The 54,775-nt window shown below is 68.0% G+C and carries 59 protein-coding genes and 3 tRNA genes (2 of these 62 cut by a window edge); 35 read left to right on the top strand and 27 right to left on the bottom strand.

Annotated elements, in window-relative coordinates:
* The 3 genes from cysS to HD600_RS02550 all read left to right on the top strand — a co-directional run.
* Nucleotides 1-517: the 3' end of a cysteine--tRNA ligase gene (cysS, locus tag HD600_RS02560; protein ID WP_184281367.1), read on the top strand. 893 nt of this gene lie to the left of the window's left edge; only the last 517 of its 1,410 coding nucleotides appear in the window; its start codon lies off the left edge, out of view; its stop codon occupies nt 515-517.
* Nucleotides 510-1,520 carry a 23S rRNA (guanosine(2251)-2'-O)-methyltransferase RlmB gene (rlmB, locus tag HD600_RS02555; protein WP_184281365.1) on the top strand — a complete coding sequence of 337 codons (1,011 nt, stop codon included), beginning with the start codon at nt 510-512 and terminating at the stop codon, nt 1,518-1,520. The genes cysS and rlmB overlap by 8 nt, the downstream gene beginning before the upstream one ends.
* A 76-nt stretch (nt 1,521-1,596) precedes the next feature.
* Nucleotides 1,597-2,235 carry an NAD(P)-dependent oxidoreductase gene (locus tag HD600_RS02550; RefSeq protein ID WP_184281363.1) on the top strand — a complete coding sequence of 213 codons (639 nt, stop codon included), beginning with the start codon at nt 1,597-1,599 and terminating at the stop codon, nt 2,233-2,235.
* Nucleotides 2,236-2,240: 5 nt separating this feature from the next.
* Here HD600_RS02550 and HD600_RS02545 read toward each other — a convergent pair whose 3' ends face one another.
* Entirely contained in the window at nt 2,241-3,542 is a 1,302-nt protein-coding gene (locus HD600_RS02545) for a DUF4032 domain-containing protein (RefSeq protein WP_144797683.1), read from the bottom strand.
* Nucleotides 3,543-3,624: 82 nt separating this feature from the next.
* Nucleotides 3,625-4,728 (bottom strand): ABC transporter ATP-binding protein, encoded by a 1,104-nt coding sequence (locus HD600_RS02540; RefSeq protein ID WP_144797685.1) that lies wholly within the window; start codon nt 4,726-4,728, stop codon nt 3,625-3,627.
* 234 nt (nt 4,729-4,962) lie between these two features.
* Here HD600_RS02540 and HD600_RS02535 point away from each other — a divergent pair, with 234 nt between their 5' ends.
* Nucleotides 4,963-5,889 (top strand): DsbA family protein, encoded by a 927-nt coding sequence (locus HD600_RS02535; RefSeq protein ID WP_184281361.1) that lies wholly within the window; start codon nt 4,963-4,965, stop codon nt 5,887-5,889.
* A 42-nt stretch (nt 5,890-5,931) separates the two neighbouring features.
* Nucleotides 5,932-6,007: transfer RNA gene (locus tag HD600_RS02530), tRNA-Thr, on the top strand.
* A gap of 20 nt (nt 6,008-6,027) precedes the next feature.
* On the opposite strand, the gene HD600_RS02525 is transcribed toward HD600_RS02530, so the two are convergent.
* Nucleotides 6,028-6,333, bottom strand: a complete 306-nt coding sequence (locus HD600_RS02525; RefSeq protein WP_184281359.1) for a hypothetical protein — start codon at nt 6,331-6,333, stop codon at nt 6,028-6,030.
* 58 nt (nt 6,334-6,391) lie between these two features.
* Entirely contained in the window at nt 6,392-7,429 is a 1,038-nt protein-coding gene (locus HD600_RS02520) for a LacI family DNA-binding transcriptional regulator (RefSeq protein ID WP_184281357.1), read from the bottom strand.
* Between the two features lie 172 nt (nt 7,430-7,601).
* Here HD600_RS02520 and HD600_RS02515 point away from each other — a divergent pair, with 172 nt between their 5' ends.
* The 5 genes from HD600_RS02515 to HD600_RS02495 are packed head-to-tail and all read left to right on the top strand — an operon-like array spanning nt 7,602 to nt 12,463.
* Complete coding sequence (locus HD600_RS02515) at nt 7,602-8,963, top strand: ABC transporter substrate-binding protein (protein WP_260980567.1); 1,362 nt, start codon at nt 7,602-7,604, stop codon at nt 8,961-8,963.
* 3 nt (nt 8,964-8,966) lie between these two features.
* The gene (locus HD600_RS02510) at nt 8,967-9,926 is read left to right on the top strand and encodes a carbohydrate ABC transporter permease (protein WP_184281354.1); all 960 of its coding nucleotides are present in this window, start codon (nt 8,967-8,969) and stop codon (nt 9,924-9,926) included.
* Complete coding sequence (locus tag HD600_RS02505; RefSeq protein WP_184281352.1) at nt 9,923-10,747, top strand: ABC transporter permease subunit; 825 nt, start codon at nt 9,923-9,925, stop codon at nt 10,745-10,747. The genes HD600_RS02510 and HD600_RS02505 overlap by 4 nt, the downstream gene beginning before the upstream one ends.
* A 46-nt stretch (nt 10,748-10,793) precedes the next feature.
* Nucleotides 10,794-11,711, top strand: coding sequence for a glycoside hydrolase family 68 protein (locus tag HD600_RS02500; protein WP_184281350.1), 918 nt, complete (start codon nt 10,794-10,796; stop codon nt 11,709-11,711).
* 35 nt (nt 11,712-11,746) lie between these two features.
* A complete protein-coding gene (locus HD600_RS02495) occupies nt 11,747-12,463 on the top strand; it encodes a tyrosine-protein phosphatase (RefSeq protein ID WP_184281348.1) in 717 nt (238 codons plus the stop codon).
* Here the strand turns inward: HD600_RS02495 and HD600_RS02490 are convergent, their stop codons facing one another.
* A complete protein-coding gene (locus HD600_RS02490; RefSeq protein WP_184281346.1) occupies nt 12,464-13,732 on the bottom strand; it encodes a cation:proton antiporter domain-containing protein in 1,269 nt (422 codons plus the stop codon).
* A gap of 35 nt (nt 13,733-13,767) precedes the next feature.
* Complete coding sequence (locus tag HD600_RS02485) at nt 13,768-14,403, bottom strand: SOS response-associated peptidase family protein (protein WP_184281344.1); 636 nt, start codon at nt 14,401-14,403, stop codon at nt 13,768-13,770.
* Nucleotides 14,404-14,464: 61 nt separating this feature from the next.
* Between HD600_RS02485 and HD600_RS02480 the strand changes: the two genes are divergently transcribed.
* Nucleotides 14,465-15,406, top strand: coding sequence for a DMT family transporter (locus HD600_RS02480; protein ID WP_144797753.1), 942 nt, complete (start codon nt 14,465-14,467; stop codon nt 15,404-15,406).
* A 15-nt stretch (nt 15,407-15,421) separates the two neighbouring features.
* On the opposite strand, the gene HD600_RS02475 is transcribed toward HD600_RS02480, so the two are convergent.
* A complete protein-coding gene (locus tag HD600_RS02475) occupies nt 15,422-15,976 on the bottom strand; it encodes a nitroreductase family protein (RefSeq protein WP_144797755.1) in 555 nt (184 codons plus the stop codon).
* Complete coding sequence (msrB, locus tag HD600_RS02470) at nt 15,973-16,383, bottom strand: peptide-methionine (R)-S-oxide reductase MsrB (protein ID WP_144797757.1); 411 nt, start codon at nt 16,381-16,383, stop codon at nt 15,973-15,975. Before msrB ends, HD600_RS02475 begins: the two co-directional genes overlap by 4 nt.
* A gap of 91 nt (nt 16,384-16,474) precedes the next feature.
* Between msrB and HD600_RS02465 the strand changes: the two genes are divergently transcribed.
* From HD600_RS02465 to groL, 4 genes are all read left to right on the top strand, one after another.
* On the top strand, nt 16,475-17,467 hold the full coding sequence (locus tag HD600_RS02465; protein ID WP_184281342.1) for a DUF2332 domain-containing protein: 993 nt from the start codon (nt 16,475-16,477) through the stop codon (nt 17,465-17,467).
* A 9-nt stretch (nt 17,468-17,476) separates the two neighbouring features.
* Complete coding sequence (locus tag HD600_RS02460) at nt 17,477-17,734, top strand: DUF3263 domain-containing protein (RefSeq protein ID WP_144797761.1); 258 nt, start codon at nt 17,477-17,479, stop codon at nt 17,732-17,734.
* A 9-nt stretch (nt 17,735-17,743) separates the two neighbouring features.
* Complete coding sequence (locus HD600_RS02455) at nt 17,744-18,319, top strand: LytR C-terminal domain-containing protein (protein ID WP_338402270.1); 576 nt, start codon at nt 17,744-17,746, stop codon at nt 18,317-18,319.
* A gap of 113 nt (nt 18,320-18,432) precedes the next feature.
* Nucleotides 18,433-20,052 carry a chaperonin GroEL gene (groL, locus tag HD600_RS02450; protein ID WP_144797763.1) on the top strand — a complete coding sequence of 540 codons (1,620 nt, stop codon included), beginning with the start codon at nt 18,433-18,435 and terminating at the stop codon, nt 20,050-20,052.
* A 58-nt stretch (nt 20,053-20,110) separates the two neighbouring features.
* Here the strand turns inward: groL and HD600_RS02445 are convergent, their stop codons facing one another.
* From HD600_RS02445 to HD600_RS02420, 6 genes are all read right to left on the bottom strand, one after another.
* Nucleotides 20,111-20,398 carry a WXG100 family type VII secretion target gene (locus HD600_RS02445; protein WP_144797765.1) on the bottom strand — a complete coding sequence of 96 codons (288 nt, stop codon included), beginning with the start codon at nt 20,396-20,398 and terminating at the stop codon, nt 20,111-20,113.
* A 112-nt stretch (nt 20,399-20,510) separates the two neighbouring features.
* The gene (locus HD600_RS02440) at nt 20,511-22,217 is read right to left on the bottom strand and encodes a sensor histidine kinase (protein WP_184281340.1); all 1,707 of its coding nucleotides are present in this window, start codon (nt 22,215-22,217) and stop codon (nt 20,511-20,513) included.
* 18 nt (nt 22,218-22,235) lie between these two features.
* Nucleotides 22,236-22,922, bottom strand: coding sequence for a response regulator transcription factor (locus HD600_RS02435; protein ID WP_144797769.1), 687 nt, complete (start codon nt 22,920-22,922; stop codon nt 22,236-22,238).
* Between the two features lie 105 nt (nt 22,923-23,027).
* Nucleotides 23,028-24,671 (bottom strand): DNA repair helicase XPB, encoded by a 1,644-nt coding sequence (locus tag HD600_RS02430; protein ID WP_184281338.1) that lies wholly within the window; start codon nt 24,669-24,671, stop codon nt 23,028-23,030.
* 20 nt (nt 24,672-24,691) lie between these two features.
* The gene (locus HD600_RS02425; protein ID WP_184281336.1) at nt 24,692-26,404 is read right to left on the bottom strand and encodes a helicase-associated domain-containing protein; all 1,713 of its coding nucleotides are present in this window, start codon (nt 26,402-26,404) and stop codon (nt 24,692-24,694) included.
* A gap of 1 nt (nt 26,405) precedes the next feature.
* Nucleotides 26,406-26,681 (bottom strand): multidrug ABC transporter ATPase, encoded by a 276-nt coding sequence (locus HD600_RS02420; RefSeq protein ID WP_184281334.1) that lies wholly within the window; start codon nt 26,679-26,681, stop codon nt 26,406-26,408.
* Between the two features lie 93 nt (nt 26,682-26,774).
* Between HD600_RS02420 and HD600_RS02415 the strand changes: the two genes are divergently transcribed.
* A complete protein-coding gene (locus HD600_RS02415; RefSeq protein WP_144797780.1) occupies nt 26,775-27,155 on the top strand; it encodes a cold-shock protein in 381 nt (126 codons plus the stop codon).
* Nucleotides 27,139-27,750, top strand: coding sequence for a DUF3027 domain-containing protein (locus tag HD600_RS02410; protein ID WP_184281332.1), 612 nt, complete (start codon nt 27,139-27,141; stop codon nt 27,748-27,750). Before HD600_RS02415 ends, HD600_RS02410 begins: the two co-directional genes overlap by 17 nt.
* A gap of 116 nt (nt 27,751-27,866) precedes the next feature.
* On the opposite strand, the gene serC is transcribed toward HD600_RS02410, so the two are convergent.
* On the bottom strand, nt 27,867-28,979 hold the full coding sequence (serC, locus tag HD600_RS02405; RefSeq protein ID WP_184281330.1) for a phosphoserine transaminase: 1,113 nt from the start codon (nt 28,977-28,979) through the stop codon (nt 27,867-27,869).
* Nucleotides 28,980-29,080: 101 nt separating this feature from the next.
* Between serC and HD600_RS02400 the strand changes: the two genes are divergently transcribed.
* From HD600_RS02400 to HD600_RS02390, 3 genes are all read left to right on the top strand, one after another.
* Nucleotides 29,081-29,782 (top strand): iron-dependent transcriptional repressor DtxR, encoded by a 702-nt coding sequence (locus HD600_RS02400; RefSeq protein WP_144797786.1) that lies wholly within the window; start codon nt 29,081-29,083, stop codon nt 29,780-29,782.
* A 333-nt stretch (nt 29,783-30,115) separates the two neighbouring features.
* Nucleotides 30,116-30,841 carry a M23 family metallopeptidase gene (locus HD600_RS02395; protein WP_184281328.1) on the top strand — a complete coding sequence of 242 codons (726 nt, stop codon included), beginning with the start codon at nt 30,116-30,118 and terminating at the stop codon, nt 30,839-30,841.
* A gap of 318 nt (nt 30,842-31,159) precedes the next feature.
* Nucleotides 31,160-31,657, top strand: coding sequence for an HNH endonuclease (locus HD600_RS02390; RefSeq protein ID WP_144797789.1), 498 nt, complete (start codon nt 31,160-31,162; stop codon nt 31,655-31,657).
* A 42-nt stretch (nt 31,658-31,699) separates the two neighbouring features.
* Here HD600_RS02390 and HD600_RS02385 read toward each other — a convergent pair.
* The 3 genes from HD600_RS02385 to HD600_RS02375 all read right to left on the bottom strand — a co-directional run bounded on the left by HD600_RS02385 (nt 31,700) and on the right by HD600_RS02375 (nt 33,256).
* Nucleotides 31,700-31,771 (bottom strand) — tRNA-Arg (locus HD600_RS02385).
* Nucleotides 31,772-31,808: 37 nt separating this feature from the next.
* Complete coding sequence (locus HD600_RS02380) at nt 31,809-32,054, bottom strand: hypothetical protein (RefSeq protein WP_144797791.1); 246 nt, start codon at nt 32,052-32,054, stop codon at nt 31,809-31,811.
* Between the two features lie 26 nt (nt 32,055-32,080).
* The gene (locus HD600_RS02375; protein ID WP_184281326.1) at nt 32,081-33,256 is read right to left on the bottom strand and encodes an alcohol dehydrogenase catalytic domain-containing protein; all 1,176 of its coding nucleotides are present in this window, start codon (nt 33,254-33,256) and stop codon (nt 32,081-32,083) included.
* A 119-nt stretch (nt 33,257-33,375) separates the two neighbouring features.
* Here HD600_RS02375 and HD600_RS02370 point away from each other — a divergent pair, with 119 nt between their 5' ends.
* The 3 genes from HD600_RS02370 to HD600_RS02360 all read left to right on the top strand — a co-directional run bounded on the left by HD600_RS02370 (nt 33,376) and on the right by HD600_RS02360 (nt 36,270).
* Nucleotides 33,376-34,407: a YhjD/YihY/BrkB family envelope integrity protein gene (locus HD600_RS02370; protein ID WP_184281324.1), complete on the top strand. Its 1,032-nt coding sequence runs from the start codon at nt 33,376-33,378 to the stop codon at nt 34,405-34,407.
* Nucleotides 34,408-34,468: 61 nt separating this feature from the next.
* The gene (locus HD600_RS02365; RefSeq protein WP_184281322.1) at nt 34,469-35,833 is read left to right on the top strand and encodes an APC family permease; all 1,365 of its coding nucleotides are present in this window, start codon (nt 34,469-34,471) and stop codon (nt 35,831-35,833) included.
* A 119-nt stretch (nt 35,834-35,952) separates the two neighbouring features.
* Nucleotides 35,953-36,270 (top strand): DUF7882 family protein, encoded by a 318-nt coding sequence (locus tag HD600_RS02360; RefSeq protein WP_184281320.1) that lies wholly within the window; start codon nt 35,953-35,955, stop codon nt 36,268-36,270.
* Between the two features lie 6 nt (nt 36,271-36,276).
* On the opposite strand, the gene HD600_RS02355 is transcribed toward HD600_RS02360, so the two are convergent.
* On the bottom strand, nt 36,277-36,468 hold the full coding sequence (locus HD600_RS02355; protein WP_184281318.1) for a hypothetical protein: 192 nt from the start codon (nt 36,466-36,468) through the stop codon (nt 36,277-36,279).
* Between the two features lie 112 nt (nt 36,469-36,580).
* Between HD600_RS02355 and HD600_RS02350 the strand changes: the two genes are divergently transcribed.
* Nucleotides 36,581-36,961 (top strand): hypothetical protein, encoded by a 381-nt coding sequence (locus tag HD600_RS02350; RefSeq protein WP_184281316.1) that lies wholly within the window; start codon nt 36,581-36,583, stop codon nt 36,959-36,961.
* A gap of 32 nt (nt 36,962-36,993) precedes the next feature.
* On the opposite strand, the gene HD600_RS02345 is transcribed toward HD600_RS02350, so the two are convergent.
* The gene (locus HD600_RS02345) at nt 36,994-39,168 is read right to left on the bottom strand and encodes an MMPL family transporter (RefSeq protein ID WP_184281314.1); all 2,175 of its coding nucleotides are present in this window, start codon (nt 39,166-39,168) and stop codon (nt 36,994-36,996) included.
* Between the two features lie 71 nt (nt 39,169-39,239).
* On the opposite strand from HD600_RS02345, the gene HD600_RS02340 reads away from it, so the two are divergent.
* Nucleotides 39,240-39,845, top strand: coding sequence for a MarR family winged helix-turn-helix transcriptional regulator (locus tag HD600_RS02340; RefSeq protein WP_184281312.1), 606 nt, complete (start codon nt 39,240-39,242; stop codon nt 39,843-39,845).
* 4 nt (nt 39,846-39,849) lie between these two features.
* On the opposite strand, the gene HD600_RS02335 is transcribed toward HD600_RS02340, so the two are convergent.
* Nucleotides 39,850-40,191 (bottom strand): histone-like nucleoid-structuring protein Lsr2, encoded by a 342-nt coding sequence (locus HD600_RS02335; protein WP_144797809.1) that lies wholly within the window; start codon nt 40,189-40,191, stop codon nt 39,850-39,852.
* A gap of 99 nt (nt 40,192-40,290) precedes the next feature.
* Complete coding sequence (locus HD600_RS02330; RefSeq protein ID WP_338402269.1) at nt 40,291-41,109, bottom strand: LuxR C-terminal-related transcriptional regulator; 819 nt, start codon at nt 41,107-41,109, stop codon at nt 40,291-40,293.
* 160 nt (nt 41,110-41,269) lie between these two features.
* Between HD600_RS02330 and HD600_RS02325 the strand changes: the two genes are divergently transcribed.
* Nucleotides 41,270-41,617 (top strand): DUF485 domain-containing protein, encoded by a 348-nt coding sequence (locus HD600_RS02325; protein ID WP_184281308.1) that lies wholly within the window; start codon nt 41,270-41,272, stop codon nt 41,615-41,617.
* A gap of 11 nt (nt 41,618-41,628) precedes the next feature.
* Nucleotides 41,629-43,245 (top strand): solute symporter family protein, encoded by a 1,617-nt coding sequence (locus HD600_RS02320; protein ID WP_184284628.1) that lies wholly within the window; start codon nt 41,629-41,631, stop codon nt 43,243-43,245.
* A gap of 67 nt (nt 43,246-43,312) precedes the next feature.
* Here HD600_RS02320 and HD600_RS02315 read toward each other — a convergent pair whose 3' ends face one another.
* Complete coding sequence (locus tag HD600_RS02315) at nt 43,313-43,825, bottom strand: methylated-DNA--[protein]-cysteine S-methyltransferase (RefSeq protein ID WP_144797815.1); 513 nt, start codon at nt 43,823-43,825, stop codon at nt 43,313-43,315.
* 211 nt (nt 43,826-44,036) lie between these two features.
* Here HD600_RS02315 and HD600_RS02310 point away from each other — a divergent pair, with 211 nt between their 5' ends.
* Together HD600_RS02310 and HD600_RS02305 are read left to right on the top strand one after the other, a co-directional pair.
* The gene (locus HD600_RS02310; RefSeq protein ID WP_184284626.1) at nt 44,037-47,699 is read left to right on the top strand and encodes an ATP-binding protein; all 3,663 of its coding nucleotides are present in this window, start codon (nt 44,037-44,039) and stop codon (nt 47,697-47,699) included.
* The gene (locus HD600_RS02305) at nt 47,692-47,895 is read left to right on the top strand and encodes a hypothetical protein (RefSeq protein WP_184281306.1); all 204 of its coding nucleotides are present in this window, start codon (nt 47,692-47,694) and stop codon (nt 47,893-47,895) included. Before HD600_RS02310 ends, HD600_RS02305 begins: the two co-directional genes overlap by 8 nt.
* Here the strand turns inward: HD600_RS02305 and mscL are convergent.
* The 3 genes from mscL to HD600_RS02290 are packed head-to-tail and all read right to left on the bottom strand — an operon-like array spanning nt 47,889 to nt 49,239.
* Nucleotides 47,889-48,326 carry a large conductance mechanosensitive channel protein MscL gene (gene mscL, locus HD600_RS02300; protein ID WP_144797819.1) on the bottom strand — a complete coding sequence of 146 codons (438 nt, stop codon included), beginning with the start codon at nt 48,324-48,326 and terminating at the stop codon, nt 47,889-47,891. The genes HD600_RS02305 and mscL overlap by 7 nt on opposite strands.
* A 27-nt stretch (nt 48,327-48,353) precedes the next feature.
* Nucleotides 48,354-48,626: an FmdB family zinc ribbon protein gene (locus HD600_RS02295; RefSeq protein ID WP_144797821.1), complete on the bottom strand. Its 273-nt coding sequence runs from the start codon at nt 48,624-48,626 to the stop codon at nt 48,354-48,356.
* A gap of 16 nt (nt 48,627-48,642) precedes the next feature.
* Nucleotides 48,643-49,239, bottom strand: a complete 597-nt coding sequence (locus tag HD600_RS02290) for a 5-formyltetrahydrofolate cyclo-ligase (protein ID WP_144797823.1) — start codon at nt 49,237-49,239, stop codon at nt 48,643-48,645.
* A 51-nt stretch (nt 49,240-49,290) separates the two neighbouring features.
* On the opposite strand from HD600_RS02290, the gene galU reads away from it, so the two are divergent.
* The 4 genes from galU to HD600_RS02270 all read left to right on the top strand — a co-directional run bounded on the left by galU (nt 49,291) and on the right by HD600_RS02270 (nt 51,920).
* Nucleotides 49,291-50,178: a UTP--glucose-1-phosphate uridylyltransferase GalU gene (galU, locus tag HD600_RS02285; protein ID WP_144797825.1), complete on the top strand. Its 888-nt coding sequence runs from the start codon at nt 49,291-49,293 to the stop codon at nt 50,176-50,178.
* Nucleotides 50,179-50,200: 22 nt separating this feature from the next.
* The gene (locus tag HD600_RS02280) at nt 50,201-50,830 is read left to right on the top strand and encodes a GNAT family N-acetyltransferase (protein ID WP_144797827.1); all 630 of its coding nucleotides are present in this window, start codon (nt 50,201-50,203) and stop codon (nt 50,828-50,830) included.
* 93 nt (nt 50,831-50,923) lie between these two features.
* Nucleotides 50,924-51,793 (top strand): hypothetical protein, encoded by an 870-nt coding sequence (locus HD600_RS02275; protein WP_184281304.1) that lies wholly within the window; start codon nt 50,924-50,926, stop codon nt 51,791-51,793.
* 54 nt (nt 51,794-51,847) lie between these two features.
* Nucleotides 51,848-51,920 (top strand) — tRNA-Ala (locus tag HD600_RS02270).
* Nucleotides 51,921-52,257: 337 nt separating this feature from the next.
* Here the strand turns inward: HD600_RS02270 and HD600_RS02265 are convergent.
* The gene (locus HD600_RS02265) at nt 52,258-53,343 is read right to left on the bottom strand and encodes a LacI family DNA-binding transcriptional regulator (RefSeq protein WP_184281302.1); all 1,086 of its coding nucleotides are present in this window, start codon (nt 53,341-53,343) and stop codon (nt 52,258-52,260) included.
* A 131-nt stretch (nt 53,344-53,474) separates the two neighbouring features.
* On the opposite strand from HD600_RS02265, the gene HD600_RS02260 reads away from it, so the two are divergent.
* Both HD600_RS02260 and HD600_RS02255 read left to right on the top strand, forming a co-directional pair.
* Nucleotides 53,475-54,449 carry an ABC transporter substrate-binding protein gene (locus HD600_RS02260; RefSeq protein WP_221421526.1) on the top strand — a complete coding sequence of 325 codons (975 nt, stop codon included), beginning with the start codon at nt 53,475-53,477 and terminating at the stop codon, nt 54,447-54,449.
* A 37-nt stretch (nt 54,450-54,486) separates the two neighbouring features.
* On the top strand, nt 54,487-54,775 hold the start of the coding sequence (locus HD600_RS02255; RefSeq protein ID WP_184281298.1) for an ABC transporter permease. It continues 746 nt past the right edge of the window; the window shows 289 of its 1,035 coding nt (coding positions 1-289); the start codon lies at nt 54,487-54,489; the stop codon falls past the right edge of the window.

The raw sequence follows: 54,775 nt of genomic DNA, 5'->3' as shown, positions 1-54,775 counted from the left end.
CGCACACTATCGGTCGAGCCTCGACCTCAGCGAGTCCACCTGGGCGGAGGCCGACGCCGCACTCGGACGCATCCGCACCTTCCTCGAGCGCGGTCAGCGACTGGCCGGGCCCGGCTGGGCCGAGTACAAGGAAGGCCTGCCGACGGAGTTCTGGGAGGCCATGAACGATGACCTCGCGGTACCGCGTGCGCTCGCCGCGATCCACAGCAGCATCCGTTCGGGTAACGCACTGTTGGATGCGGGCAAGCACGAAGAGGCCAAGCAGGACGTGATGGACGTCATGCGGATGACGGACATCCTCGGGATCAATCCCCTCTCGACGCAGTGGGCGAAGACGGACGCGAACGCCGAGAGCTCGGCGCTGGATGCGCTCGTCCGCACCATGATCGAACAGCGCGCGACCGCGCGCGCCGAAAAGGACTGGGCGGCAGCGGATCGTATCCGCGACGCGATCGCGGCCGCAGGAATCACGCTGGAGGACACTCCGGCCGGAACTCATTGGAGTATCAATGGCTAAGCCGTCACGCCCCGGAGCGGGCAACAGCAAGAAGAAGGGTGCCACCAAGGGCACCGGTGGACTCGGACGCAAGTCGCTCGAGGGCCGCGGGCCGACGCCGAAGGCGGAGGACCGCGCCTGGCACGTCGCAGGCAAGCGCAAGGCCGCGAACGAGCGGTACGCGGCCGCGGGCGGCAAAGGACGCCCCGGCGGACGTTCCAGCACGCCGAGCAACCCCAACCGGTCGCCCAAGGCGAAGGCCGGCGACGACACCGAGAACGTCACCGGGCGCAACTCGGTGCTCGAGGCGTTGCGCGCGAAGATCCCCGCCACGGCGTTCTACATCGCCCAGCGGGTCGAGATGGACGACCGCGTGAAGGAGATGCTCTCGATCGCGACGCATCGCGGCATCCCCGTCCTCGAGGTGACCAGGCAGGAACTCGACCGCATGGCCGGATTCGACGGGGTGCACCAGGGCGTGGCGCTCAAGGTGCCGCCGTACGAGTACGCGCACCCGCAGGATCTGCTGGAGAAGGTGATCGACAGTGGCGAGGTGCCGCTGTTCGTCGCCCTCGACGGCATCACCGACCCGCGCAACCTCGGAGCCATCATCCGCTCGACCGCGGCGTTCGGCGGTCACGGCATCATCCTTCCGCAGCGTCGTTCGGCCGGAGTGAACTCCGCCGCGTGGAAGACCAGTGCCGGTGCGGCCGCGCGCATCCCCGTGGCGATGGCGACGAACCTCACCACGCAGCTCAAGGAGTTCAAGAAGCAGGGCGTGTTCGTGATCGGCCTCGACGGCGGCGGAGACGTCTCCCTGCCGGACCTCGCCCTCGCCGATCGACCGGTCGTCATCGTCGTGGGATCCGAGGGCAAGGGTCTCTCGCGCCTCGTCACCGAGAACTGCGACCAGATCGTCTCGATCCCGATCTCGGCGGCCACGGAGTCGCTCAACGCCGGAATCGCCGCATCCGTCGCGCTCTACCAGGTCGCAACGGTGCGCGCGGCCGACGCGCGCGCCTGAGTCCGGCGCCGGCCCGGAATATCCGACGGGCCAGACGGTTCGAACTCACAGACACCTGCTCCTCGGAAGGAATCACATGACCCGCATCGCCGTCATCGGAGGCACCGGCTACGCCGGCTCGCACATCGTCGCAGAGGCGGTGGCACGCGGACACTCGGTGATCTCGGTCGCCCGGTCCGTCCCCGCCACACGGGTCGACGGTGCCGTGTACGTCGAGGGGACCATCCTCGACGTGCCGAGCCTTCTCGAGCAGATCGAGGAGGCCGAGGTCGTCATCCAGGCGGTCTCGCCGCGCGGCGACATGGTCGGCAAGGTCCGCGCCGCGACGGCGGAGCTGTTCGCGGCGCTCGGCGAGAACGTGCGGCTCGGTGTCGTCGGCGGGGCCGGCGGGAGCCTCGTCGCCCCCGGTGGACCCCGACTGATCGACTCCGGCTTCCCGGAGGAGTTCAAGGCGGAGGCGCAGGAGGCGATCGGCGTGCTCGAGGACCTGCAGGCCGACGACAGCGGCAAGGACTGGTTCTTCATCCACCCGGCCGGTGGCTTCGGCATGTTCGCACCGGGAGAGCGCACCGGAGAGTACCGGGATGGCGGCCAGGTCCTCGTCACGGATGATGCCGGTGAGTCCTACATCTCCGGCGCGGACTTCGGCATCGCCGTGGTCGACGAGATCGAGAACCCGAAGCACCACCGCGAGAACTTCACCGTCGGGTACTGACGGGCCTAGACGAGGTCCCGCCAGTCGACCTCGTCCTCGTCGGCTGCGGGCATCGCGCCCGTCACCACGGGGAGGGACATCGTCTCGGTCGGCGGCCCCATGATCGTCGCCTCGTCGCGGCGGTGACGGAGCACGTCGTTGATGTACGACGTGAGCACCTCGGCGAGCGGGATGGACCGCCCGTTGGCCTGAGAGAGGTACCAGCGGTGCTCGAGCACCTGGTGGTACACCTCGGCGGGCTCGAGCTTCGCGCGCAGCTCGTAGGGGATGGCCCGGACGACGGGCTCGAAGACCCGCGTGAGCCACTCGTGCGCGTACATCTCCTCGTCCGTCCAGTCCTTCGTGGACCGCGCGCGGAACTCGTCGAGGTCGTTGAGGAGCCGTCGCGCCTGGTTCTCCTCGACGTCGAGCCCGGTCAGTCGGATGAGGCGGCGCTGATGGTGTCCGGCGTCGACGACCTTGGGCTGGATGTGGACCACCGTGCCGTCGGTGGTCGTGGACATCGACATCTCATCGATGTCGAAGCCCAGGGCGTTCAGGCGTTCGACCCGCTCGGTGATCCGCCAGGTCTCGTTGGCGGAGAACGACTCCTCCGCCGTGAGGGCCGCCCACAGCGAGTGATACGACGAGACGATGCCGTCGGCGATGGCCACGGCATCGACGCCGTGCTCGAGCCGTCCGCCGGCGGCGAGGTCCATGATCTCTCCGGCGATGTTCGTCCGGGCGAGATCCAGGTCGTACAGCCGTTGCCCCTCGGTCAGCCCTTCTTCGTGGAGCTCACCGGTCTCGGCATCCACCAGATACGCAGCGAACGCGCCGGCGTCGCGGCGGAACAGGGTGTTCGACAGTGAGACGTCGCCCCAGTAGAAGCCGACGTTGTGCAGCCGCACGAGGAGCAGGGCGAGCGCGTCGACCAGGCGCGTCGCGGTGTCGGGGCGCAGCACGCGCGTGAACAGTGCGCGGTACGGCATGGAGAACCGCAGGTGAGAGGTGACGAGGACGGCGGGCAGCGGTGCCCCGGAACTGTCCGTTCGGCCGGCGATGACCGCCACGCGATCCACGCACGGAACGTCGAGGCGCCCGAGGTTGCCGAGCATGTCGTATTCGCGCTGCGCCATCTCCGCCGTCGTCTCCTTGACGGCGACGACGCGGCCGGAGAGATCCGCGAATCGGACGAGATGGCGGGAGAGGCCCTTGGGGAGGGAGACGATCCGTTCGGACGGCCACTTGGCCAGCGGCGTCGACCACGGCAGCGCCAGCAGCTCGGGATTGATCTTGCTGGCGGTGATCCGAAGCGCGTCCTGCATGCTGCCTCTCCCTGCGATGCGGGTGGAGAAACGACGCGGCGCGGGTGACCCTGAGGTCAGCCCGCGCCGCGTCGGTGATCGATCAGGCCGAGACGACCGGCTTGTCGTTGAGACGCTGTCCGGACTCGATGTCGAACGCGTGCACGTGGCCGGGGTTGGCCGCGAGGGTGACGGTGTCGCCCGCGTTGGCGTGGCTGCGTCCGTCGACGCGCGCGACGATGTCGGTGCGCTTGCCGCTGATGTCGGTGTGACCGTAGAGGTAGCCGTCAGCGCCGAGCTCCTCGACGAGGTCGACGACGACCGAGAGGCCCTTGCCGTCGGCGGGGCCGACGGTGATGTCCTCGGGGCGGACGCCGACGGTCACCTGCGAACCGTTCGCGCGGCCGACGGTGTCGCGGTCGAGCGGGACGACCTCGCTGCCGAACTGGACGCCGCCCTCGGCGAGGTCCGCGGCGAAGAGGTTCATCGCGGGGGAGCCGATGAAGCCAGCGACGAAGACATTGTTCGGCTTCTCGTACAGGTCACGCGGGGAGCCGACCTGCTGGAGGAGGCCGTCCTTGAGGACTGCGATGCGGTCACCCATGGTGAGAGCCTCGGTCTGGTCGTGGGTCACGTAGACGGTGGTGACGCCCAGGCGGCGCTGCAGCGACGCGATCTGCGTACGGGTCTGGACGCGGAGTTTCGCGTCGAGGTTCGACAGCGGCTCGTCCATGAGGAACACCTGCGGCTGACGGACGATGGCACGGCCCATCGCGACGCGCTGACGCTGGCCACCCGAGAGGGCCTTCGGCTTGCGGGTCAGGTACTCCTCGAGGTCGAGGAGCTTGGCGGCCTCGAGGACGCGGGCTGCGCGCTCCTCCTTGCCGACGCCGGCGATCTTGAGGGCGAAGCCCATGTTCTCGGCGACGGTCATGTGCGGGTACAGCGCGTAGTTCTGGAAGACCATCGCGATGTCGCGGTCCTTCGGCGGAACGTCGGTGACGTCGCGGTCGCCGATGAGGATGCGTCCCTCGTTGACCTCTTCGAGGCCGGCGAGCATGCGCAGCGAGGTGGACTTTCCGCAACCGGAAGGCCCGACGAGGACGAGGAATTCGCCGTCTGCGACCTCGAGGTCGAGCTTGTCGACTGCCGGGCGGGTTCCGCCGGGGTACAGACGCGTTGCGGCGTCGAACGTGACAGATGCCATTGTTTTCTCCTTCACCGGCAGGTACGTGCCGGACGATCCGTTGTGATGGATGCGGTGAGGCCGGGCCTCGCCGTGGCCCGCCATCGGGCCGGTATCAGTATGGCACGTGCGGCCGCACCTGGGTATTTCCCAGCCTGTCTGGATAGCATCGAAGACGGTCCTGATCGATCCGGTGCATACGATCGGCGGGCGAATCAGGGGATCGAACCCCATCCCGAACTCTCAAGAGGAACGATGTCGAGCGACGAAACGCCGAACGTCCCCACCCCTCGCAATTCCCGTGAGGCGGTGCGGGAGAAGGCTCAGCAGATCCAGACCAAGCAGTCGCGAGCGCGTGTCATGCGGGGGATCATCATCGGCGCGGTCGCGATCATCGCCGTCGGGGCCGTGGGTACCGCGGTCACCATGGCGGTGACGTCGACGGTCTCGAAGCCGATGATGAACCCCGACGGGCTCGAGGGCGACGGCATCGTCGTCCGCAGCCTGGCCGACACGACCGCGGAGGCCGTCCCTGCGACGCCGACCCCCGAGGAGTCGGAAGCAGGCGAGGAGACCGCCGAGCCCACCGCGGAGCCGACCAACGCCGCCGTCGACGTGCACATCTACGTCGATTACCTCTCTCCCGGAGCGGGTGAGTTCGAACGTGCCAACAGCCGTCAGCTCGCCAGCTGGATCGGCGAGGGAGCGGTCACCGCCACCTATCATCCGGTGGCCATGCTCACCGCCAGCTCCAGCGGCACCAAGTACTCGTTGCGCGCCGCCGCCGCTGCAGCATGCGTCGCAAGCCATTCGCCCGACCAGTTCTACGCGTACAACCACGAGCTGCTCATCGACCAGCCCGAGGTGGACAGCAGCGGCCGCTCGGATGTCGAGCTGGCCGACCTCGCCGTGGCCGTCGGGGTGGACACTCCCAAGGTCGTGCGCTCGTGCATCGAGGACGCGGACTATGTCGGCTGGGCGAAGGAGGCGACCTCTCGCGCGCTGGCCGGTCCCCTCGATGGCTCGGACGACCTCGTCCTCACCAGCGCGCCCATGGTCGTGGTGAACGGCTCCGCGTATGTGGGGGCCCTTGACGATCCGGCGGAGTTCTCGCAGTTCGTCCTCACGGTGGCGAGCGAGACCGACCCCACTCCCTCTCCGACTCCGACCCCGTCGTCGTAGTTTCCGACCCGCCTCTCCGGCTCGCTAAGCTGGACGGCGTTCGCCGACTTAGCTCAGCTGGTAGAGCACCTGTCTTGTAAACAGGATGTCACGGGTTCGAATCCCGTAGTCGGCTCCATCCTTGTCGTTCAGCACTCGTCATCGAGCGCTGTCGGGTCGCCGTCCTCTTCGTGGACGGTTGTGCCACGCCTCGATCGCCTCCGGAGTCAGGTCGTCGCGATCCCAGAGGTAACCGGACACATTGCCGATCGGGTCGATGAACGCGTCGCTCGCCGCTGAGGCCTCGCCCGCGTCGCGCCGGCGCATCGTCTGGCGGAGGGAGACCGGAGTGACTCCGAGCAGCTCCGCCACCTCGTCGATCGTCGCGTAGCGCGCGGCGAAGCGTGCCTCCTTCGTGCCGTCGCGCAGCGCCCGAGGGCGGGATTTCTCGTCGTCGGATCCCATGGTCGCTCCTGAGGTTCGGTGGGCATCCACGATAGCCGGATACGGCCGCCGGCCATCGTCACGTCGCCGTGAGGTCCTTCACCGAACTGCGGAGACGGAGGGGCATCGGGAGGCGGCGCACTTCCGCGCCGCCTCCCGACAGCAGCATCTCGACCGCGTGGATGCCGAGCTCCCGGTGGGGCAGCGCGAACGTCGTGAGGTGCGGATGCAGCCAGGACGCGAGCTGGTGGTCGTCGAAGGAGACCACGGAGAAGTCCTCGGGAACTGAGGCGCCGCTCTCACTGATGGCCTGATAGGCGCCGAACGCGAGGCGATCGTTGAAGGTGATGAGCGCGCCTCGGCGCACACCGGATGCGAGGAGCGCATTGGTGAGCTCCCATCCGTCGGGTGGCAACCAGATCGTGCGCTGCCAGCCGCTGGCCGGTGCGAGTCCTTCGGTGTCGAGCTCGTCGAGGATGCCGGCCAGACGTTCGCGACCTGCGACACTGTCCGGCGCCACGTCGCTCCGGGTCGGGCCGCCGCCGATTAGGTGGATCTCGCGGTGGCCGGCATCGAGGAGGATGCGGGCCGCCTGCCTGCCCGCAGCGTACTCGTCCGGGATCACCGCGCGCACCGCAGGCTCGCCCTGCGGGGTCATCATGTTCAACAGGACCACGTTCCGGCCCTGCACGGCGCGGGGGAGGGGGCGCTCGCGGGTGAACATCGAGGCGATGATGAGTCCGTCGACCTGGCGATCGAGCATCGCCTCGATGAGCCGGTTCTGCTCGTCCTCGTCGCCCTCGGATTCGCCGATGAACAGCATGTGCCCGTTGCGGCGGGCGCCTTCGAGCGCGCCCTTGATCATGTCGCCCGCGAGCAGCGAGGTCGCGACGGTGTCCGAGACGAAGCCGAGCGTCCCGCTGGTGCCCTTGCGCAGGCTCGCGGAGAGCATGTTGGGGCGATAGCCGAGCTCGGCCGCCACACGTCGAACCCGATCCTGGGCGGCCTCAGAGATGCGCAGTTCGTCGCCCCGGTCCGAGAGGACGAGGGATGCCGTGGATCGGGAGACGCCCGCCCCGCGGGCGACGTCAGCGAGGGTGACCCTCTTCCCCGTCATCGGGCTCCTCTCCGTTCGGGCTGATCCTATCCAGCCATCTGCTCCCGGGCAGCGTGCGTCGCGGGTTGACAGTGGTCGATCGCATGCTTCATCATGAAGGTGCTAACCCGATTTAGCAACCGCAATGCACCACCTGCGGCTCGATGAACGGCTTTGTAGAAAGGGGACACAGGTGTCTCACAGCAGAACACGCGCGCTCCGTCCACTCGCGACGGGAGCACTGGCCACGCTGGCACTCGGACTGGTGGCGTGTGCGCCGCCAGGAGGATCGACCTCGACCGACGGTGCGGAGGGCGACGAGACCGCGGAGATCGCCCTCACCTGCGGCGAGGACGACGTCGTACTCAGCGCCTACCTGGAGACGGGCTTCCCGCTCCCGGCCGCACTGGCCGAGGAGTTCACGCGCCAGTACCCGAACGTGACGTTCGACATCCGTGAGGACCAGTTCGCCGTCATCACGCAGAATGCGCCGCGCGTGCTGCAGGACTCGCCGCCGGACCTCATGCGTCTGCCGCAGATGTCGGAGCTCGCCACCGACGGACTCCTGCTGAACCTCGACCCGTACGCCGAGGCGTACGGGTGGACGGACTGGCCCGAGTCGCAGCTGCAGCAGCTCCGCGTCGACGACGAAGGACGCCGCGGCGACGGACCGCTGTACGCGATGGGTCTGAGCTACTCGATGACCGGCGTCTACTACAACAAGGCGCTCGCCGAGCAGATCGGACTCACGGAGGAGCCGACCACGCTCGACGAACTCGACGCAGCCATGCAGAAGGCCAAGGACGCCGGGATCGTCCCCATCGCGCAGTTCAACGGCGGCGCGACCGGCGGACTCGCCTTCCCGCTCCAGGCGCTGATGGCCTCCTACGGCGACCCTGCCGCCATCAACGACTGGGTCTTCCAGAAGCCGGGGGCCTCGATCGACACCCCGGAGAACCTCGCCGCCGCCGAGCACCTGCAGGGGTGGATCGACTCCGGTTACTTCTCTTCGGACGTCAACTCGCTCGACTACGCACAGATGATGAGCCGCTTCATGGGCGGCGACGCTCTGTTCAGCTTCAACGGCGACTGGGAGGCGGGCAACTTCGACTCGCAGGCACCGGGCGAGTTCGGCTTCTTCCTCATGCCTCCGCTCGAGGAGGGCGGTCAGATCGGTGCGATGTCCGCCCCGAACACCTTCGGCGTCTCCGCCTTCGCGGAGAACCCGGACTGCGCGGCGTTCTTCCTGGACTGGACGGCGACGAACGACGAGGCCCGCGCCCTGACCGTCGAGGTCGGCGGATCCAGCCCCATGGGTGCGGTCGGCGCCTTCATGCCCCCGGTCGAGGAGGGCACGACCACGGCCGCCACGCTCGCCGCGGGTGACATCATCGGCGAGGCCGACGGCGCGATGGACTTCATCGCGAACGCCACCGGTGCCATCTACGCGCAGAGCTGGACGCCCAACCTGCAGAAGATGGTCGCCGGCGAGCAGACGCCCGAGGGCCTGCTCAGCTCGGTCCAGGCCGACTACGAGAGCCAGGTCGGAAACTGATCCATGAGTGGAATCCGCTCCGCTGCTGCGCCGACGAACACCGTCGGCGCAGCAGCGCCCTCTCCTGAACGCGATCGTCGTCGTCGCACGCGTCGACTCGTTCGAAACCTCTCCGCGTACGCGCTGGTCGTCCCGGCGGCGGCCTTCTACGTCTTCTTCGTGCTGCGCCCGATCTTCGCCTCCGCGCAGTACTCGTTCTACGACTGGAACGGTGTCGGCCCCTCGACGTGGGTCGGCGGCGCCAACTACATCGAGGTCTTCACCAACCCGAAGCTCGTCGGGGCGATCCTCAACGCCTTCGAGCTCATCATCTACTTCTCGATCATCCCCGTCGCCATCGCGCTGATCGCCGCGAACATCATCCGCGCCGTCGCAGAGAGCCGGCTGGCGGGTGTTGCGAGGACCGTGCTGTTCCTCCCGCAGGTCATCCCGCTCGTCGCCGCCGGAATCATGTGGAGCTGGCAGCTTTCGACGGACGGCGTCGTCAACCAGTTCCTGCGCCTCATCGGCCTCGATGCGGTGACCACCGCCTGGCTCGGGGACTTCAACACCGCCCTGCCCGCGGTCGGCGTCATCGGCGCATGGGTCCAGGTCGGCCTCTGTCTCGTCCTCATCCTCGCCGGCATGACGAAGATCGACCCGTCACTCTACGAGGCGGCCCGCATCGACGGCGCCGGTCCCGTGCGCGAGTTCTTCGCCATCACCCTCCCCGGGGTACGCCAGGAGATCGCCGTCTGCGTGACCGTCACCGTGATCTCGGCGCTCGCCGCGTTCGACATCATCTACATCAGCACCCAGGGAGGTCCGGGCGACAGCACACTCGTGCCCGGCCTGCAGATCTTCTACCTGGCGTTCTACCAGCGCGACATCGGCACCGCCTCGGCGTTCTCGATCGTGCTCATGGCGCTCGTGCTCATCGTCGTCCTGCCGCTTCAGCGGATCCTCCGAGGGAGAGAATCGTGATCATCCGCGCCAGAGAGAAGTGGATGGGGCGCGTCATCCTCGTCGTCCTGATGATCGTCACCCTCGTGCCGTTCGTCAGCCTCTTCGTGACCGCCCTTCACGAGCCTGGCACCTACCCGAAGGGCCTCGAGCTGCCGGAGACTCCGCACTGGGGCAACTTCGCGCTCGCGTTCACCTCGGCGGATGTCGGCGCCCTGCTGTGGTCCAGCGTCCTCATCGAGCTCGGCGTCGTCCCGATCAGCGTGCTCATCGCGACGCTCGCGGGCTTCGCACTCGGGCACCTGAAGCCCAAGGCGAGCGGTGCGGTGCTCATCGTGTTCCTGCTGGGGCTCACGCTGCCCTTCGAGGGCATCATCACGCCGCTGTACTTCCAGGTCCGCGAGCTCGGCATCCTCAACACGAGATGGGCGATCATCCTTCCGCTGATCGGTCTGTTCATGCCGTTCGCCGTGATGTGGATGCGGGCGCACTTCGTCACGATGCCGCAGGACCTGTCGGAGGCGGCGCGCATGGACGGAGCCACGACCTGGCAGCTGTTCTGGCGCATCCACATGCCGTTGTCGGTCCCGGCGCTGTCCTCGCTGTCGATCCTGCTGTTCCTGTGGACGTGGAACCAGTTCCTGCTGGCGATCGTCCTCGTCAACGATCCGACCAAGCGCACCATGGCCGGAGCGCTCGGCGCCTTCCAGGGGCAGTACGGCACGGACATCCCCCTGCTGTGCGCCGGATCGCTGCTCATCCTCACTCCGACCCTGATCGTGTTCCTGATCTTCCAGCGCCAGTTCGTCTCGGCGCTGATGCAGGGCTCGCTCAAGGGCTGACGACCGAACCGCCTCGGCCGACGCCGGGGCCGCGATGGGAGAACTCATGGCTTTCCGCCTGGACGCGCACTGGGTGTGGGACTTCTGGGTCGCCGACGACGGTGACCGGTACCACCTCTTCTACCTGCACGCGCCGAAGGCTCTCGGCGACCCCGACCTCCGGCACCGCAACGCCCGCATCGGGCATGCCACGTCCGAGGACCTCACGCACTGGACCGATCACGGCGAGGTCCTCGCGCCCGGGGAGCCGGGAAGCTTCGACGAGACGGCGACCTGGACGGGTTGCGTCGTGCGGGACGAGGCGGGGCTGTGGCGGATGTTCTACACGGGCGCCTCGTTCACCGCTGACGGTTCGCCGGAGAACATCGAGACGATCGGATGCGCGGTGTCCGAGGACCTGCACGCGTGGCGGAAGCTCCCCGACCTCGTGCTGCGCGCCGACCCCGCGCATTACGAGACGCTCGGGGACACGTCCTGGCCGGAGGAGGCGTGGCGCGACCCCTGGGTCTACCGTGACGAGGCGGGCGACGGCTGGCACATGCTGATCACGGCACGCGGGCACGGTGCCGGGATGACCAGCGGCGGTGTCGTCGGCCATGCCCGATCCGCTGATCTGACGACATGGACGGCCGGCCCGCCCCTCGGGCCGTCGTCTGCCGAGTTCCCGCACCTGGAGGTGCTGCAGCGCATCGACCACGGCGGACGGACGTTCCTCACGTTCTCCGCGGCGCGCCACCCCGCCGGCGGCGGGATGGTCAGCGGTGTGTGGGCCGTGGAGGCGCCGGCTGACCTGGAGGGCGTCGATGTCGACACGGCACGCCTGATCGCCCCCGACCCCTACTACGCGGGGCGCATCGTCCGAGACCGCTCCGACGACCTGGTGCTCCTGGCCTTCAGCGGCGGAGGGCCGGGGAGCACAGAGGCGCCGCAGGGCGTCTCCGACCCCCTGCCGGTGTCGCTCTGACAGGGAGCATCGACAGCCGCGGTTAGCATGGCGCCATGGACGACGCCGTCACCCGTCTCGACATCCCGGGAACGTACAACTTCCGGGAGGCCGCTCGCGGCGCGCTCACCCCGGGCATGCTCTACCGGTCGGACGCACTGCACCGACTCTCCCCGGCCGGTCGGCGACGGATCGCGGAGCTCGGCATCGGAACCGTCATCGACCTCCGCTCCCCGTTCGACCGCCGCGTCGGCGGTCGTGACCGCCTCCGGGGCACGGGGGCGGTGCGCACCAGCATCCCGATCGACGGCGCGTCTCGGCGCGTGGATCTGAAGACGATCACTCTCGGCGAGGTCTACCGGCTCATCCTCGACGAGCATCAGCATGCGCTGGGGCGGATCATCCGTGCGATCGCCGATGCGGACGACCCGGTCCTCGTCCACTGCACAGCGGGCAAGGATCGCACCGGTCTGGCGATCGCCCTGGTGCTCGAGGCGCTCGAGGTCGACCGCAGGATCATCCTCGCCGACTACGCGGCATCCGCCCCCAATCTCGCGGGGGAGTGGACGCACAGGATGGTGGGGACGGCGCGTCGGTTCCGTGTGCACCTCACGGACGATCTGCTCGTGATCCTCGGATCCTCGCCGCCCGAAGTCCTCGACGCCGCGCTCTGCCGGCTCGATCGCCTGCCCGGTGGCATCGACGCGTACCTGGACGGCGCCGGAGTGGATGCCGCCGTGCGGGGTCGGCTGAGGGCGAAGCTCCTCGCGTGATCAGAGTCGGGCCGCGCCGACCCGTCGCATGATGAGAGGGGCAGCCACGCCGTGGAGCAGGATGCTCCCCACCACGGTCACGACCATGACGGTCAGCACCGCCGTCCCCTCGTCCTCCGGGAGGCCGTTGTAGGCGAGGAGGCCGAAGACGATCGTCGCGGTGCCTCGGGGACCGAGGGCGCCGATGAGCAGTCGATCGGCGCGGGCCACCGTGCTGCCCATCAGCGACACGTAGACGGGCAGCATGCGCACCAGCGTGAGCGCGAGGAGAGCGAGGGCGACGATGCGCCAGTCGAATCCGGCGACGACGACGATGACGGCCGCGCCGCCGAGCATGAACCAGACGAAGTTCGCCGCGAGAGCACCCACCTCTTCGACGAGCAGCAGCTCTGAATGATCGATGCCCGCCGCCTCCGCGGAGCGGACGCGCGTCAGCCGGTATCCGACGCCGGCCACGAACGCCGCGACGAAACCGTTCGCGTCGAACAGCGGGATGCTCGCGACCCCGTAGGCGATGAGGGGGAGCAGCAGCATGACGTATCGCGCACCGACGGCACTGGCGACGTCGTGCCTCCGCGCGACCCGCACGGCGAAGCCGATACCGGGGCCGAGCGCCATGCCGATGACGATCGCGAACAGTGTCGCCGGCACGGCACCGGCGAAGGCGTGCAGGAAGTCCAACACGGGCTTCTCGAGCACCTCCTCCGTCAGCTCGGATTCCGGAGTGCGCGAGATCGTCGTCCAGAACACGGCGAGGGCGAGGGACATGCCGAACACGGGCGAGACCACGCCGTCGTTGTATCCGCTCTCGACGTTGAGGATCTGCCGGGCCCTGGTCGTGACACCGCCGCTGCGCAGCAGCCGTGCGGCGGGGGAGAAGTCGGTGGGCATGATGACGCACGCGATCACGGCGAGAACGAGCAGGCCCGTGGTCGGCAGCAGCAGCACGCCGCTGAGGACGGCCAGCGCGAGGGAGAGCGGGAGGGCGATGAGGACCAGACGCGCGATGACCTTCCCCTCCTTGCCGAAGACGCCGCCCTCCACCTCGGTGGCGTCGACGAACAGCAGGATCGCGAGGATCACCTCGACGACCTTCTCGGCGAGTTCCGAGTCGATCACCGTGCTGAACGCCTCGACGTCCCACGCGACGGTGGCGGCGCCGAGGAGGAGGAGGGCTGCGGGGCCGGCCACACCCCAGCGCTCGAACCGGTGCGAGATCAGTGACCACGCGAGGATCGCGGCGAGGCTGATGAGCACCATGGAGGTCATGGCGAAAGACTATCGAGCGCGGCGGGCCTGTTCTGTCACGGGCGGGAGGCGGTGGGTGTGACGGAGATCCGCTCCGCCATCGCGGCCGAGGCTGCCAGTGCCTCGTCGATCAGATCGCGATCCGGCGCGGCGGTGAGCCACGCGCTGCTCATGGACGCGGGGATGAGTACCGGCATCCGCTCATGGACCTCGGCGAGGTGCGCCGGAGCCGGGGCCATCACGATGGAGTAGCAGGTGACCCAGTCGCCGTCGGGCGTGCGACCGCGCTGCGTGACGGCCGCCATGCCGAACAGCGTGTCGGGGCCGAGCGTGAACTCGTGCCAGACGCGTTCGGGCTTGCGCATCTCGAACCACCCGGTGGTCGGGACGATCGCCCGTGTCCGCAGTTTCGCCGGCTGGTCCTGCAGGCGCTCGGAGCGCGTGTTGATCGAGGGGAACTTCGACGGCTGGCCGTCGATGAGATACCCCCACCATGCCTTCTCGAGCGCCGCGTGCTCGTCCTGCGGAACGATGAGCGGATTGAGATTGCGCAGGTTCTTGCCGGTGGGGCGGAGGGTCTCGCCGTCGTTGTCGCGTGCCCAACCGCGCAGGTCGTCGAGGAGTTCGGCGTCGGCCTCCGCCAGGAGGTCGGTGTCGGAGAATCGAGGATCGAGTCCGTAGCTCGCGCACATGTCCACAGGCTACCGCCGGGCGCGGACATCGGGCGGGTCGTCGCTCAGGTAGGGTCAACGGGTGTCCGAGGTCCGCCGCATCCCCGTCCCCCTCGCCCTCGGTGGGGCGGTGGCGATCGGTGCGATGACGGCCGTGCAGGCACGCGTCAACGGTGTGCTGGGGGTGCGCATCGACGACGGTATCGTCGCCGGCCTCATCTCGTTCAGCGTCGGTCTCGCCCTGCTGGTCGCCGTGACCCTCGTGCTGCCGACGGCCAGAGCGGGGGCTGGCCGCCTCTGGCGCGGTGTGCGCTCAGGGCACGTTCCCCCGTGGATGCTGCTGGGCGGGGCGTGCGGTGCGCTCACGGTCTCGACGCAGGGACTCACCGCGGGACTGCTCGGGGTGTCCCTGTTCACGGTGGGCGTCGTCGCCGGCCAGACCGTGAACGGCCTCGTGCTGGACAGGCTCGGCGTCGGACCGTCCGGTGTCGTCGCCGTGACGGGAGGCCGAGTGCTCGGCGGGGTGTTCGCCCTCCTCGCCGTCGCGATCTCCCTCAGCGGGGACGTGCTGGCCCGTGCACCGTGGTGGCTGCTCCTGCTGCCGTTCGCGGCCGGAGTCGGCATCGCGTGGCAGTCCGCGGCCAACGGACGTCTCGCTCAGCGAGTGCAGTCGCCGCTCACGGCGACGCTGATGAGCTTCACCGCCGGAACCGTGGTGCTGCTGCTCGCCTCAGTGGTGAGCGTCGCGGTGAAGGGGATGCCGTCCGCGCTGCCGACGGAGCCGTGGCTGTACCTCGGCGGGGCGCTCGGGTTCCTCTACATCCTGCTCAGCGCGACGATCGTCGCGCACACCGGCGTCCTGCTCCTGGGGCTCGGTGCCGTGCTCGGACAGCTGACGGCGTCGGTCACGATCGACCTGCTGTGGCCTGCTGCCGCCGGCCCCGCCCTGTGGCAGCTGCTGGCCATGGTGGTCGTCGCTGCACTGTCCGTGCTCGTCGCCCTTCCATGGCGACGCAGGCGCTGAACTCAGGCGCTGAACTCAGCCCGCTATGCCCTCTGCGGACGGCAACCGGGTCAGCAGGCTCTCGGCGTCCACGGGTTTCCGCCTGCCGGGGCGCTTGCCATCCGGCTTGCCGCCCACGTACAACCACCCGAGCAGCTCCTCGTTCTCCGTCAGCCCATGCGCCGCGGCGACGGCAGCCGTGCGGGTGTGACCGCCGGTGCGCCAGATGACGCCCCACCCCGCCTCGTCCAGCAGGAGGCTCAGCACATGCGCGACGCCAGAAGCGACGGCCTCCTGCTCCCAGCGGGGCACCTTCTCGCTCGGGCGGAAGCTGACCACGACGGCGATCAGCAGGGAGGCGCGCAGCGGCTTCGATGAGGGCTTGAGATCGCCGTTGGCCTCCGCGATCGCCGCGCCGAGCCGCAGGCGGTCGTCGCCTCGCAGCTCGATGAGCCGCCATGGCTGCAGGGACGAGTGGTCGGCGACCCGGCCCGCTGCGGCCACCAGCGGCAGCAGCTCCTCGCGGGTCGGAGCCTCCTGGGTGAGCTTGGACCACGACTGCCGCGCGAGCACGGCGTCGTAGGCGCTCACGCCTCCGGGGCCTCGGGGGTGAAGTTCAGTGCCAGCGAGTTCATGCAGTAGCGGTCGCCGGTCGGGGTGCCGAAGCCGTCGGGGAAGACGTGGCCCAGGTGCGATCCGCAGTTCGCGCAGCGGACCTCGGTGCGCTGCATTCCCAGAGTGTTGTCCTCGAGCAGCTGGACGGCGTCGGGGCGGATCGACTCGTAGAAGCTCGGCCAGCCGCAGCCGGAGTCGAACTTCGTGCCGCTCTTGAACAGCTCTGCACCGCAGGCGCCGCAGGTGTACAGGCCCGCGCGCTCCTCATCGAGCAGTTCGCCGGTCCAGGCGCGCTCGGTCGCAGCCTCCCGCAGCACCGCGAACTGCTCGTCGCCGAGCTCCTCGCGCCACTCGGCGTCGGTCTTCTTCACGCTGTAGTCCATCAGGCCTCCTGGGTTCTCGGGCGACGTCTCCTCCATTGTCTCTCGCCCTGAGGCGGCGAGGGCCATGATGACGGGAGGTGACAATGGACGCATGACGGATGCTGTGCGCGAGCGCTACGAGCGATTCGCCCTGGAGGAGGCGCCGGGGCGGTCGGCGCTGTATGCCGACTGGGCCGCGGGTGTCGCCGCGGATCCCGACGTCCGGGCCGTGCTCGCACGCATCCCTGCGAACCGCAGGCAGCCGCCGCTCGTGTTCGCGGTGACCCGGATGCTCGGTGCCCCATCGGCGGGCTTCACGCAGTGGCGGGAGTTCCTGCTCGCGCACGCGGACGCGATCGTCGCGGAATGCGAGACGCGCAGCATCCAGACGAACGAGCCGCTGCGTCTTGCGCCGCTGCTTCCGGTGCTCTCGGAGATCGACGGACCGATCGCGCTGCTCGAGATCGGAGCGTCGGCCGGCCTGTGCCTGTATCCCGACCGGTACTCCTACCGTTTCGTCGACGGGGACGGGCGGCTGCGCCGCGCGCTCGATCCGTCGGACGGCGCGTCCCCGGTCGTGCTCACCAGCGAGGTGCGCGGTGCGGTGCCAGACATGCGGATGCCGGAGGTGGCGTGGCGGGCCGGCATCGACCTGTCGCCGCTGGACGCGCGCGATGGCGAGGACCGGGCATGGCTGCGCGCGCTCGTCTGGCCGGGGGAGGAGGGGCGCGAGGAACGAATCGCGGCAGCCCTGGACATCGCTGCAGCGGATCCGCCCTCGATGACGCGAGGCGACGCGATCGACGAGATTGACGCGGTCGCGGCCTCCGCGCCGCAGGATGCGACGCTCGTGATCACGACGCCCGGTGTGCTCGCGCACATCCCGTGGGCACCGCGGCACGCGCTGATCGAACGCATCCGGACCCTGCCCGCGCGCTGGGTGACGATCGACGCCCCCGGACTGCATGACGCCTGGCGTCCGCCGGTGGACGCCGCGGACTGGCCCGGGTTCGTGGTGGCCCTGGACGGAGAGGTGCGGGCGGCCGCGGACCCATTGGGCCGATGGTGGGAGTGGCGCGCGCCGAGACGGCCGCCTCGACCGTAATCTGAGGGCATGCTCGGAGACCTCACCGATCGCGACCGCGCGATCCTCGCCCTGGAGGCGGCATGGCCGCGCCACGGGGGAGCGAAGGAAGAGGCGATCCGGCGCACGCTGGGAATGAGCCCCGCACGGTACTACCAGCTGCTGGGGCGCCTGATCGAGACGGAGCAGGCACTCGAACACGATCCCCTCCTCGTGCGGCGTCTCCGTCGCCTGCGTGAGCGTCGGGTCGACCAGCGCGTTGCGCGGATGCGCGGGTTCGCCGGGTAACATCGACGCGTGCCCCAGCCCGTGAGAGACCGCTTCGACGACGTCCCCCGCACCTCCGGACGAGTGGGCGCCCACCGCGCCGAGGCGCCGGGCATGAACGGCTGGATCGTGTTGCTGTGGTCGTTCGTCGCCGCCCTCGTCCTCATCGTCGCCGGCATCTTCGTCGCCCTGCTGATGATGGGGCGGATCACGCTCTTCCCCGCGGCCGAGGACGCTGTCGTGCCCACACCCGAGCCGACGGGTGTCGTCGACACGACCTACTCGGTCCTCATCCTCAATGCCACCCCCGAGGAGGGGCTCGACGTGCAGCTGCGCGAGAGTCTCATCAACGCGCAGTGGCCGGACGACCTCATCACCTACGGCGCCGCCGGTCAGCAGGACTTCCCCGACACGACGGTGTACTACGTCTCGGAGGCGGACGAACTCGCCGCGATCGGACTGGCCGGTCTCATCGGCGGAGCGCAGGTCGAGCAGAGCGACTTCTACGCGGATCCGAACAACCCTGACCAGCGCCAGCTCGTCGTCGTCATCGGACTGGACCGCTCGACCACCGCGCCGGACGCCGAGGAGACCCCCGCGGAGTGACCACCCTCTCGGCGGCTTGCACTCGATGGGGTCGAGTGCCAGAATGGGCGTTAGCACTCGCATCCCCTGAGTGCTAATCAGAACGTCTACGTCCAGGAGGGACGACAAAACTCATGGCAAAGATCATCGCTTTCGATGAGGAGGCCCGCCGCGGCCTCGAGCGTGGCCTGAACATCCTCGCCGACGCTGTCAAGGTGACCCTCGGCCCGCGCGGTCGCAACGTCGTGCTCGAGAAGAAGTGGGGCGCCCCCACGATCACGAACGACGGTGTCTCGATCGCCAAGGAGATCGAGCTGGACGACCCGTACGAGAAGATCGGCGCGGAGCTCGTCAAGGAGGTCGCCAAGAAGACCGACGACGTCGCCGGTGACGGCACGACCACCGCGACCGTCCTCGCCCAGGCTCTGGTCCGCGAGGGTCTGCGCAACGTCGCAGCCGGCGCCGACCCGATCTCGCTCAAGCGCGGCATCGAGAAGGCCGTCGCGGCGATCACCGCCGAGCTCCTCTCCAGCGCGAAGGAGATCGACTCCAAGGAGCAGATCGCGGCCACCGCATCCATCTCCGCCGCTGACAGCGAGATCGGCGAGCTCATCGCCGAGGCGATCGACAAGGTCGGCAAGGAGGGCGTCGTCACGGTCGAGGAGTCCCAGACCTTCGGCACCGAGCTCGAGCTCACCGAGGGTATGCGTTTCGACAAGGGCTACCTGAACCCGTACTTCGTCACGGACGCAGATCGCCAGGAGGCCGTGTTCGAGGAGCCCTACATCCTCATCGCGAACTCGAAGATCTCGAACATCAAGGACCTGCTCCCGGTCGTCGACAAGGTGATCCAGGACGGCAAGGAACTCGTCATCATCGCCGAGGACGTCGAAGGCGAGGCTCTCGCGACGCTCGTGCTGAACAAGATCCGCGGCATCTTCAAGTCGGCTGCCGTCAAGGCTCCCGGCTTCGGTGACCGTCGCAAGGCGCAGCTGCAGGACATCGCGATCCTCACCGGCGGCCAGGTCATCACCGAAGAGGTCGGCCTCAAGCTCGAGAACACCACGCTCGACCTGCTCGGCCGTGCACGCAAGGTCATCATCACCAAGGACGAGACCACCATCGTTGAGGGTGCGGGCGAGACCGACCAGATCGAGGGTCGCGTGACCCAGATCCGTCGCGAGATCGAGAACACCGACAGCGACTACGACCGCGAGAAGCTCCAGGAGCGCCTCGCCAAGCTCGCCGGCGGCGTGGCCGTCATCAAGGCGGGTGCGGCGACCGAGGTCGAGCTCAAGGAGCGCAAGCACCGCATCGAGGACGCCGTCCGCAACGCGAAGGCCGCTGTGGAAGAGGGCATCGTCGCCGGTGGTGGCGTCGCGCTCATCCAGTCGGGCACGAAGGCGCTCGACGGTCTCGAGCTCTCCGGTGACGAGGCGACCGGTGCGAACATCGTCCGCGTCGCGATCTCGGCTCCGCTGAAGCAGATCGCCCTGAACGCCGGCCTCGAGCCTGGCGTCGTCGCGAACAAGGTCGCCGGTCTCCCCGGTGGCGAGGGTCTGAACGCGGCATCCGGCGAGTACGTCGACATGTTCAACGCCGGCATCATCGACCCCGCCAAGGTGACGCGTTCCGCGCTGCAGAACGCCGCGTCGATCGCCGGTCTGTTCCTCACCACGGAGGCCGTCGTCGCCGACAAGCCCGAGAAGAACCCGGCTCCGGCCGGCGACCCCACGGGTGGCATGGACTTCTGAGAAGTCTCTCCTCAGGAGGGCCCTCGAACCGTTCGGTTCGAGGGCCTTCTTCGTGTCCTCAGCGGAACAGACCTGCGGAGTAGCGGTCGGCGTCGGCATACTGATGGGCGGCGGCCCCGAGGGCATTGCCGATCGAGTCCAACACCTGTTCCACGTGCATCTGCGCTGCGGCCCACTGGTCACTGCATCCCTGGAACGCCGCGGAGGCTGCGCCGGTCCAGGAGGACTGCAGTTGCGTGAGCTGCGCCCTGAGCGCCTGCGACTCGCTGCGCAGGCGTTCCATGGTCGCTCGTGCCGCGCCGTTGGCGGCGAGGACCGCGTCGGTGTCGACGGTGTAGACGGACATGAGAGCTCCTCTCGTCGGGGGTACACACGCTAGAGGGCGGCATGCAGCCCGCAGGCGAGTGGTTCCGGCATCCGTGGGTCTCCGGCTCGTCGCCCGCGCTGTGGAGGGCGGGTCAGAGCTCGTCGAGGTCCAGTCGCTGCATCGGCTGGGTGTCCTCGAGCAGGTGCGCAGGAGTCGACTGGGCGGGTGCCAGTGGCAACGTCACGATGAACGTGGCTCCGCCGCCGGGGGTCTCGTCCACTCGTACCTGACCGTGCAGGGCCGTGACGATCGACGAGACGATGGCGAGTCCCAGGCCCGAGCCGCCGGTCTCCCTGGCGCGCGAGGTGTCCGCTCGCCAGAAGCGCTCGAAGATCTGCTCGCGGATCTGAGGCGGGATACCCTCGCCATGGTCCACGATGGCGATGCTCCCCGTGCCGGCGGCCCTGTCCGCGTCGACCACGAGCTCGATCGGCACATCCTCGGGGGAGAAGCGCCGCGCGTTGCCGAGCAGGTTGGCGACGACCTGGCGGACCTTGTTCTCCTCACCGAGGACGATCGGAGGGGTGCGCACGGGGACGTCCGTGACCTCACTGAAGTCGATCTGCGGCATGGACTGGGTGGTCTGCCGCGGTCGACGGCGCAGCCGCGCCAGAGGTCCGGTACGGGACTTCACCGTCGGAGGGTCGAGTTTTGGCAAGGGCGGCAGGGATTGCGCCGGCACGGTCTGCACGGCATCCGTCGTCCTGTCGATGACCGTGATCGTGCGCCCTGGGGCGGCCGCTCGGACATCGAGCGCGGCGTCCCGTGCGATGGGCCGAAGGTCCAGCGGCTGGATGTGCAGCTCCGGTTCCTCGTCGAGTCTTGCGAGATCGAGCAGGTCCTCGACGAGGACACCCATGCGGATCGCTTCCTTCTCGATGCGCTCCATGGCGCGGGCGGTGTCCTCCTCGCCGCGGATGGCCCCCATGCGGTACAGCTCGGCGTACCCGCGGACGCTCACCAGTGGTGTGCGCAGCTCATGGCTCGCGTCGCCGATGAAGCGGCGCATGTGCTGCACGGTGCGGTCGCGCTGGGCGAGCGACTGGTCGATGCGCTCGAGCATGGTGTTGATGGCGAAGTTCAGCCGGCCGACCTCGGTGGTGGGTTCGAGATCCGTGAGGCGTTGGCTGAAGTCCCCTGAGGCGATGAGCATGGCGGCCGACTCCACCTGACCGAGGCGCCGGAAGGTGAGGGTGACGAGTCCGCGGATGAGCAGCGCGGCGATGAGGATCGTGACCAGGGCGACGGTCGTGTAGACGCCGAAGTACTGGCGGATGATGCTGTCCGCCTCGGCGAGGGGGAGTGCGACGAACTGCACGTAGAGCGTGCCGTCGTCGCCGGGGACGACGGCGACCGCTCCACGGAACTCCTCCCCGTCCTCGCTGCGCAGGGGGATCGCCTGGTCCTCGAGCGCGTGAGCTCGATCCAGCGGCATCGATGCGGCGAAGCTGGGCGCCGCGGAGCCGGAGGCGCCGCCGGCCTGGGCGAGGAATGTGCCGTCGGCGGCATATACCGCGAAGCTGTAGTCCGCAGACCGCGGCGCCGTCTCCGACATGACCAGGCGCTGCGTTCCGTCGGTCGTCTCGACGTCGAACCAGCGGCTGACCAGGTCGCTGACGGCGAGCGACGGAAGCTGACCTTCGATGTTGAGGACGAGGGAGTTGCGGAGCAGAGGAACGGTGCCGACGCCAGCGGCGAAGAGCCCGAGGGCGAGGACGGCGACGGTGACTCCGGTGACCTTGGCGCGCAGGCTGATCCGGCGCCACCAACTGGTGACCGCGTCAGGCTTGTCCGCCATGCCCGCTCCCTTCGCGGACTACTTTCCCACCTTGAGCATGTATCCGAACCCGCGCTTGGTCTGGATGACGGAGTCCTCGGTGTGCGGATCGATCTTGCGTCGCAGGTAGGAGATGTAGCTCTCGACGATGCCCGCGTCACCGTTGAAGTCGTACTCCCACACGTGGTCGAGGATCTGCGCCTTCGACAGCACGCGGTTGGGGTTGAGCATGAGGTAGCGCAGGAGCTTGAACTCCGTGGGGCTGAGTTCGATGGGCTCCTTGCCGACGAACACGTCGTGCGTGTCCTGATCCATTGACAGCTCGCCTGCCCGGATGATCGACTCCTCGTCGGCCTGCATGGTGCGCCGCAGGATCGCCTGCACGCGCGCGACGATCTCATCGAGCGCGAACGGCTTGGTGACGTAGTCGTCACCGCCGGCGTTGAGGCCCTCGATCTTGTCCTGCGTGTCGTCCTTCGCCGTGAGGAACAGGATGGGTGCGGTGAACCCTGCGCCGCGCAGGCGCTTGGTGACGCTGAATCCGTTCATGTCGGGCAGCATGACATCGAGGATGATGAGGTCGGGTTCCTCCTCGAGGACAGCGGAGATCGTCGCTGCGCCGTTCCCGACGGTCTTCACCTGGTAACCGGCGAAGCTCAGACCGGTGGACAGCAGGTCGCGGATGTTCGGCTCGTCGTCGACGACCAGGATGCGTGCATCACTCATGTCCCCATTATGGTGAATCCGGCCATGTGCGCGCTGACCATTCGCCCGTTCGGCGCGTTCATTCCTCCAGCGCGGCGTCCACCGCACGGGCGATGATGTCGCCGATCAGGCGGCCTGAAGCGCGTCGGCGTCGAGGATCGTGTAGCTGTAGCCCTGCTCGGCGAGGAAACGCTGACGGTTCTGCGCGTAGTCCTGGTCGACCGTGTCACGCGCGATGAGCGTGTAGAAGCTCGCGGTGTGCCCGGACTGCTTCGGGCGGAGCAGACGCCCGAGGCGCTGCGCCTCCTCCTGACGGGAACCGAACGATCCAGACACCTGGATCGCGACGGACGCCTCCGGGAGGTCGATCGAGAAGTTCGCGACCTTCGAGACCACGAGCAGTTCGATCTCGCCCTCACGGAACTGGCGGTACAGCTCTTCGCGCTCGTCGACGGGGGTCGCTCCGGTGATCTGCGGTGCGTTCAGCGCCTCGGAGAGCGTCTCGAGCTGGTCGAGGTACTGGCCGATCACGAGGATGCGCTCGCCGGGGTGCTTGGCGATCAGCTCACGCACCGCGTCGATCTTCGCGGGTGCGGATGCGGCAAGACGGTACCGTTCGTCGTCGGTCGCGGCGGCGTACTCGAGCCGGTCGTCGGCGGGCAGGTCGACGCGCACCTCGTAGCAGGCCGCCGGTGAGATGAAGCCCTGGGCTTCGATCTGCTTCCACGGGGCATCGAACCGCTTGGGGCCGATGAGGCTGAACACGTCGCCCTCCCTGCCGTCCTCGCGCACGAGCGTCGCCGTCAGCCCGATCCGCCGCCGCGCCTGCAGATCGGCGGTGAGCTTGAAGACGGGCGCCGGCAGCAGGTGCACCTCGTCGTAGACGATGAGGCCCCAGTCGAGGGCGTCGAGCAGCGCGAGGTGGGCGTACTCGCCCTTCCGCTTGGCGGTGAGGATCTGATAGGTCGCGATGGTGACCGGCTTGACCTCCTTCGACTGCCCGGAGTACTCGCCGATCTCCTCGGGTGTGAGGGACGTGCGCTTGAGCAGCTCATCGCGCCACTGCCGTGCCGAGACGGTGTTGGTGACGAGGATGAGGGTCGTCGTCTTCGTCGCCGCCATCGCACCGGCGCCGACGATGGTCTTCCCCGCGCCACAGGGCAGCACGACCACGCCCGATCCGTCCTTGGAGAACGCGTCGACGGCGTCCTGCTGGTACGGGCGGATGTGCCAGCCGTCCTCCGCCAGCTCGATCTCGTGCGGCGTGCCCGGGGTGTAGCCGGCGAGGTCTTCGGCCGGCCAGCCGATCTTCAGCAGTTCCTGCTTGATCTGACCGCGCGCCCACGCGTCGACGACGAAGCTGTCGTCGGACGGGCGTCCGATCAGCAGTGGCTGGATGCGCTTGTTGTTCGCGACCTGGGCGAGGACGGCGGGATCCGTGGAGCGCAGGATGAGGGTTCCCTCGTCATCGCGTTCGATCACGAGGCGGCCGTAGCGGTCGACGGTCTCTCGCAGATCGACGGACACGGACGGCGGAACGGGGAATCGCGACCAGCGATTCAACACCTCGAGCATGTCGTCGGCGGTGTGCCCGGCGGCACGGGCGTTCCACAGGCCGAGCCGGGTGATCCGGTAGGTGTGGATGTGCTCCGGAGCGCGCTCGAGTTCTGCGAAGATCGCCAGCTCGTGGCGGGCGGTCTCGGCGTCGGCGTGCGCGACTTCGAGCAGGACGGTGCGGTCGCTCTGGACGATCAGGGGGCCATCAGACATAGCGGACCAGTCTACCGGCGTCAGGCGGTCGACGGGTCGATCACGCGTGCGGATCGGATGCTCTTGACCGGGAGCGTCCGCTCGACGTCCGCGGATCGGTCGCGCCCGCGCAGTCGGCCGCCGCCCATGCCGCTCGCCTCGAGCTGCAGCTCGCGGATCGAACCGTCCGGCATGGCGATCTCGACGAGCAGCACAGCCCTGGCACGTACTGCCGCCTCGAGCTCGCGGTCGAGCCAGGCGGCATCCGCATCCGGGCCCTGCTGCGCGCGCAGACGAGCGATCAGCGCGCGATGATCCGTCGCGGTTTCCGGTGCCGGCGGCGGAGCCGGATTGCGATCGACGACGAGCGGGGCGCCGTCCGGACCCACGATCATCGCCGGGTAGCGGGCATCGGTCAGAGTCCAGAACACGCTGTCGCGTCCGACCCGGGAGGTGAGGCCGTCGGCGTCGCGCGCGAGCGCGAGCGGACGAAGGGACTGATCCACGCCCATGGCGTCGAGCAGGGTGCCGTCGGTGCTCGTCACCCTGGTGCGCCCTGAGCCTGGGTCCGTGAACACGCGGACGAGTCCGTGCCGCTGCGATGTCTGCATCACCAGGTACTCGAGCGGCTGCGGGATGCCGGTCAAGGAGATCTCGCCGAGGAAGTCGAGGATGGAGGATGCCGTCTCGCCGGTCGTGAGGGCGTGTGCGATGGAATCGGCGGTGAAGCGGTACGACGACGCCTGTGCCGCCGACTCGCGGTCGGCGATGCTGCGCAGTCGCACATCAAGGGCCGGTTCGAGCGTGCCGGGGGCGATCGCGGTGAGGTCGTTCTGCAGGAAGATGCGGTCGACCTCGGCGGGGAGCATGCGCGTCAACGCCGTCGCGTCCGCCGGCGCGCCCTGCCGCAGCGGCACGGCCCACTCCGGTTCAGCGCCGTTCTGCGTGATGAGCCCGAGCAGCTCGGCTCGTGCGGTCAGCGCCGCACTGCGCTGCGCCCAGTTCGGGTCCCACGGGTGCTGGCGCGGCCACCGCGGCGTCGGAAGCCAACCGCCGGCGTCCGTCCGGATGCCGCGGGGCAGGGCGTCTCGGAACGCCTCGGCAAGTGCGGTCCAGCGTGCGGAGGCGGACAGCCGCAGCCAGGCGGTGCCGACATCCGTCACGCGCAGGCGCCGATCGGTCGCCTGAAGCAGGCCGGCGTCGGTGGCGATCGCGGCGAGGTCGTCGATGATCCCGGGTGCCGTGCCGGTCTCGGAGATCCGCCGGCGCTCTCCGGCGCCCAGCGCGCCGTTCGCGAGCAGGGTCAGGGGTGAGTCGGCCGCGAGGAGCACGATGTCCGCGATCGCCGCGACACTGGTGAACGCCCGCTCCGCCGCACGGGCAGCCTGCTGCTCCGTCGCGGCGGGCTGCGCATCGGCGGTGGACGGCGCCGGTACGGTGCGGTCGCCGACGGTCTCCGCCACCGGTGGCGCCGGGGTGCCGTCCGGGCGCAGCAGAGCGAGAGCCACCAGCGCATCGGTCTCAGTGCCCGCATCCCCGCCGTCGACGGCGCGGCGCAGCGCCGTCGCCTCGGCGAGTGTCAGCCGCGGCAGGACCCGTTCGATGGAGGCCGGATCCAGCAGTGCTTCGGCGGCGTCGAAGAAGTCGGTCCACGCGACGTCGGCACGCACGCTGCGCGCGGCGAAGAGTGCGGCGAGCTGCGCGTCCGAGGCAGCAGCCAGCCACACGGCGAGCGGGCGGGCATGCGTGCTCATGTCAGGAGCGCTTGGCTGCGCGTCCCTTCCGCACGAAGCTCAGCACCAGCAGGGCGATGATCATGAAGAACGCGATCGGCAGGCCCCACATCGGGATGGCGGCGACGACGGGCCACAGCCCCTCGGCGAAGTCGTTATGGTTCATGCCGGTGGCGCTGCCGATGATGATGGCGAAGAAGCAGATCACGGACAGCGCGGCGAGTGTCAGGGCCGTGAATGCGAGGATGCGATCCACTCGGCCGACAGGAGTCTCGGGTCCGGAGTTCTGCGTGCTCATCCGTCTCAGCCTAGCCCTTCGAACACCGGTAGGCTGGGGGAGAAGGCGCATCAGCGCGCCGTCATTCCGGCATCATCACACAGCGAGGTTTCCATGCCCACCGGCAAGGTCAGGTTCTACGACGACGAGAAGGGTTTCGGCTTCATCGCGAGCGATGACGGCCAGGACGTCTTCCTGCACGCCTCTGCCCTGCCCACAGGCACCGTGGTCAAGCCCGGTGCCAGGGTGGAGTTCGGCGTCGCCGACGGAAAGCGCGGACTTCAGGCGCTCTCCGTCCGCGTGCTCGAAGCGCCGGTCAGCCTCTCGAAGGCCAAGCGCAAGCCGGCCGACGACATGGCGATCATCATTGAAGATCTCGTGAAGCTCCTCGATGGCATCGGCGGCGATCTGCGCCGCGGTCGTTACCCCTCCAACAGCCATGGTCGCAAGATCGCGGCGGTTCTGCGCAAGGTCGCCGATGACCTCGACGCCTGATCCCGACGATCGCCTCATCGGCGCGCACGACCTCGCGCTCGCCGCTCTGCAGGAGATCACACCGTCCTCGTCGATCGGACCCGCTGCCGGGTATGTCGTCGAGGACGACGGATCCGTCTCGCTGCGGTTCGAGAACCGGCTGCCCGGCTACCCGGGGTGGTACTGGACGGTGACGGTGGCGCGCGTCGACGATGCGGAGCCGACCGTTCTCGAAGTGGAACTGTTGCCCAACGAGGGCGCACTCCTCGCACCCGAATGGGTGCCGTGGGCGGAGCGTCTGGCGGAGTACCGTGCGCACCAGGCCGAGCTCGCCGAACAGGCGGCGGCTGCCGAGCAGGGCGACGAGGACGAGCTCGAAGGCGACGACGCCGACGACCTCGATGAGGATGCCGATGACGAGGACGACGTCGACGAGGACGAGGACCCGTCCGAGGCGCGTGTGCTCCATGCGGGCGATCTCGACGGCGTGGACATCGACGAGCTGGACGACTCCGTCGTCGAAGACATCGCTGACGCCGCTGATGACGACGAGGACGAATCCGAAGAGGACGAGTCCGAAGACGAGTCTGATGAGGACAGCTCCGAAGAGGAGTGACGGCGGCGACGCGTTCGCGTCACTGCTCTCTGTCCGCGCCTTTCGCGAGCGCTCTGTCTGACGGGAACGGCGCGGCAGGTGTCTCCCGCCGCGCCGCCCGTGTCACCGCGTGGACCTCAGGAGGCGGAGTTCTCCAGCACGTGGTCGATCGAGCGGATGAGCTGACGCACGTCGTCCGGCTCGATCGATACGAAGGTGGCGATGCGCAGCTGATTGCGTCCGAGCTTGCGGTACGGCTCGGTGTCGACGATCCCGTTGGCTCGGAGGGTCTTCGCGATCGCCGCGGCGTCGATGTTCTCGTCGAAGTCGATCGTGACGACGACGGGGGAGCGGTGCGCCGGATCGGTGACGAACGGCGTCGCGACGGAAGACGCTTCCGCCCACGAGTAGAGCGCCTGCGAGGACTCCGCCGTTCGGGAGGCCGCCCAGGTCAGGCCGCCGTTGCCGTTGATCCACTGCAGCTGGCTGTCCAGCAGGTGCAGGGTCGTCAGGGCCGGCGTGTTGAGGGTCTGGTTCAGCCGCGAGTTGTCGACGGCGTTCTTCAGGCTGAGGAACTCGGGGATGTAGCGGTCGGATGCCGCGATGCGCTCGATGCGCTCGATCGCGGCGGGCGACATCGCCGCGAACCACAGGCCGCCGTCCGAACCGAGGTTCTTCTGCGGCGCGAAGTAGTAGACGTCCGCCTGAGTGACGTCGAAGTCGATGCCGCCCGCGGCGCTGGTCGCGTCGATCACGGTGAGGGCGCCGTCCGCGGCGACCCGCTCGATCGGAGCGGCCACACCCGTCGAGGTCTCATTGTGCGGCCAGGCGTAGACGTCGACACCGTCGACCACCTCGGCCGCGACCCGGGATCCGGGCTGGGCGGTGCGGACGTCGGGCGCCTCGAGCCACGGAGCACCGGCGGCCTTGGCGAACTTGCCGCCGAACTCGCCGAACGTGAGGTTCTGGCTGCGGCGCTCGATGAGGCCGAATGCGGCGGCATCCCAGAACGCGGTCGAACCGCCGTTGCCGAGGACGATCTCGTACCCCTCCGGAAGGCGGAACAGCGCGGCGAGCTGCTCCCGCACGCTGCCGACGAGGTTCTTCACCGGAGCCTGGCGGTGCGAGGTGCCGAGGATGCTCGCGCCGGCGGTCACGAGGGCCTCCAGTTGCGCGGGGCGCACCTTCGAGGGACCGCAGCCGAAGCGGCCGTCGACGGGCAGGAGGTCACGGGGAATCTCGATCGCCATGCGTCGATTCTAAAGCCGCGCGCGCCGCGCAGAATCCTCTGTGTCCACGTCTGACGTCCCACCGGGAATGTAGGCTTGCCTAAGAAGACCCGGAGGGCCAGATGACGGACTTGATCGACACGACGGAGATGTATCTCCGCACCATCCTCGAACTCGAAGAGGAGAACATCGTTCCGCTGCGCGCGCGTATCTCCGAGCGCCTCGGGCACTCCGGCCCCACCGTTTCGCAGACCGTCGGCCGCATGGAGCGCGACGGCCTCGTCGTCGTGTCGGAGGACCGCCGGCTCGAGCTGACCGACGCGGGCCGCCGCAAGGCTGTCGACGTCATGCGCAAGCACCGTCTCGCCGAGCGACTGCTCTCCGACGTCATCGGGCTCGACTGGGCGTTCGTCCACGAAGAGGCCTGCCGCTGGGAGCACGTCATGAGCGAGCAGGTCGAGCGCCGTCTTGTCGAACTGCTCGGCCATCCCACCGAGTCCCCGTACGGCAACCCCATTCCCGGGCTCGACCAGCTCGGCGACACCCCCGCCAGGACGTTCGACGAGGGGGTCATCGGCCTCGTTCAGAAGCTCAACGCCGCCGGCGAGCCGATCGATGGGACGGTCCGCCGCCTCGCCGAGCCGGCGCAGGTCGATCCGGAGCTCCTGCAGCAGTTGCGCGAGGCCGGGGTCGTCCCCGGAGCGCGCGGCAACTACCGCTACAGCGAGGGCTACGTCCTCATCGAGATGGACGGCAGTGAAGAGGGGCTCGAGCTCCCGGTCGAGCTCGCCTCGCACATCTTCCTCGTCGGTGAGCCCGCCTGAGTGATTCCTCTGTCGGGGAATTGCCAGCGTCTCAGAGTGACATGATCGTTATCTTCCGGTAACCTCGGTCAGGTCGTCGGCGAAGAAGCCCGCTGGCGGCACACCGTGAAGATTGCCTCTCCGGCTCGTCGTCTTCACGGCCCGATCGCATGAAGTGCCCCGAGCTAGTGCAACGAGAAGCAGAGTGCCGACGAGCAAGCGCACCCGAGCGCTGAGGCGCTGGAGGATCACCTTTTGGCCGCAGACATCGAACCGACGACGACACCTGAACAGACCCTGAAGCGCCGACGGACCCCCTCGGCGCGCAGCGCGGCGAAGAAGATGATCGCTCCTATGCGTTCGATCGCGATCTTCGGTGCTGTGGGAGCCCTGGTGGCCGCAGTCGCCCTTCCGGCCTACGCGGCATCCTCGACCCCGGTCGACGCCACCGCCACGTTGCAGCAGGTGGCCGCAGACGATGCGCAGTCACTCGTCGTGGCATCGCAGGCCACGTCTGCTCCGCTCGACCGCTCCACCTACTCCGCGACGACGCCGGAGGAGATCGAGCAGAAGAAGGCGGAAGAGGCGGCAGAGGCTGCCGCCGCAGCGGCCGCCGCGGCGGCGAGCAGCAGCGCGGCATCCGCCGGTGTGGACATGAGCGGCTACGCCATGACCGCACCCGGGTCCGGCGAGGTCCGCTATCCGCTTCCCCCCGGCTCGTACACCGAGGGCCGCACGGTCGGCGGCGGACACGACGGTGCCGACATGCTGGCTCCGGCCGGCACCCCGATCTACGCGGCGACCTCCGGTGTCGTGCGCGTCTCCAGCGAGAGCTACTACGGCTACGGCGTCGGCGTCGTCATCGACGGCGTAGTCGGCGGGCAGAGCGTGAGCACCGTCTACGGTCACATGACCAACGGAACCCGGCAGGTCTCCGCCGGTCAGACCGTCCAGGCCGGCCAGCTCATCGGGCTCGTCGGGAGCACCGGCCGCTCCACGGCCAACCACCTGCACTTCGAGGTGCAGATCGGCGGCGGTCTCTACGAGCCGTACGCCTGGCTCGCCGCGAACGCCGGCTGATCGAGCACTCCGAACGGCGACACGGAGCGGAACACCACCGGCCGTGTCGTCATCGCCCAGCATCATGGGCTAACCTGTTCCCGTCGTCACGAGGACGGGAGAAGCTGATGGAGGCAACACCGGGCATCCGCACCATGGATGCACTCGGTCGTTACGTCCTTCGGCATTGCCCGCAGGGATGCACGGAGCTTGTCGTGTGTGAAAGGCGCTGTCCATAGGACGGCGCCTTTTGTCGTTTCTGCGCACCGTCTGCCGTTCGAGTGACGCCGTGTGATCGAGAGCGCCGGGAAGCCGTCCCGGCGGATCGAGAGGATGACGATGCGCACACTGGTCCTGAACGCCGGGTACGAACCCCTCGCGGTGGTGTCCTTCAAACGAGCACTGGTGCTCGTGATGAACGACAAGGCCACGGTCATCGAGCGTGTGGAGGGCGATCCGGTCTGGGCCGCCTCCGGCGCCTACGATCGCCCGGCCGTCATCGTCCTGTCGAGATACGTCCGCGTGCCGATGAGCAGACTCGTCCCCGTCACCAGACGCGGCGTACTGCGCCGTGACGATCACCGATGCGGCTACTGCGGGAACGCGGCATCCACGATCGATCACGTGCTTCCACGCTCACGCGGGGGAGCGGGGTCATGGGAGAACCTCGTGGCCTGCTGCCTTCGGTGCAACAACATCAAGGGCGACCGCACCCCGCAGGAGATGAACTGGCGACTGCGCATCACGCCGCAACCGCCCAGGGGCGGTCGATGGACGGTGCGCGGCACCGAGCGCAGTGATCCGAGTTGGGAGCCGTACCTCGCGCTCGCGGCATGAGACGGGGTGGCGGGCGCCGCGCAGGCACTCACTGACAGACGGTGCCCCTGGAGGGACTCGAACCCCCAACCGTTTGCTTAGGACGCAACTGCTCTTCCATTGAGCTACAGAGGCTGGCGCGATCCAGTCTACTGGTTGCGCCAGGACGGACTCACGCCGGGGAGTCCTCCGACGGGGCGCCCTCGGCCTCGGGTTCGACCTGAGGCCGTCCGATCACTCCGATGCCGACGGCCTCGTGGCTGGGCTCCGGCCGGCCCGGCTCGGGAGCCTTCGGTGCCTCCGCGGGTTCCTTCTCCGTGCTGGGCTCCTCCATCTCCTCGGCATCCGGCATCTGGTCGGCATCCGGGGTGTCCGGCTCTTCCGGATCCTGGCCGGTGGTGGGGGCGTTGTCGCTCATGACTGTCTCCTCTCGGGTGTGGACGATCAGGGGTTCAGGACGACTTTGATGCAGCCGTCCTCCTTGCGCTGGAACGTCGAGTACAGCGCGGGGGCGTCCTCGAGTGGGGCGTGGTGCGTGGCGAGGTCCATCACGCCGAGCGGGTCGGCGGGGTCCTCGACGAGGGGGACGAGATCTTCCATCCAGCGCTTGACGTTGCACTGTCCCATGCGCAGGTTCATCTGCTTGTCGAACATGGTCTTCATCGGCATGATGTCGGCGTCGCCGGCGTAGACGCCGCTGAGGGAGACGGTCCCTCCGCGACGCACGATGTCGATCGCGGCGTGCAGGGCCGTCAGACGGTCGAGGCCCGCTTTGTCGAGGGCGACGCGCGCCACGGCATCCGGGAGCAGACCGACCGCGTGCTGGGCGAACTTCACGCCCGGAGCGCCGTGCGCCTCCATGCCGACGGCGTCGACGACGGAGTCCGCTCCGCGTCCTTCCGTCTGGTCGCGCAACTCGTCGACGATCGTGTCCGAGAGGTCGAAGGTCTCGACGCCGTGGCGCTCGGCCATCGCCCGTCGCTCGGGAACCGGGTCCACAGCGAGAACCCGAAGACCGCGCTGCGCGCCGATCCGCGTGGCGAACTGGCCGACCGGACCGAGGCCGAGCACCGCAAGGGTCCCGCCCTCCGGCACGTTCGCGTACTCCACTCCCTGCCACGCGGTCGGAAGGATGTCGCTGAGATACAGGTAGCGATCGTCCGGAAGCTCGGAGCCGACGCGCACATGGTTGTAGTCCGCGAGCGGCACACGGAGGTACTCGGCCTGCCCGCCAGGCACCTGCCCGTAGAGCTTGGTGTATCCGAACAGGGCGGCGCCGCTGCCGTACTCGCGCACCTGGGTCGTCTCGCACTGCGACTGGAGCCCGCGGCGACACATGAAGCACTCGCCGCAGGCGATGTTGAACGGGATGACCACCCGATCTCCGACGGAGAGATTCGTCACTGCCGCCCCGACCTCGACAACGACGCCCATCGGTTCATGCCCGAGGATGTCGCCGCGGTCGAGGAACGGTCCGAGAAGCTCGTAGAGGTGGAGGTCCGATCCGCAGATCGCGGACGAGGTGATGCGGATGATCGCATCCGTCGGTTTCTGGATCACCGGATCGGGGACTTCGGTGACCTGTACATCGCGTTTTCCCTGCCAGGTGAGTGCTCTCATGTCTTCACCATCGACCATCGGCGCAAGCGCACGTACCCGGTTGACAAACCGGCTGCTCTGACCCAGTGCCCACTGTCAAGGCCGTGACGCGGACCCGGTGGAGCGGGCAGGCTGAGCGTGTGAGCGATGAACGAACGGCCGATGCCGAACACCCCGATGCGGAACGTGACGATGCGCCCGAGACGCCCCTCGAGGTCGAGGGGCGGTCGTGGTGGTACGCCGCGCGCCGATCGATCAGGGCGTTCGCCACCGACGGGTGCATCGACATCGCCGCGAGCCTGACCTTCTTCAGCGTGCTCGCGCTCGTCCCGGCGATCATGGTTGCGTTCTCCATCGTGAGCCTGCTCGGTCGCGGTGATGAGACGGCACGCATCGTCGTGGACGTCGTGCGCGCCCTCGTGCCGGATGCGGATGCCTCTTCCGTCCGCGATGCCGTCTCCCAGATCGCTGAGACCCGCCCTTCGGGGATCGTGCTCGTCATCGCCGTCGGCCTGACGGTGTGGTCGGTGGCGCGCTACGTCGCAGCGCTCGGACGGGGGATGAACACGATCTTCGGAGTGCCAGAGGGGCGCGTCCTCTGGCGGTTGAAGATCGCGCACGTACTCGTCGCGATCGTCGTCATCATCTGCATCGCACTCGCCGTCTCCGTGCTCGTCCTCACCGCGGGCGTCGCGGAGGCGATCGGCGAAGCGCTCGGTTGGGGAGAGACGGTCCTCGTCGTCTGGCGCATCGTGCGCTGGCCGCTTCTGGCCGCGGTGGTCATCTTCCTGCTCGCGTTCCTCTACTACTTCGCCCCCAACGTGCGCCCGGAGCACTTCCGCTGGATGAGCATCGGCGGTGCCGTCGCGCTCGTCGTGCTCGTCATCGCCTCGTTCGGCTTCTGGCTGTACGTGTCGAACATCGCCGACTACGACCGGGTCTACGGCGCGCTCGCCGGGGTGATCGTGTTCGCGCTGTGGCTGTGGATCGCGAACATGGCTCTGCTCGTCGGCGCCGAGTTCGACGCGGAACTCGAGCGCGTCCGGCAGCTGGAGGCCGGCATCCCGGCGGAGAAGCAGCTACAGGTCCCGCTGCGTGATGCGCGTCGAATCGTGAAGGCCGTACGGCTGGATCGCAAGGAGGAGGCCGAGGCGCGTCGCATCCGGCGGTGATCCACCGGATGCGTTGTCAAGCCCTGTGTCCGCCCGGACGGCTCGACGCTATCTTCGTGGGATGACCACCGAACATAAGGATCCGTCTCGCCTGCGCCGCGCCATCACCGGGCCGCTGCTGTTCGCGTTCATCCTCGGCGACGTCCTCGGAGCCGGCATCTACGCGCTGATGGGCGTCCTGTCCGCCGAGGTCGGTGGGATGCTGTGGGCACCGCTGCTGGTGGCGCTGCTGCTCGCGCTCCTCACGGCCGGGTCCTACGCGGAACTCGTGACGAAGTATCCCCGCGCCGGTGGCGCATCGGTGTTCGCCGAGCGAGCGTTCCACAGCAGGATCGTGTCGTTCCTCGTCGGATTCAGCATGATGGCCGCGGGCGTCGTGAGTGCCGCCGGCCTCGCGCTGGCATTCGCGGGCGAGTACCTGCAGACGTTCTTCGAACTCCCCGCGATCCCCGTCGCAATGATCTTCCTCGTGATCGTCGGCGCACTCAACGCGCGCGGCATCCGTGAGTCGATGGGCGCCAACCTCGTCATGACCGCGATCGAGCTCAGCGGTCTGGTCATCGTGATCGTCGTGGTCAGTGTCTTCGTGGCCGGGGGAGGGGGCGACATCTCGCGCGTCACCGAGGTCCCTGAGGACACGGCTGTCGGGTTCGCCGTGCTCGGCGGTGCGATCATCGCGTACTACTCGTTCGTGGGTTTCGAGACTTCGGCGAACATCATCGAGGAGGTCAAGGAGCCGTCGAAGGTGTATCCGAAGGCGCTGTTCGCCTCGTTGATCACCGCCGGAGTCGTGTACGTGCTGGTGGGTCTCGCCAGCTCCATCGCTCTCCCCGCGGAGGAGTTGCAGGAGTCGAGCGGGCCACTGCTGGCCGTCGTCGAGGCGACGGGTGTCGCGATCCCTTCCTGGCTGTTCAGCCTGATCGCCCTCATCGCCGTGGCGAACGGCGCCCTGCTCACGATGATCATGGCGAGCCGTCTCGCCTACGGCATGGCGGAGCAGCAGCTGCTCCCCGGCGCGCTGTCGCGGGTGCTCCCTCGGCGGAAGACCCCATGGGTCGCGATCCTCACGACGACGCTCGTGGCGATGCTGCTCACGCTCGTCGGAGACCTCGCCACACTCGCTGAGACCGTCGTGCTCCTGCTGCTGTTCGTCTTCATGAGCGCGAACGTCTCCGTCCTCGTGCTGCGTCGTGACCGCGTGGACCACGATCACTTCCGCGTGTGGACGTTCGTGCCCGTCCTCGGGATCGCCTCCTGCATCCTGCTGCTCACGCAGCAGCGGCCGCTGGTCTGGCTGTTCGGAGCCATCCTGCTCGCCGTCGGCGTGGCCCTCTACCTGCTCGCGCAGTGGGGCCGTCGCCACGAGAAGGATTCGGATGCCGTGAGCGAGCCTCATGCGGCGGAAGAGGACCAGCCGACCCGTTGAGTCGCGCCGCCGAGACGGCGGATGCGGAATTCTCAGGTGGCTCGGGTTAGATTCGTCATAGGGCATGTCCCGCTCGGTGTGCAGCCCCGCACCCCGGTGTATTTTCAGGAGAGCATGTCATGGGAAGCCTGTACTACGGCGATTCCGCAGAAGCGATAAACATCGAGGACCGTGCGCTGGCACACCTCAAGATCGTCATCGCCACGAAACTACGTCGCAACGAGAGCTTCACGCTGTCGTGGCGTCACCCGGAACTCGAGGAGAGCGGGCGCAGCACCATCTGGCTGCACCCGTCCATCCCGCTGCGCTTCGTGTTCGAGTCGCCGGACGTGCCGGAGATCAGTCGTCAGTGGGTCGAAGACCTCGCGGACTCGGCGAGTTCGAGCGGCGGGATCACGCTGGTCGACGAACACGTCGAACCGGTGCTGTCCGCCTGAGACCCGTCAGTCGTCGTCAGCCCCGGAGGCCACCTGATCGGCCGTCGCGCTTTCGATGAGGTCCGGATCCATGTCGGGGTCGACGCCGCGCTCGCCGTCTCGTTCCACGGTCAGTGGATCCGTGACGTCGGGGCCGTGCTCCTCCGGCGTGCGGTCGTCGTCGGGGAGGGGAAGCGGGGGAACGAGGGGGTTCGACATCGTGTGTCCTTTCGTCGGTTCACCGCAGGCTACGACGCGGGGCGGCCCCTCCTGGACCCGGTTGACGGCGCCCATCACGCGGGCTATGGGGGCGTACTCCTAGACTGAGCGCGTGGAGCCCCTCGACACCCTCGCCGCCGTGGGGGAGGTCATGTCGTGGGTCGGCCTCGGAGCAGGCATCCCGCTCCTCGTCATCACCGGGATGATCGCGATCGCCGAGGGGCGCTGGGAAGCCGTGGAGATCGCCGTGGTCGATCGGGCGGGCATCGCCACCGCCCGATGGTTCTGCGCGGGGGACTTCCACGAACGGCCGCTGTCAGCGAGGGAGCATGCCGCCGAGGGCTGGCACGACGGCTTCGTGAGTGTGCGGGATCCCAGCCATGTGCGGCTGAGCCCGCCTGTGGCGCGTCGGCTCTTCGCGACCCTCGGAGCGGTCTTCATCGCCGTGGGGATCGTCGGGTTCATCCTCTCGATGATCCCGGCGTTCCTCTGACGCAGTCTCCCGCGCCAGAGGAACGCGTCGGATCACTTCTCGCCGCGACCCAGCTTGGAGGGCCACCACACGGCCCGTCCGATGTCGTACGTCAGCGCGGGCACGAGCAGCGTCCGCACCACGAACGTGTCCAGCAGCACACCGAACGCGACGATGAAGGCGAGCTGGGCGAGGAAGAGGATCGGGATCACTGACAGCGCGGCGAAGGTCGCCGCCAGCACGAGCCCTGCCGAGGTGATGACGCCACCCGTGACCGCCAGGCCCCGGAGCACACCCTCCCGCGTCCCGTGCTTGAGGGACTCCTCACGCACGCGTGTCATCAGGAAGATGTTGTAGTCGATACCGAGCGCCACGAGGAAGACGAAGCCGTACAGCGGCACGGCGGGGTCGGCCCCGGGGAAGTCGAAGATCCCGTTGAACACCAGCGCCGAGACGCCCATCGCCGTTCCGAAGGACAGCACGGTGGTGAGGATCAGCAGGACCGGCGCGAGGATCGAGCGCAGCAGCAGCATGAGGATGAACAGGATCACCACGAGCACGATCGGGATGATGAGGTTGCGGTCGTGCACGGACGCGTCATTCGTGTCGACAGCGGTGGCCGTGACACCGCCGACGCGGGCGTCGAGATCCGTCAGGTCGACGCGCAGATCGCGGACAGTGGAGGCGGCCGCATCGGAGTCCGCGGCATCCGTGAGGGTGCCCTGGAGCAGGACCTCACCGTCCACGACGGTCGGCTCGGGAGCGGGGGTCCCCGGAGGGCCGAACGCGGCGATCCCGTCCTCGGTGACACCTGCCGAGCCGCTGGGCGAGTCGGACGCGGTGACCGCCACGGAGTCGATGCCGTCGTTCGCGAGCATCACGTCGGCCGCGTCCTGGAGCTTGCTCTCGTCGACCACGACGTACACCGGGCTCCCGGAGCCGCCGGGGAAGTGCTCGCCCAGCGCGACCTGACCGTCGCGCGCCTCGGACGATCCGAGCACGAGGTCCGACTGCGGGACGCCGTTGGCGTTCAGCTGAGTGACGCCGAGGGCGCCGACGGCCAGGACGAGGGTGGTGACGATCCAGATGACGCGGGGGCGCCGCTGCACGAGACGGGCGACCTTGGCCCACAGGCCGGTCGTGGCCATGCCGTCCTCGGCGCGGACGACCTCGGGCTCGAACTTCGGGCGACGGGGCCAGAACGCCGCGCGACCGAAGGCGAACAGCAGTGCGGGCAGCAGCGTGAGGGCGGAGAGCATCGCGAAGACGATGCCGATGGATGCCACGGGCCCGAGGGTGCTGTTGGACTTCAGGTCGCTGAGCAGCAGGCACATGAGGCCGGCGATGACCGTGCCTCCGGAGGCGAGGATCGGCTCGAACGAGCCCTTCCAGGCCGCGATGACGGCAGCGCCCTTGTCCTTCGTGCTGCGCAGCTCTTCACGGAAGCGCGCGACGTAGAGGAGGGAGTAGTCCGTCGCGGCACCGATGACGAGGATGAACAGGATGCCCTGGGTCTGACCGCTCAGCAGCAGGATCTCCCACTTCGCCAGCCACCAGACGACGAGCAGGGCGACGCACAGGGCGAACAGGCTCGTCGAGAGGACGACGATCGGAAGGAGCAGGGAACGGTAGACGAGGATGAGGATGACGAGCACTGCCAGCAGGGCGACTCCCAGCAGGAGCCCGTCGATGCCGGCGAATCCGGCGACGAGGTCGGCGGAGAAGCCCGCGGGGCCGGTGACGTAGACGGTCACACCGTCCGGCACGGCAGCGCGCAGTTCGTCTTCGAGCGCGGACACGGCGTCGCCGAGATCCGCGTCGCTCGAGATCGGGATGAACGCCTGGACGGCCATGCCGTCCTCCGAGGGGATGGCCGGCGACACTTCGTCGGCGACACCTTCGACATCGGTGGCACCGCTGACCGCGTCGTCGATGGCGGAGAGCTGCGATTCGGTGAGCTCTTCGTCCCCGACGAACACGACGATCGCCGGGATCGCCTCGGAGTCGTTGAACTCGCCGAGAAGCTGCTGGACCTCGGTGGCGTCAGAGGATGACGGGAGGTAGCTGGTCTGGTCGTTGGACGAGACCTCGCTGACCTTGCCGAAGAGCGGGCCGCCGAGTCCGGCACCCGCAAGCCATACGAGGATCAGCAGTGCCGGTACGAGCATGCGGATCCAGGACCGACGTCGCACCCGCGCGCGGGGCGCGGGCTCAGTGCTCTCGGGCATGTCATCCTCATTTCACTAGCTTGGCTAGATGAAAACTTAGCATGAAATGCATCTTGGAGTAGCATCATCAGATGGCCCTTGACAAGACCTCTCCCCAGTCCCCACGCGAGGGCCGCAACTCGCTCGCGTCGCGATCCGACATCTACGACGTGAACATCAGTGACCCTCGGAGCGAACTGGTCGATCGGGGAGACATGTCGGCCGAGGATGTGCAGCAGATCAGTGCGCTCATGCGCGCGCTCGGAGAGTTGCGCGACGCAGAGCAGAAGCTCTCCGATGCGTCGCTGCGCTTCATGAAGCTCAATCAGACGGACATGCGCGCGCTGCACTATCTCATCACCTGCGAGAACAGCGACGTGGTCGTGACCCCCGGTGCGATCGCCACCCACCTCGACATCTCCACCGCCTCCACGACGAAGCTGCTCGATCGTCTGGAGCGCGGGGGACACATCACCAGAGCCCCGCATCCGTCGGACCGTCGAGCGCTGGCGATCGCGATATCACCGGCGACGCGGAAGTCCGCGATGGAGACCGTCGGGCGTCAGCACGCGCGACGATTCACTGCGGCCGCGCGGCTGTCACCCACGGAGCGCGAGACCGTCACGCGTTTCCTCCGCGACATGACGGCGGAGATCGCCATCACCGACCAGGCGTGGGCGATCTCAGACCACGACTGAACGGTCAGTGCGCGGCGCGGTAGGCCTCGACGATCGATGCCGGAACACGACCGCGCTCGGAGACCTGGTGTCCGTTCTCCTGCGCCCACTCGCGGATCGCCGCGGTGTCGTTCGACGATGTCGACCGCTTCCTCGGGGATCCGGCCCTGCCGGCGGAGGATGATGCACGACGAGCGCCGGCGATGTACGGCTCGAGCGCATTCCGCAATGCGTCGGCATTCTCGGTGGTCAGATCGATCTCATATGCGATGTTGTTGAGAGAGAAATGAACAGTCTCTCCTTCACCGACCCCGAGGATCGTTCCATCGAGATCGTCGACAAGCTGGTGCACAATACGTCGGGCCATTTCCTCAGCATACGCATTGCGCATATGCGTGGACAATGCGCCGCCGCACTTTCTCTTCGGCGAATCGCCAGAGGGAGGAATTGTCCCGCGAATTCGACCTCAGGGAAGTATTCCCATTCGCCGCGCACGCGCGACGGCGGCGTGACGCGTCGAGGCATCCAATTTCGACATGGCTGTTCCGAGATAGGCCTTCACAGTGCCCTCCCGCAGTCCGAGCCGTGCCGCGATCTCGGAGTTCGTGCATCCGAGCGCCGCGCACGCGAGGACGTCGGTCTCGCGTGGGGACAGGCGCACGGTGGGGATCGGGCGCGTGATCGGCCCGGTCGTCGGAGACGGTTCGGCACCGGCGAACGCGAGCAGCCGCTGCTCGAGGCGATCCAGGCGGCTGCGGAGCTGGGCATCGGCGACCTCGGCGGAGATGCCGCGCAGCTCGGCGAAACTCTCGCGCAGCTCTTCGCGATCCGCTCCGGTGACGGTCTGCGGTCGGGCGGACAGAGCGTGCACGCGTCGCTCGACCTCGTCGCGGATGCGCAGTTCGGATGCCACGGCCTCCGCGACGCTCATCGCCGGGGCGGTCGTCACGCCTCCGACGGGGGCTTCCCGCCAGGCGCCGGTGTAGAGGACGCCGCGGGAGCGTCCGTCCACGATGATCGGGATCGCGAGGAGAGTGCGCAGGCCCTCGCCCAGGATGAAGCTGTCGTAGTCGTGCGTGATCTGCCTGGACGATCCGTAGTCACTGGTGAGCCGTGGGCGCAGCTCCATCATCGCGCGCCCGCCGAGTCCTCGCTCCGGGCGGACGGTGAGCCCCTCCAGGCTGCGCGTCCTGGTGCCGACGATGGCCGTGACGGGAACGGAACCCTCGGCCATGAGACCGCCGAAGGCGACGGGGAAGCGGGTGCGCTGAGCCAACTCGCGCACAGCCTGTGCGACGAGATCGGCTTCCGGATCGAAGATGATCGCTGGGCTCCTCGGTACCGACTTTCGGGGGTGACGGCGACGCCGCGCTTTTCGTAGCGTCGACCCTACCACTCGCGCGGTCACCACCGCGTGATGATCCGACATGAGGCAAGGAGGCCCCATGACTGACCGACCCATCGACGAATCGGCCGGCGGAATCGACTACATCGCCGTGGAGGAATCGACACGATTCCAGAAACTGAAGAGAACACAGCGATCCTTCATATTCCCGTTGGCAGCGCTCTTTCTCATCTGGTATTTCGTCTACGTGCTCCTCGGTGCTTATGCGACGGAATTCATGGGGCAGAGAGTGTGGGGTGACATCACCGTCGGGCTGCTTCTCGGCCTCGGACAATTCGTCACGACATTCGCCATCACGATGGCGTACGTCTCATTCGCCAATCGAAAGCTCGATCCGAAGGCACAGGAGATCCGAGAGGAACTCGAGAACGCGGAGGTGCGGTCGTGAACATCGTCCATATGGCGGCTCCCGCCGGCGAGAACAACCCGGTCCTCAACGTCGGGATATTCGCGGCCTTCGTCGCGGTGACACTGTTCATCGTCATCCGCGCCAGTCGCAACAACAAGACGGCGGCCGACTACTACGCCGCCGGTCGCTCGTTCACGGGACCGCAGAACGGCTTCGCGATCGCCGGTGACTATCTGTCGGCGGCGTCGTTCCTCGGCATCTGCGGCGCGATCGCCGTCAACGGCTACGACGGGTTCCTTTACTCGATCGGCTTCCTCGTGGCGTGGCTGGTCGCGCTGCTGCTGGTCGCGGAGCTCATGCGCAACACCGGCAAGTTCACGATGGCCGATGTGCTCTCGTTCCGTCTGAAGCAGCGCCCCGTGCGCATGGCCGCGGCGATCACGACCCTCGCGGTGTGCTTCTTCTACCTGCTGGCGCAGATGGCCGGTGCCGGTGGGCTCGTGTCCCTGCTGATGGGGATCGACGGCCGGCTCGGACAGTCGATCGTCATCGCCGTCGTCGGCGTGCTCATGATCGTCTATGTGCTCATCGGCGGTATGAAGGGCACGACCTGGGTGCAGATCGTCAAGGCGTTCCTGCTCATCGGCGGTGCGATCGTGATGACGATCTGGGTCCTCGCGATCAACGGGTTCAACCTCAACACCCTGTTGGAGGCGGCGGTGGACGCCTCGCCTCAGGGTGACGCGATCCTCGCTCCCGGGCTGCAGTACGGCGCGAACCCGCTGGACTTCGTCTCGCTCGGTCTCGCCCTCGTCCTGGGCACCGCCGGTCTGCCGCACGTGCTGATGCGGTTCTACACGGTTCCGACGGCCAAGGAGGCGCGGCGTTCGGTCGTGTGGGCGATCTGGCTCATCGGTGGCTTCTACCTCCTCACGCTCGTGCTGGGTTACGGTGCCGGCGCGCTCGTCGGACCAGAGGTGATCACCGCTGCTCCCGGCGGTGTGAACTCTGCGGCACCGCTGCTCGCGCAGTACCTCGGTGGCCCCCTGCTGCTCGGGTTCATCTCGGCGGTCGCGTTCGCGACGATCCTCGCGGTCGTCGCAGGTCTCACCATCACGGCGGCGGCCTCCTTCGCTCATGACATCTATGCGAACGTCATCCAGAAGGGGCGGAAGAAGGCGGACGGGATGCCCGTGGACGCGGATCCGAACGCCGAGGTCAAGGTGGCTCGGCGCACGGTGGTCGTCATCGGCATCCTGGCGATCATCGGCGGGATCGGCGCGCAGGGTCAGAACATCGCGTTCCTCGTGGCGCTGGCGTTCGCCGTCGCCGCGTCGGCCAACCTGCCGACGATCCTCTATTCGCTCTTCTGGCGACGCTTCAACACCAGAGGTGCCGTGTGGAGCATGTACGGCGGGCTCGCCTCGGCGATCATCCTCATCGTGCTCTCCCCGGTGTTCTCCGGTTCCGAGACGGCGATGATCCCCTCCATCGACATCGCCATCTGGCCGTTGAACAACCCCGGCATCGTCTCGATCCCGCTCGGCTTCCTCCTCGGATGGCTGGGAACGATCACGAGCAGGACGGCCGAGTCCCGCGAGCTCGCCGCGGAGATGGAGGTCCGTTCGCTCACCGGGTTCGGGGCGGAGAAGGCCGTCGACCACTGACGACCCAATCCGTCTCGTGCACGAGGCGGGACCCCCTGGCGGCCCACTCGCCAGGGGGTCCTGTCGTCTAGCCCCTCTCGAGGTCGAGCAGGTAGCGCTTGTGCTCCGGATGCGCTCCGTACTGCCCCGGCGTGCCGTCGGAGCGCACGACGCGATGCACGGGGACGATGATCGAGAACGGTGTCAGGCGGCACGCGGTCCCGACCGCACGCGCCGCACCTGGGCTGCCTGCTGCCGCGGCGACCTCGCCGTAGCTCATCGTCTCACCCCAGGGGATGGTCGTGATCTGCTGCAGCGCGGTGCGATGGAACCCCTCGACCAACCGCCAGTCGAGACGCACCGTCTCGTCGAAGCGCACCGGGGACCCGGCGAAATAGTCGTCGAGCAGATGGGCCAGCTCGTCGGCGGCGCCGGGGTCGGGGACGGGGACGTCTCCCAACCGCGCGGAGACGTCTTCGAGCAGCCATGGCACGGAGGGATCGACGGACTCCGAGAGATCGAACCGGACGATGCCCTCGTCGGAGAAGACCACCAGGGCATCACCGAACGGAGTGGGCGCGAAGTCGTAGCGGAATGTCATGTTCTCATCGTGGTTCGTGCGCAGTCGCCGTGCCCGCGAAAATCCGTGAATGGGGGAGGAGGGCGAAAACCGCCTCCGATGTGGAGGAAAAGTGGGCCAATCCCGTGAAACCCGCCCAGGATACAGGGTGCACCGTCCTGCGGAGCCTAGTCTGTCGTATGTGTGGCGACGTGAAGACAAGGCCGCGGCAGACGCGGCAGTGGCTGCCGCGATGACGATCGGCGACCAGCAGGGCGACCCCGGATCCGTCGCGGTCGCACACATCGCCGACGCCGAGCGCACCCGCCTCCGTGCAGAGGCCGCCGATCTCGGCGGACGCTCGCCCCTGTTCACCTATCGGGACACGGTCGAGGGCGGCATCGACATCTCCAAGGCCCACCCGGGGAGCCTCCCGCAGTTCATCACCGGGAAGTCGACGCTGCTGTCGAATCTCTTCCGCGACGAAGTAGGACTGCGCACCGCGCGGATGGCGGCCGAACGGATCACGGCGAAGAACACCGAGCTGCGCACCGTGCGCGGGATCGACGCCGTCCACCTCGCCGTCGGCATCGCCGGCTGGCGCATCGGCGGCGCGGACTTCGCCGCCCCCGTCCTGCTGCGCCCTCTCGCGATCCGCCGCCACCACACGGACTACGAACTGAAGCTGCAGGGCGCCTTCATCGTCAACCCCGAGCTCGTGCGCGTCGCACGCGAGCACTTCGGGATCTCCATCGACGCGGAGGCTCTGGCGGCCCTCGCCTATGACGGCGGGATCTTCAAGCCGCAGCCCGTCATCGACAGGCTCCGCGCCGCGACCGCCTCGATCGACACGTTCACGGTGCTTCCGCGGCTCGTCGTGTCGACGTTCGCGGACGTCGGCGCCTCCATGTCGCGCGACAGTCGCACGCTCGACCATCAGCTGCTCAACGCGCTCGCCGGTCACGCGGACGACCGGGAGCGGGTCACCGCATCCCGGCCCCTGCCTCAGGTCGTCGGACCGGACGAGCGCGCTCCCGCATCCGACACGCTTCTGCTGGACGCCGATGCGGAGCAGGAGTCGGTGCTCGCGCGGATCTCCGCCGGCCACTCCCTCGTCGTCTCGACTCTCCCGGGCACCGGTGGCACGCAGACCGTCATCAACGCGCTCGGTGAGCTCGTGCGCGCGGGCAAGCGCGTCCTCGTCGTCTCGGCGCGCCGCTCGACGCTCGACGGCGTCCGTCACCGTCTGAGTGGGATCGGCCTCGACAGCCTCGCCGTCTCGCCGGGGAGCATCCGTCGCGATCTCGTACGCGCGATCGGCCGCAACGAGAAAGCGGTCGCGCCGAAGATCAGTGAGGTCGACGATGCGCTCGTGCGCCTCCGCAACGTGCTGCTCGACTACCGCCGAGCCCTGACCGCTCCGGTCGACGGACTCGGCGTGACCATCCTGGATGCCACGCGACAGCTCACCCGGCTCGCGTCCCTCCCCACGCCGCCGTCCACCACCGCGCGACTGAGCACCGAGACGCTGCGCCGGCTGGCAGGCGACCGCACCGCCGCGGCTGCGGCACTCGTGCAGGCCGCGAAGCTCGGCGAGTTCCGTTTCGGTCCAGACGATTCCCCCTGGTACGGGGTGAACTTCCGCAGCACGCAGGATGCCCGATCCGCGCACGACCTTGCCGGACGCCTGCACGGCGAGAGCGTCCCCGAGTTGCTCGAGCGCGGCTACGCGCTGATCTCGCAGACCCGGATGCGCCCGTTCGCGACGATCGATGAGCTGGGGGAGTACCTGCGGCTGCTCGAGGGCATCCGCGACTCTCTCGACAGGTTCAGCCCCACGGTGTTCGAGCGGCCGCTCGGTGAACTCATCAAGGCGCACGGTTCTCGCCGCGACTCCCCGGAGATGTCCGGAGCCAACCGCCGCCGGCTGCGCCGGCTGGCCAAGGAGTACGTGCGCCCCGGCGTGCACATCACCGAGATGCACGAGGCGCTGCTGCGCATCCAGCAGCAGCGCACGCAGTGGCAGCGGTTCGTCGACGCGGGCGTCGCCCCGGAGGTTCCCCTCGGGCTCGGCGAGGTGTACGCATCCTGGGAGCGGGTGACGGCCGAGCTCGCGGAGCTGGACGCCGCGCTCGGGCGCCGCGAGCCGCTGGCGACCCTCCCGGTGGAGCGTCTCGTCCGCACTCTCGCCGGCCTCGCCGCCACCTCCGATGTCTTCGACAACCTCGTCGAGCGCGCCACGATCCGCGACGAGCTCGCCACTCTCGGCCTCGAGCCGCTGCTCGCGGAGCTCTCCGTGCGCCACGTCCCGGAGGACCGCGTGGCCGACGAGCTCGAGTTCGCCTGGTGGCAGTCCCTGCTCGAGCGGTCGCTGCAGGACGAGCGCGCCCTCCTCGGCGCGAACACGGCGGTCGTCGACCGCCTCGAACGCGACTATCGCCTCGTCGACGAGGCGCACGCGTCGATGGCGGGACCTCTGCTCGCCTGGCAGCTGGCGAACCAATGGCGCATCGCGATCGTCGATGAGCCGACCGAGTCGCAGAACCTCCGCAGGGCGCTCACCCAGGGCACGCCGACGACGGCGGAGATCGTCTCGGCCGCTCCCACGCTGATGAACGTGCTCGCACCCGCCTGGATCGCCTCGCCCTACCTCGTGCCGGAGATCCCCGACTCCGTCGAGTTCGACACGGTCCTGCTCGTGGATGCCGCGGCCATCAACCTCGCGGAGGCGGCCCCTGCCATCCGCCGGGCCCGCCAGGTCGTCGCATTCGGCGACCCTGTGACGCAGCGGCCCACCCCGTTCGAGATGGCGGTCGACCCCGGCGACGACTGGGAGCCGGAGGTGCCGTTCGACGAGACCTCGGTGTTCGAACGCCTGGCCGAGTTGCTCCCGGTGATGACCCTCACCCGCAGCTACCGCGCCGGCGGCGAGGACCTCGCCGAACTCATCAACGACGCCTTCTACGGCGGCGAGATCGTGTCCCTGCCGTGGGCTGGCTCCTACCTCGGCCGTGGAAGCCTGACGGTCGACTACGTCGAGGGCGGCGTCGGAGCACCCGATCCGATCACGGGCGCCGTCGAGAGTCCCGATGCCGAAGTCGCTCGCGTCGTGACACTCGTCGTCGAGCACGCGGTGCACCGCCCGTCGGAGTCGCTCATGGTCATCACCGCGAGTGCCCGTCACGCCGAGCGGGTGCGCGCCGCCGTCACGACGGCCTTCGCCGGTCGATCGGACGTCGCCGATTTCGTGGGCAGGGACACCGCCGAGCCGTTCGCGGTGCTCACCCTCGAGGAATCGGTGGCGGAGAGCCGCGACCGCGTCATCTTCTCCCTCGGCTACGGACTCACCAAGCACGGCCGCGTCCTCAGCGACTTCGGCGACCTGTCCACCCCCGACGGTGAGCGACTGCTCACGGTCGGGATGACCAGGGCGCGGCGGTCGATGGTGCTCGTGTCCTCGATCCGTCCCTCCGCGTTCGACGACGGACGCCTCGAGCACGGTGCGTCCACACTCATGTCGATCCTCGGCGGACTCGCCACCCGAGGGCGCGAGTCCCGCTTGGAGGATCTCGCCGACCCGCTCACGCTCGCTCTGGCCCGTGAGCTGCGCCGCATGGGCGCCTCCGTGGACGTCGACTACCGGGGGCTTTTGCCCCTGGTGGCCCAGCACGGCGGCAAGGCGGTCGTCATCGAGTCCGACCCCGAGACCCGCGGGGAGTCGCTGCGCGAGACGCTCCGGCTGCGGCCGCACGTGCTGCGTCGCCTGGGATGGCATTACGTGCGCGTGCACGCCTTCGACCTCTACAGCGACCCGATCACCGTGGCCTCCCGTATCGCGGCCGTCCTCGGGATCGCACCGGACGCGGTGCGGGCCGACACCGACACGCAGCCGATCGACCTGCCGGGCGATGTCTGACCGGGAACAGGACGAGGAGGATGTCGCGGGTGCTGCGCGCCAGCGGATCGTCCGCCTACCCGGCAGCCGCCGCGCCCGCCTGACCCCTGCTCCGGGAACGGATCCGTCGCCGGACGTCGCCGAGAAGCCCCCGCGTCCTCGGCCCTCAGGGCCGAACGATGAGCGACTGCTCGGCGACGTCCCGCCGCACTACTGAACGTCGGCGCTGAGGGAACCCCGGCCCGCGCCGGTGTCCTTGCGCAGCAGGTCGCGGATCTCGATGAGCAGCTCCTGCTCGCTGGGAAGCGTCGGCTCCTCGACGGCGGGGTTCTTCGCCGCCTGGCGTTCCTTCCACTTGTTCATCGGCATGACGAACACGAAGTAGACGACCAGCGCGACGGCGAGGAAGCTGATGATCGCCGTGATGAGACTGCCCAGCGGGAAGGTGACCGACTGCCCGTAGATGCCGGTCAGCGTCGGACCGAAGTTGCCCGAGTCATCGGGCTGGTAGAACAACGCGACCAGCGGCGTGATGATGCTGTCGACGACTGCGGTCACGATCGCCGTGAACGCACCGCCGATGACCACCGCGACGGCGAGGTCGATGACGTTGCCCTGGGCGATGAACTCCTTGAACCCCTTGAACATGGGAACCCCCGTAGGTGTGATCGGACCTCAGTTCGAGGCCGGTGCCGACGCGGGGGCCGGTGTGGCACTCGTCGACGACTCCGTCTTCGATGATGCCGAGGAGCGGCTCTTTTCGCCACCGCCACTCCGGGAGTCGGTGCGATAGAAGCCTGAGCCGTTGAAGGTCACGCCGATGGACCCGTACTGCTTGCGCAGGGATCCACCGCACTCGGGGCAGAGCGTGAGGGCGTCGTCCGTGAAGCTCTGGACGGCGTCGAAAGCGTGGTCGCACGAGGTGCAGGCGTAGGCGTAGGTGGGCATGTTCGTATCCCGCGGGTCAGGGTCGCGACTGCGACAGGTCGAGGGTCCGGGTGGGCGTGACGACGCCGGTGACCGGCTGATCGTGCAGCTCGCGCGGAAGGGAATCGAGTACTTCGGAATCATAAGTCACCGCGTACACGGGAGGGCAGTTCTCCATCGACCCGATCGTCTTGTCGAAGTAGCCACGCCCCCAGCCGAGCCGTGTGCCGTCGGCGTCGACGGCCGCGGCGGGGATGATCATGAGATCCACGTCGTTGACGGCGATGGGTCCGAGCACTTCACCTGTCGGCTCTGGCAGGCCGAACATGCCCTCTGCGACATCGTCGGAATCATTCGCGACGGCCCAGTCGAGCAGTCCGTCCGCGCGCGTGATCGGCAGCAGGACCCGGATGCCGCGCTGCACCGCAGCAGTGATGAACGCGCGGGTGTCCGGCTCCGTGGTCGTCGAGAGGAAGCAGGAGATCGACTTCGCTCCATGCGCGGCCACGAGTTCCTCGAGCTGTGCGGTCAGACCGGATGCCGCATCCTCGCGCTGCTGATCGGACAGCAGCTGACGACGCTCGCGGAGATCGGCACGGAGTGCGCGCTTGGCTTGTTCGACGTCGGGCGACATGCTGCGATTCTACGTGGCGGGGCTTCCCGTCAGCCCCACTAAGCTGGGCGGATGGGTAAGCACAAGATGAAGGCAGTCATTCCGGCGGCGGGCTTGGGAACGCGCTTCCTTCCCGCGACCAAGGCGATGCCGAAGGAGATGCTTCCTGTCGTCGACAAGCCGGCCATCCAGTACGTGGTCGAAGAGGCGGCGTCCGCGGGCATCGACGACATCCTCGTCATCATCGGCCGCAACAAGAACATGATCTCGAACCACTTCGACTCCGTGCCGGAGCTCGAGGTGAAGCTCACCGAGAAGGGCGACATGCAGCGCCTGGAGCGCGTCATGAAGTCCAGCGATCTTGCTGACATCCACTACCTGCGTCAGGGTGAGCCCAAGGGTCTCGGGCACGCGGTGCTCCGTGCGAAGACCCACGTCGGTGACAGCCCGTTCGTCGTGATGCTCGGTGACGACCTCATCGACGACCGCGACGAACTCATCACGACGATGATCGCCGAGCACGAGCGCACCGGCGCGACCGTCGTCGCGCTCATGGAGGTCGCCCCGGAGCACATCCACATGTACGGCGCCGCGGCCGTGGAGTCCACCGGCGACGACGACATCGTGCGCGTGACGGGACTCGTGGAGAAGCCCGCACGTGAGGACGCACCCTCGAACCTCGCGATCATCGGCCGCTACGTGCTGCCGGCGTCGGTGTTCCCGATCCTCGAGCGCACCGAGCCGGGCAAGGGCGGCGAGATCCAGCTCACCGACGCGCTCCAGGAGCTCGCGGCGGACCCCGACGGTCCCGGCGTGGTCGGCGTGATCTTCCGCGGACGCCGCTACGACACCGGTGACCGCGTCGACTACATCAAGGCCATCGTCCAGCTCGCCAGCGACCGTGAAGACCTCGGCGCCGACCTGCGTCCGTGGCTGAAGGAGTTCGCCGAGAGCCTGTGAGTGCTCGGGCTGCGAGGATCGCATGGACTTCCTGCAGGGGCTTCGTCACGGATCGGTCGAACTGAGGCTGGTCAGGGCGCGTGATGCGCGCACCCTTCAGCGGGAGCTCATGGAGAACCGCTCCTGGCTGCAGCGCTGGGAGGCGACCGTCCCGAACGGGGCGGTCGGGTTCGACATGCGACTGAGCATCCGGCGTCTGCTGCAGCAGTACCGCGACGGCGGGGGATACCCGTTCGTGATGCTCCACGACGGGGAGATCGCCGGTCAGCTGAACGTCTGGGGCGTCGCCCGTGGTTCCCTGAACTCGGCGACGATCGGCTACTGGGTCAGCGAGCGCTTCGCCGGTCGAGGGATCACGCCGACCGCCGTCGCGCTCGCGACGGACGCATGTTTCCGGGACTACGGACTCCACCGCATGGAGATCTGCATCCGCCCGGAGAACGAGGCGAGTCTGCGGGTCGTGCAGAAGCTCGGGTTCCGGTACGAAGGCCTCCGACGTCGGTACATCCACATCGACGGCGACTGGCGGGATCACTACGCGTTCGCGTTGACGACGGAGGATGTCCCTGAGGGCGTCCTCGCGCGCTGGGTCAGCGGCAGGGCGCCGCAGGATGCCGCCAGCATCCCGCCGTCGGACCGTCTCTCCATCTGAACTCGGGCGTGTCCGTCCCCGATCGGGAAAGAGGCGTGCGACACGCGCCGGGAGTGGAGCTCGCAGCGACCGCTGTCGCATACCGTTGAGCCTATGAACGGGCCAGTGCTGAGTGGGGGCGTCATCGTCCTTGTCGCGGTGCTGCTCTGGATGCTCTATCTGCTGCCGTCCTGGCGCGGGCGTTACCAGTACAACGCCGCAGAACGCAACGCCGTCCGTCTGAATCAGGCGTTGCGCGTGCTCGCTGAGACGAGCGAGGCGCCCGAAGAGATCCGTCTCGAACTCAATGCCCGCACGGCTCTCGCGCAGCAGCGTCTCGCCAAGCGCGTCCAGGCGGAGCGGGAAGCGGCGGAGCTCGAGAAGCTGCGCGCTGAACTCGCCGCCACGCGGGCCGATCCCGTCATCCGACAGGCGCGTGCGCGCCGTCGCGTGCGTCTGACCGCCACCGCCGCGCTGCTGATCGGTCTCGCGCTCGCGGGCCTCGGCGCGTGGCAGGTCGTCGTCGGCGGGGGACAGATCCTGATCTGGGCAGGCGGCGCACTCGCGGTCGTGGCGACGATCGCACTGCAGAAGATGGCATCCGTCGCGCGACGGGCGGCGCGTCGTCCCGTTGCGGAACCCGTCGTCGAGTCGTCTGCACCGCGCGTCTCCCCGCCGCTGCACGACCAGGGCCGTGCGTCGTGGACGCCACGTCCGCTGCCCGCACCGATGGCCTCTGTCGCCGGTTCGCTGGCACAGACCGCGCGGGCCGAGATCGACGCCACGGAGGAGATGCGCCGCGCCGAACGCGTCGCAGAACTCCGCCGCCGCGCGGCCCAGATGGCTCCGGCCGCTCCCGTCGCCCTGCCCACCCCCGCGGCTCCCGCCGCGGAGGCCTCGCCGTACAGCCGGATGGGCTTCGTCGACGACGAGGAGATCGAACAGCACGTGCGACAGATGCTGCAGCGTCGCGCCGCCGGCTGATGGTGGCCACGGTGCGTCGCGGCTCTCGGTCGTGATAATCTAACTGAGGTTCACGGGCCTATGGCGCAGTTGGTAGCGCGCCTCGTTCGCATCGAGGAGGTCAGGGGTTCGAATCCCCTTAGGTCCACTGACAAGACGCTCGATCGGACATGCGAAAGTGTTTCTGATCGGGTATTTATTGTCGATCATCGGTGCCCGGTTGCGACGCGCCGCGGGCATCGGTCCTGGTGGCTTCGTGGCGGTCGTCGCATCCGCCGCCTTGTTCGTTGCCGCTCACGTGTTTGCCGCTCCTGTCCGACAAACGTTGTCGTGATTCTGTCGCTCGTGGGTCTCGTGTGCGGGCTGCTCGTCGTCTTCACCGGAGGGATCTGGCACGTCATTCTCGTGAACAACGTGGTCGACGGCACCGGCGTGATGCTCATCGTGGCGGGGGCTCTGCTGGGTAGACGTGCGGTGTGGAAGGCTCACGTCCGCGGGGGGCCAACCGAATCGCGCAGAATGATCGTGGCGGGAAGGGTCAGCGAATCGGGGCGATCGTGCTCACCGCGCATCTGAACGATGAGCTTCTCCACGGCGGCTGCGCCAAGGTCGTAGACGGGGCGAGCCACTACGGAGAGCGACGGCGTGAGCAAACGCGCCCAGCTTGGATCGTCGAAAGCGACGATCGATACATCCGTTCCGACTTCAAGACCCAGTTCGTTGCAGGCATCCATGATTGCGAGTGCGGTCTCAGCGTTCGCGGCTAGCACCGCGGTGGGACGTTCCTCGCCAGAGAGTAACCGGATCGCGTTCGTCTTCGCCTCGTTGTGATCGGGATCTGTATAGACGAGGTGGTTGTCAGCGAGCTGCAGCCCCGCGTCAGCGATTCCTTCCAGCAGGCCGCTGACCCGATCATGCATCGTCGAGACCGCCTGCTTAGAGTCGTATGGCAATAGCTTGCCACCGAGCTTGGAAGTGGTCGTCAGCATCCCGATTCGCGTATGCCCGAGTTCGGAGAAGAGCTTCGCCGCCTCGCGTGCTGTTTCGCGGTCCTCAGTGGACACCACGCAGGCCGGAACATCCTCAGTTCGCCGGTCAAGAAACACAAGGGGCGCGACGAGATCACCACCATTCACCAGATGGTCGTGGCCGGTACGTGAAGACGTGACGACGATGAGGCCGTCCACCCGCTTATCGAGCAGAACACGCACCGCGTCTGCCTCGGCCGTAAGGTCCTCATCAGTATTGAGAACGAGAGTGTGATACCCGCGTTGTGCCGCAGTTCGCACGATGGCAAGCGTGGTTTGCTCGAAGAACGATCCGCTGATATCGGCAATGACAAGGCCGATCGTTGAGGTGCGGCCGCTTCTCATCGAGCGAGCAACCTCATTCGAGTGGTAGCCGAGTTCTTGCGCTGCGGCGCGGACACTGGCCGCTGACTTCTTCCCGACCTGGCCGTAGCCACCAAGCGCTCGGCCGGCGGTGGCCGTGGAAACACCGGCAAGTCTCGCGACGTCGACGATCGTCGCACGATTAGCTCTCATGCCACTCGAAACGGTCTCGTCTTGCATCGTTGCTCCTCCGGAGTTGACACGTTACCTGACTCTATGCAGAATAAAGACTCAGAACTGAGAACGTTCTCAGTCTGCCAAAGCACACGATCACTCAAAGGAGAGCCATGAAAACTACACGATTCGCCGGCATGATCGCTCTGTCCGGCATCGCGATCGCTTCTCTCGCCCTGACGGGCTGCAGTAGCAGCGGGGCAGCGCAGAGTGGCGATTCGGATGCCGATGGCGATATACGAGTCGCCTTCATCGCGGGCATCACTTCGGATCCGTTTTTCCGTGCTATGCAACTCGGCGCGGAAGAAGAAGCAGAAAAGCTCGGTATCGAACTGAGCTGGCAGGGTAGCCCCTCCGAGTACTCCGCTGAGTCACAGATCCCCTTCGTGGATGCGGCCCTGGCCGATGACGTCGACGCTCTCATCATGGTTCCGACTGACCCCGACTCTTTGCAGGCCAGCGTCACGAAGGCAGAGGCGCTGGGCATCCCGGTCATCACCGTCGACACGACCGTTACGGACCAGTCTTATCTGACCTCGTACATCACAGGTGACAACGTTCAGGGTGGTGCGGCCGCAGCCGCAACTCTGGCTGAACTTATAGGCGGATCCGGTGAAGTCTTCATCATGTCTGGTTCGCCGACAGCCACCACGAACACACTGCGCGAAGAAGGGTTCCGTGCCGAACTCGAGGAGAACTGGCCCGACATCGAGGTTGTCGGACGTGAGTATGCGCAGAGCCAGCCGGCCAAGGCGACCTCAGCAGTGAACACGGCGCTCCTCAACTACCCGGACCTCAAAGGCATCTTCGCCATCGACGGCACTTCCGGGACGGGCACGGTCGCGGCACTGCAAAACTCTGGCAAGGTCGGCGAGATCGCCCTCATCGGATACGACGCATACAACAATCAGGTCACCGAACTCGAGTCCGGAGTCTTTACGGCACTGATCGCGCAGGACCCGGCGCAAGAGGCGCGACTGGCGCTCCAGTACGCGCTCGCGGCGGTGACCGGTGAAGGCACCGATGAGATCGAGAAGGAGGTCGTCATCGAGAACATCGTGATGACCAAGGACAACCTGTCGGAAACCAAGAAGTACGAGTACGCCGAGTAATCACCCGGACCATCGGTATCGTCAAGGGAGCACGACAATGACCACATCAGAGACGGAGCGCGTTGATCTTTCGGCGACGCGTCCGGTAAGCCAATCGTTGGCCCGGCGATTGTTCGCGCGGCAGGAGGTGCTGCTGCTCATCGTATTCGCGGCGATGGTCATCATCTTCTCCTCTATCAACCCGCGCTACTTCTCCACGGCGGCGGCATCGAATATCCTTCAGGACTTCGCACCCGTCCTACTGATGGCCATCGGACAGACGCTTGTGATCATCACGGGTGGGATTGACCTCTCGGTCGGGTCGATTCTGGGGCTGTCTGGGGTTG

This window comes from Microbacterium ginsengiterrae (genome assembly GCF_014205075.1).
In the GTDB taxonomy this organism is placed as follows: Bacteria; Actinomycetota; Actinomycetes; order Actinomycetales; family Microbacteriaceae; genus Microbacterium; species Microbacterium ginsengiterrae.
This window is presented reverse-complemented; position numbering and strand designations above follow the sequence as displayed.

Coding starts and splice junctions, on each gene's coding strand:
- HD600_RS02540 (WP_144797685.1), bottom strand. CDS start 4,728: ATGGCATCTGTCACGTTCGACGCCGCAACGCGTCTGTACCCCGGCGGA.
- HD600_RS02545 (WP_144797683.1), bottom strand. CDS start 3,542: ATGCAGGACGCGCTTCGGATCACCGCCAGCAAGATCAATCCCGAGCTG.
- HD600_RS02435 (WP_144797769.1), bottom strand. CDS start 22,922: ATGAGTGATGCACGCATCCTGGTCGTCGACGACGAGCCGAACATCCGC.
- HD600_RS02525 (WP_184281359.1), bottom strand. CDS start 6,333: ATGGGATCCGACGACGAGAAATCCCGCCCTCGGGCGCTGCGCGACGGC.
- HD600_RS02395 (WP_184281328.1), top strand. CDS start 30,116: ATGCGTTCGATCGCGATCTTCGGTGCTGTGGGAGCCCTGGTGGCCGCA.
- HD600_RS02485 (WP_184281344.1), bottom strand. CDS start 14,403: ATGTGCGCGAGCTACGGACTCGATCCTCGATTCTCCGACACCGACCTC.
- HD600_RS02290 (WP_144797823.1), bottom strand. CDS start 49,239: ATGTCGCCCGACGTCGAACAAGCCAAGCGCGCACTCCGTGCCGATCTC.
- HD600_RS02280 (WP_144797827.1), top strand. CDS start 50,201: ATGGACTTCCTGCAGGGGCTTCGTCACGGATCGGTCGAACTGAGGCTG.
- HD600_RS02305 (WP_184281306.1), top strand. CDS start 47,692: ATGTCTGACCGGGAACAGGACGAGGAGGATGTCGCGGGTGCTGCGCGC.
- galU (WP_144797825.1), top strand. CDS start 49,291: ATGGGTAAGCACAAGATGAAGGCAGTCATTCCGGCGGCGGGCTTGGGA.
- HD600_RS02355 (WP_184281318.1), bottom strand. CDS start 36,468: ATGTCGAACCCCCTCGTTCCCCCGCTTCCCCTCCCCGACGACGACCGC.
- HD600_RS02360 (WP_184281320.1), top strand. CDS start 35,953: ATGGGAAGCCTGTACTACGGCGATTCCGCAGAAGCGATAAACATCGAG.
- HD600_RS02260 (WP_221421526.1), top strand. CDS start 53,475: ATGATCGCTCTGTCCGGCATCGCGATCGCTTCTCTCGCCCTGACGGGC.
- HD600_RS02465 (WP_184281342.1), top strand. CDS start 16,475: ATGACGGATGCTGTGCGCGAGCGCTACGAGCGATTCGCCCTGGAGGAG.
- HD600_RS02535 (WP_184281361.1), top strand. CDS start 4,963: ATGTCGAGCGACGAAACGCCGAACGTCCCCACCCCTCGCAATTCCCGT.
- HD600_RS02510 (WP_184281354.1), top strand. CDS start 8,967: ATGAGTGGAATCCGCTCCGCTGCTGCGCCGACGAACACCGTCGGCGCA.
- HD600_RS02275 (WP_184281304.1), top strand. CDS start 50,924: ATGAACGGGCCAGTGCTGAGTGGGGGCGTCATCGTCCTTGTCGCGGTG.
- mscL (WP_144797819.1), bottom strand. CDS start 48,326: ATGTTCAAGGGGTTCAAGGAGTTCATCGCCCAGGGCAACGTCATCGAC.
- HD600_RS02315 (WP_144797815.1), bottom strand. CDS start 43,825: ATGACATTCCGCTACGACTTCGCGCCCACTCCGTTCGGTGATGCCCTG.
- serC (WP_184281330.1), bottom strand. CDS start 28,979: ATGGCGATCGAGATTCCCCGTGACCTCCTGCCCGTCGACGGCCGCTTC.
- HD600_RS02380 (WP_144797791.1), bottom strand. CDS start 32,054: ATGAGCGACAACGCCCCCACCACCGGCCAGGATCCGGAAGAGCCGGAC.
- HD600_RS02410 (WP_184281332.1), top strand. CDS start 27,139: ATGACCTCGACGCCTGATCCCGACGATCGCCTCATCGGCGCGCACGAC.
- HD600_RS02345 (WP_184281314.1), bottom strand. CDS start 39,168: ATGCCCGAGAGCACTGAGCCCGCGCCCCGCGCGCGGGTGCGACGTCGG.
- HD600_RS02430 (WP_184281338.1), bottom strand. CDS start 24,671: ATGTCTGATGGCCCCCTGATCGTCCAGAGCGACCGCACCGTCCTGCTC.
- HD600_RS02415 (WP_144797780.1), top strand. CDS start 26,775: ATGCCCACCGGCAAGGTCAGGTTCTACGACGACGAGAAGGGTTTCGGC.
- HD600_RS02375 (WP_184281326.1), bottom strand. CDS start 33,256: ATGAGAGCACTCACCTGGCAGGGAAAACGCGATGTACAGGTCACCGAA.
- HD600_RS02520 (WP_184281357.1), bottom strand. CDS start 7,429: ATGACGGGGAAGAGGGTCACCCTCGCTGACGTCGCCCGCGGGGCGGGC.
- HD600_RS02325 (WP_184281308.1), top strand. CDS start 41,270: ATGACTGACCGACCCATCGACGAATCGGCCGGCGGAATCGACTACATC.
- HD600_RS02425 (WP_184281336.1), bottom strand. CDS start 26,404: ATGAGCACGCATGCCCGCCCGCTCGCCGTGTGGCTGGCTGCTGCCTCG.
- HD600_RS02400 (WP_144797786.1), top strand. CDS start 29,081: ATGACGGACTTGATCGACACGACGGAGATGTATCTCCGCACCATCCTC.
- rlmB (WP_184281365.1), top strand. CDS start 510: ATGGCTAAGCCGTCACGCCCCGGAGCGGGCAACAGCAAGAAGAAGGGT.
- HD600_RS02340 (WP_184281312.1), top strand. CDS start 39,240: ATGGCCCTTGACAAGACCTCTCCCCAGTCCCCACGCGAGGGCCGCAAC.
- HD600_RS02500 (WP_184281350.1), top strand. CDS start 10,794: ATGGCTTTCCGCCTGGACGCGCACTGGGTGTGGGACTTCTGGGTCGCC.
- groL (WP_144797763.1), top strand. CDS start 18,433: ATGGCAAAGATCATCGCTTTCGATGAGGAGGCCCGCCGCGGCCTCGAG.
- HD600_RS02495 (WP_184281348.1), top strand. CDS start 11,747: ATGGACGACGCCGTCACCCGTCTCGACATCCCGGGAACGTACAACTTC.
- HD600_RS02420 (WP_184281334.1), bottom strand. CDS start 26,681: ATGAGCACGCAGAACTCCGGACCCGAGACTCCTGTCGGCCGAGTGGAT.
- HD600_RS02390 (WP_144797789.1), top strand. CDS start 31,160: ATGCGCACACTGGTCCTGAACGCCGGGTACGAACCCCTCGCGGTGGTG.
- HD600_RS02265 (WP_184281302.1), bottom strand. CDS start 53,343: ATGCAAGACGAGACCGTTTCGAGTGGCATGAGAGCTAATCGTGCGACG.
- HD600_RS02460 (WP_144797761.1), top strand. CDS start 17,477: ATGCTCGGAGACCTCACCGATCGCGACCGCGCGATCCTCGCCCTGGAG.
- msrB (WP_144797757.1), bottom strand. CDS start 16,383: ATGGACTACAGCGTGAAGAAGACCGACGCCGAGTGGCGCGAGGAGCTC.
- HD600_RS02295 (WP_144797821.1), bottom strand. CDS start 48,626: ATGCCCACCTACGCCTACGCCTGCACCTCGTGCGACCACGCTTTCGAC.
- HD600_RS02320 (WP_184284628.1), top strand. CDS start 41,629: ATGGCGGCTCCCGCCGGCGAGAACAACCCGGTCCTCAACGTCGGGATA.
- HD600_RS02550 (WP_184281363.1), top strand. CDS start 1,597: ATGACCCGCATCGCCGTCATCGGAGGCACCGGCTACGCCGGCTCGCAC.
- HD600_RS02445 (WP_144797765.1), bottom strand. CDS start 20,398: ATGTCCGTCTACACCGTCGACACCGACGCGGTCCTCGCCGCCAACGGC.
- HD600_RS02365 (WP_184281322.1), top strand. CDS start 34,469: ATGACCACCGAACATAAGGATCCGTCTCGCCTGCGCCGCGCCATCACC.
- HD600_RS02310 (WP_184284626.1), top strand. CDS start 44,037: ATGACGATCGGCGACCAGCAGGGCGACCCCGGATCCGTCGCGGTCGCA.
- HD600_RS02490 (WP_184281346.1), bottom strand. CDS start 13,732: ATGACCTCCATGGTGCTCATCAGCCTCGCCGCGATCCTCGCGTGGTCA.
- HD600_RS02440 (WP_184281340.1), bottom strand. CDS start 22,217: ATGGCGGACAAGCCTGACGCGGTCACCAGTTGGTGGCGCCGGATCAGC.
- HD600_RS02335 (WP_144797809.1), bottom strand. CDS start 40,191: ATGGCCCGACGTATTGTGCACCAGCTTGTCGACGATCTCGATGGAACG.